This is a genomic window from Enterobacter cloacae complex sp. ECC445 (assembly GCF_021892025.1).
In the GTDB taxonomy this organism is placed as follows: Bacteria; Pseudomonadota; Gammaproteobacteria; order Enterobacterales; family Enterobacteriaceae; genus Enterobacter; species Enterobacter chengduensis.
This window is the reverse complement of the sequence record NZ_JAKLRZ010000008.1, coordinates 113,353-171,023: the sequence shown is the minus strand read 5'-3', so window position 1 is coordinate 171,023 and position 57,671 is coordinate 113,353. Positions and strand designations below refer to the sequence as shown.

51 protein-coding genes, 1 pseudogene and 1 other annotated feature (2 of these 53 only partly in view) are annotated in these 57,671 nt (G+C 56.2%); of the genes and pseudogenes, 17 read left to right on the top strand and 35 right to left on the bottom strand.

The genetic code is table 11. The features are described 5' to 3' along the window. Positions 1-898, top strand: partial view of an autotransporter outer membrane beta-barrel domain-containing protein gene (locus L6R44_RS10060; protein WP_237424043.1) — the 3' portion only. It extends 2,573 nt beyond the left edge of the window; only the last 898 of its 3,471 coding nucleotides appear in the window; the start codon falls outside the window, past its left edge; its stop codon occupies positions 896-898. 43 nt (positions 899-941) lie between these two features. Here L6R44_RS10060 and djlA read toward each other — a convergent pair whose 3' ends face one another. Continuing rightward, complete coding sequence (djlA, locus tag L6R44_RS10055) at positions 942-1,757, bottom strand: co-chaperone DjlA (protein ID WP_237424042.1); 816 nt, start codon at positions 1,755-1,757, stop codon at positions 942-944. 239 nt (positions 1,758-1,996) lie between these two features. Between djlA and lptD the strand changes: the two genes are divergently transcribed. Genes lptD through apaH form a run of 6 tightly spaced genes read left to right on the top strand, consistent with a single transcriptional unit; the run spans position 1,997 to position 8,726 of the window. Further along, a complete protein-coding gene (gene lptD, locus L6R44_RS10050; RefSeq protein WP_237424041.1) occupies positions 1,997-4,348 on the top strand; it encodes an LPS assembly protein LptD in 2,352 nt (783 codons plus the stop codon). 53 nt (positions 4,349-4,401) lie between these two features. Further along, positions 4,402-5,688 carry a peptidylprolyl isomerase SurA gene (surA, locus tag L6R44_RS10045; protein ID WP_237424040.1) on the top strand — a complete coding sequence of 429 codons (1,287 nt, stop codon included), beginning with the start codon at positions 4,402-4,404 and terminating at the stop codon, positions 5,686-5,688. Further along, positions 5,688-6,674 (top strand): 4-hydroxythreonine-4-phosphate dehydrogenase PdxA, encoded by a 987-nt coding sequence (gene pdxA / locus L6R44_RS10040; protein WP_237424039.1) that lies wholly within the window; start codon positions 5,688-5,690, stop codon positions 6,672-6,674. Before surA ends, pdxA begins: the two co-directional genes overlap by 1 nt. Then, on the top strand, positions 6,671-7,492 hold the full coding sequence (gene rsmA, locus L6R44_RS10035) for a 16S rRNA (adenine(1518)-N(6)/adenine(1519)-N(6))-dimethyltransferase RsmA (RefSeq protein ID WP_032644032.1): 822 nt from the start codon (positions 6,671-6,673) through the stop codon (positions 7,490-7,492). Before pdxA ends, rsmA begins: the two co-directional genes overlap by 4 nt. 3 nt (positions 7,493-7,495) lie before the next feature. Next, positions 7,496-7,873, top strand: a complete 378-nt coding sequence (apaG, locus tag L6R44_RS10030; RefSeq protein WP_032644031.1) for a Co2+/Mg2+ efflux protein ApaG — start codon at positions 7,496-7,498, stop codon at positions 7,871-7,873. 4 nt (positions 7,874-7,877) lie between these two features. Further along, positions 7,878-8,726: a bis(5'-nucleosyl)-tetraphosphatase (symmetrical) ApaH gene (gene apaH / locus L6R44_RS10025; RefSeq protein WP_237424038.1), complete on the top strand. Its 849-nt coding sequence runs from the start codon at positions 7,878-7,880 to the stop codon at positions 8,724-8,726. 63 nt (positions 8,727-8,789) lie between these two features. On the opposite strand, the gene folA is transcribed toward apaH, so the two are convergent. The 3 genes from folA to kefF form a co-directional block, all read right to left on the bottom strand. Further along, the gene (gene folA, locus L6R44_RS10020; protein ID WP_008502023.1) at positions 8,790-9,269 is read right to left on the bottom strand and encodes a type 3 dihydrofolate reductase; all 480 of its coding nucleotides are present in this window, start codon (positions 9,267-9,269) and stop codon (positions 8,790-8,792) included. A 114-nt stretch (positions 9,270-9,383) separates the two neighbouring features. Next, complete coding sequence (gene kefC, locus L6R44_RS10015; RefSeq protein ID WP_045327652.1) at positions 9,384-11,249, bottom strand: glutathione-regulated potassium-efflux system protein KefC; 1,866 nt, start codon at positions 11,247-11,249, stop codon at positions 9,384-9,386. Continuing rightward, on the bottom strand, positions 11,242-11,772 hold the full coding sequence (gene kefF, locus L6R44_RS10010; RefSeq protein WP_112781629.1) for a glutathione-regulated potassium-efflux system oxidoreductase KefF: 531 nt from the start codon (positions 11,770-11,772) through the stop codon (positions 11,242-11,244). The genes kefC and kefF overlap by 8 nt, the downstream gene beginning before the upstream one ends. Before the next feature lie 365 nt (positions 11,773-12,137). On the opposite strand from kefF, the gene L6R44_RS10005 reads away from it, so the two are divergent. Beyond that, positions 12,138-15,050 carry an autotransporter family protein gene (locus tag L6R44_RS10005; protein WP_237424037.1) on the top strand — a complete coding sequence of 971 codons (2,913 nt, stop codon included), beginning with the start codon at positions 12,138-12,140 and terminating at the stop codon, positions 15,048-15,050. A 48-nt stretch (positions 15,051-15,098) separates the two neighbouring features. Here L6R44_RS10005 and L6R44_RS10000 read toward each other — a convergent pair whose 3' ends face one another. The 3 genes from L6R44_RS10000 to carA all read right to left on the bottom strand — a co-directional run bounded on the left by L6R44_RS10000 (position 15,099) and on the right by carA (position 19,863). Then, entirely contained in the window at positions 15,099-15,332 is a 234-nt protein-coding gene (locus tag L6R44_RS10000; protein WP_003856439.1) for a YgdI/YgdR family lipoprotein, read from the bottom strand. A 139-nt stretch (positions 15,333-15,471) separates the two neighbouring features. Continuing rightward, positions 15,472-18,696: a carbamoyl-phosphate synthase large subunit gene (gene carB, locus L6R44_RS09995; RefSeq protein ID WP_237424036.1), complete on the bottom strand. Its 3,225-nt coding sequence runs from the start codon at positions 18,694-18,696 to the stop codon at positions 15,472-15,474. A gap of 18 nt (positions 18,697-18,714) precedes the next feature. Beyond that, complete coding sequence (carA, locus tag L6R44_RS09990; protein WP_237424035.1) at positions 18,715-19,863, bottom strand: glutamine-hydrolyzing carbamoyl-phosphate synthase small subunit; 1,149 nt, start codon at positions 19,861-19,863, stop codon at positions 18,715-18,717. 181 nt (positions 19,864-20,044) lie between these two features. Between carA and L6R44_RS09985 the strand changes: the two genes are divergently transcribed. Then, complete coding sequence (locus L6R44_RS09985; RefSeq protein ID WP_237424034.1) at positions 20,045-20,203, top strand: hypothetical protein; 159 nt, start codon at positions 20,045-20,047, stop codon at positions 20,201-20,203. Positions 20,204-20,317: 114 nt separating this feature from the next. Here L6R44_RS09985 and dapB read toward each other — a convergent pair whose 3' ends face one another. From dapB to L6R44_RS09950, 7 genes and pseudogenes are all read right to left on the bottom strand, one after another. After that, the gene (gene dapB / locus L6R44_RS09980) at positions 20,318-21,139 is read right to left on the bottom strand and encodes a 4-hydroxy-tetrahydrodipicolinate reductase (RefSeq protein ID WP_237424033.1); all 822 of its coding nucleotides are present in this window, start codon (positions 21,137-21,139) and stop codon (positions 20,318-20,320) included. Positions 21,140-21,344: 205 nt separating this feature from the next. Beyond that, positions 21,345-22,295 (bottom strand): 4-hydroxy-3-methylbut-2-enyl diphosphate reductase, encoded by a 951-nt coding sequence (gene ispH, locus L6R44_RS09975; RefSeq protein WP_237424032.1) that lies wholly within the window; start codon positions 22,293-22,295, stop codon positions 21,345-21,347. 1 nt (position 22,296) lies between these two features. Beyond that, positions 22,297-22,746 (bottom strand): FKBP-type peptidyl-prolyl cis-trans isomerase, encoded by a 450-nt coding sequence (gene fkpB, locus L6R44_RS09970; protein ID WP_003856450.1) that lies wholly within the window; start codon positions 22,744-22,746, stop codon positions 22,297-22,299. Between the two features lie 118 nt (positions 22,747-22,864). After that, positions 22,865-23,365 (bottom strand): signal peptidase II, encoded by a 501-nt coding sequence (gene lspA / locus L6R44_RS09965; protein WP_032644023.1) that lies wholly within the window; start codon positions 23,363-23,365, stop codon positions 22,865-22,867. After that, entirely contained in the window at positions 23,365-26,181 is a 2,817-nt protein-coding gene (gene ileS / locus L6R44_RS09960; RefSeq protein WP_032644022.1) for an isoleucine--tRNA ligase, read from the bottom strand. Before ileS ends, lspA begins: the two co-directional genes overlap by 1 nt. A 45-nt stretch (positions 26,182-26,226) precedes the next feature. Beyond that, the gene (gene ribF, locus L6R44_RS09955; protein WP_032644021.1) at positions 26,227-27,153 is read right to left on the bottom strand and encodes a bifunctional riboflavin kinase/FAD synthetase; all 927 of its coding nucleotides are present in this window, start codon (positions 27,151-27,153) and stop codon (positions 26,227-26,229) included. A 7-nt stretch (positions 27,154-27,160) separates the two neighbouring features. Further along, positions 27,161-27,379, bottom strand: a pseudogene (locus tag L6R44_RS09950) (DUF2575 domain-containing protein). Positions 27,380-27,480: 101 nt separating this feature from the next. On the opposite strand from L6R44_RS09950, the gene rpsT reads away from it, so the two are divergent. Further along, positions 27,481-27,744 (top strand): 30S ribosomal protein S20, encoded by a 264-nt coding sequence (gene rpsT, locus L6R44_RS09945; RefSeq protein WP_003856458.1) that lies wholly within the window; start codon positions 27,481-27,483, stop codon positions 27,742-27,744. Between the two features lie 57 nt (positions 27,745-27,801). On the opposite strand, the gene nhaR is transcribed toward rpsT, so the two are convergent. The 4 genes from nhaR to dnaK all read right to left on the bottom strand — a co-directional run bounded on the left by nhaR (position 27,802) and on the right by dnaK (position 33,253). Continuing rightward, entirely contained in the window at positions 27,802-28,701 is a 900-nt protein-coding gene (gene nhaR / locus L6R44_RS09940) for a transcriptional activator NhaR (protein WP_032644020.1), read from the bottom strand. A gap of 58 nt (positions 28,702-28,759) precedes the next feature. Then, positions 28,760-29,935, bottom strand: a complete 1,176-nt coding sequence (nhaA, locus tag L6R44_RS09935; protein ID WP_237424031.1) for a Na+/H+ antiporter NhaA — start codon at positions 29,933-29,935, stop codon at positions 28,760-28,762. A 171-nt stretch (positions 29,936-30,106) separates the two neighbouring features. Then, entirely contained in the window at positions 30,107-31,252 is a 1,146-nt protein-coding gene (dnaJ, locus tag L6R44_RS09930; RefSeq protein ID WP_023310347.1) for a molecular chaperone DnaJ, read from the bottom strand. A gap of 87 nt (positions 31,253-31,339) precedes the next feature. Further along, entirely contained in the window at positions 31,340-33,253 is a 1,914-nt protein-coding gene (dnaK, locus tag L6R44_RS09925) for a molecular chaperone DnaK (protein ID WP_023310346.1), read from the bottom strand. Between the two features lie 296 nt (positions 33,254-33,549). On the opposite strand from dnaK, the gene satP reads away from it, so the two are divergent. Continuing rightward, positions 33,550-34,116, top strand: a complete 567-nt coding sequence (gene satP / locus L6R44_RS09920) for an acetate uptake transporter (RefSeq protein ID WP_237424030.1) — start codon at positions 33,550-33,552, stop codon at positions 34,114-34,116. Here the strand turns inward: satP and L6R44_RS09915 are convergent. The 3 genes from L6R44_RS09915 to tal all read right to left on the bottom strand — a co-directional run bounded on the left by L6R44_RS09915 (position 34,093) and on the right by tal (position 37,189). After that, complete coding sequence (locus L6R44_RS09915) at positions 34,093-35,415, bottom strand: MFS transporter (protein WP_237424029.1); 1,323 nt, start codon at positions 35,413-35,415, stop codon at positions 34,093-34,095. The two genes, satP and L6R44_RS09915, sit on opposite strands and share 24 nt — an antisense overlap. Before the next feature lie 122 nt (positions 35,416-35,537). After that, positions 35,538-36,125, bottom strand: coding sequence for a molybdopterin adenylyltransferase (mog, locus tag L6R44_RS09910; RefSeq protein ID WP_032644015.1), 588 nt, complete (start codon positions 36,123-36,125; stop codon positions 35,538-35,540). Positions 36,126-36,235: 110 nt separating this feature from the next. Next, positions 36,236-37,189: a transaldolase gene (tal, locus tag L6R44_RS09905; RefSeq protein ID WP_032644014.1), complete on the bottom strand. Its 954-nt coding sequence runs from the start codon at positions 37,187-37,189 to the stop codon at positions 36,236-36,238. A 262-nt stretch (positions 37,190-37,451) separates the two neighbouring features. Here tal and L6R44_RS09900 point away from each other — a divergent pair, with 262 nt between their 5' ends. Then, positions 37,452-38,882 (top strand): alanine/glycine:cation symporter family protein, encoded by a 1,431-nt coding sequence (locus L6R44_RS09900; protein WP_237424028.1) that lies wholly within the window; start codon positions 37,452-37,454, stop codon positions 38,880-38,882. Positions 38,883-38,948: 66 nt separating this feature from the next. After that, positions 38,949-39,722: a peroxide stress protein YaaA gene (gene yaaA, locus L6R44_RS09895; RefSeq protein WP_237424027.1), complete on the top strand. Its 774-nt coding sequence runs from the start codon at positions 38,949-38,951 to the stop codon at positions 39,720-39,722. 32 nt (positions 39,723-39,754) lie between these two features. Here the strand turns inward: yaaA and L6R44_RS09890 are convergent, their stop codons facing one another. From L6R44_RS09890 to yjjY, 7 genes are all read right to left on the bottom strand, one after another. Further along, complete coding sequence (locus L6R44_RS09890) at positions 39,755-40,051, bottom strand: DUF2502 domain-containing protein (RefSeq protein WP_032644011.1); 297 nt, start codon at positions 40,049-40,051, stop codon at positions 39,755-39,757. Positions 40,052-40,342: 291 nt separating this feature from the next. After that, a complete protein-coding gene (gene thrC, locus L6R44_RS09885) occupies positions 40,343-41,629 on the bottom strand; it encodes a threonine synthase (RefSeq protein ID WP_237424026.1) in 1,287 nt (428 codons plus the stop codon). A 3-nt stretch (positions 41,630-41,632) separates the two neighbouring features. Then, the gene (gene thrB, locus L6R44_RS09880; protein WP_237424025.1) at positions 41,633-42,562 is read right to left on the bottom strand and encodes a homoserine kinase; all 930 of its coding nucleotides are present in this window, start codon (positions 42,560-42,562) and stop codon (positions 41,633-41,635) included. 1 nt (position 42,563) lies between these two features. Further along, positions 42,564-45,026, bottom strand: coding sequence for a bifunctional aspartate kinase/homoserine dehydrogenase I (thrA, locus tag L6R44_RS09875; RefSeq protein ID WP_237424024.1), 2,463 nt, complete (start codon positions 45,024-45,026; stop codon positions 42,564-42,566). A gap of 24 nt (positions 45,027-45,050) precedes the next feature. Next, positions 45,051-45,168 (bottom strand) — a sequence feature (Thr leader region). Then, positions 45,107-45,175 (bottom strand): thr operon leader peptide, encoded by a 69-nt coding sequence (gene thrL, locus L6R44_RS09870; protein ID WP_015572623.1) that lies wholly within the window; start codon positions 45,173-45,175, stop codon positions 45,107-45,109. (Overlaps the previous feature by 62 nt.) 211 nt (positions 45,176-45,386) lie before the next feature. Next, positions 45,387-46,073 carry a tRNA/rRNA methyltransferase gene (locus tag L6R44_RS09865; RefSeq protein WP_237424023.1) on the bottom strand — a complete coding sequence of 229 codons (687 nt, stop codon included), beginning with the start codon at positions 46,071-46,073 and terminating at the stop codon, positions 45,387-45,389. A gap of 399 nt (positions 46,074-46,472) precedes the next feature. Next, positions 46,473-46,613 (bottom strand): protein YjjY, encoded by a 141-nt coding sequence (gene yjjY / locus L6R44_RS09860; RefSeq protein ID WP_085928893.1) that lies wholly within the window; start codon positions 46,611-46,613, stop codon positions 46,473-46,475. A gap of 95 nt (positions 46,614-46,708) precedes the next feature. Between yjjY and arcA the strand changes: the two genes are divergently transcribed. After that, positions 46,709-47,425, top strand: a complete 717-nt coding sequence (gene arcA / locus L6R44_RS09855) for a two-component system response regulator ArcA (protein WP_003856501.1) — start codon at positions 46,709-46,711, stop codon at positions 47,423-47,425. Between the two features lie 45 nt (positions 47,426-47,470). Here arcA and creD read toward each other — a convergent pair whose 3' ends face one another. The 4 genes from creD to creA are packed head-to-tail and all read right to left on the bottom strand — an operon-like array spanning position 47,471 to position 51,478. Further along, positions 47,471-48,823, bottom strand: a complete 1,353-nt coding sequence (gene creD, locus L6R44_RS09850; RefSeq protein WP_237424022.1) for a cell envelope integrity protein CreD — start codon at positions 48,821-48,823, stop codon at positions 47,471-47,473. A gap of 56 nt (positions 48,824-48,879) precedes the next feature. After that, positions 48,880-50,304, bottom strand: a complete 1,425-nt coding sequence (creC, locus tag L6R44_RS09845) for a two-component system sensor histidine kinase CreC (RefSeq protein WP_237424021.1) — start codon at positions 50,302-50,304, stop codon at positions 48,880-48,882. Further along, complete coding sequence (gene creB, locus L6R44_RS09840; protein ID WP_237424020.1) at positions 50,304-50,993, bottom strand: two-component system response regulator CreB; 690 nt, start codon at positions 50,991-50,993, stop codon at positions 50,304-50,306. The genes creC and creB overlap by 1 nt, the downstream gene beginning before the upstream one ends. A gap of 14 nt (positions 50,994-51,007) precedes the next feature. Continuing rightward, positions 51,008-51,478 (bottom strand): protein CreA, encoded by a 471-nt coding sequence (gene creA, locus L6R44_RS09835; RefSeq protein ID WP_032644003.1) that lies wholly within the window; start codon positions 51,476-51,478, stop codon positions 51,008-51,010. 211 nt (positions 51,479-51,689) lie between these two features. Between creA and robA the strand changes: the two genes are divergently transcribed. Then, positions 51,690-52,559: an MDR efflux pump AcrAB transcriptional activator RobA gene (gene robA / locus L6R44_RS09830; RefSeq protein ID WP_032644002.1), complete on the top strand. Its 870-nt coding sequence runs from the start codon at positions 51,690-51,692 to the stop codon at positions 52,557-52,559. Here robA and gpmB read toward each other — a convergent pair. Beyond that, positions 52,556-53,203, bottom strand: coding sequence for a 2,3-diphosphoglycerate-dependent phosphoglycerate mutase GpmB (gene gpmB, locus L6R44_RS09825; RefSeq protein WP_013095504.1), 648 nt, complete (start codon positions 53,201-53,203; stop codon positions 52,556-52,558). The genes robA and gpmB overlap by 4 nt on opposite strands. Positions 53,204-53,253: 50 nt before the next feature. Between gpmB and yjjX the strand changes: the two genes are divergently transcribed. Then, positions 53,254-53,769: an inosine/xanthosine triphosphatase gene (gene yjjX, locus L6R44_RS09820; RefSeq protein WP_008502058.1), complete on the top strand. Its 516-nt coding sequence runs from the start codon at positions 53,254-53,256 to the stop codon at positions 53,767-53,769. On the opposite strand, the gene trpR is transcribed toward yjjX, so the two are convergent. Continuing rightward, positions 53,766-54,092, bottom strand: a complete 327-nt coding sequence (trpR, locus tag L6R44_RS09815; RefSeq protein ID WP_021240574.1) for a trp operon repressor — start codon at positions 54,090-54,092, stop codon at positions 53,766-53,768. The two genes, yjjX and trpR, sit on opposite strands and share 4 nt — an antisense overlap. Before the next feature lie 55 nt (positions 54,093-54,147). Further along, positions 54,148-56,085 (bottom strand): murein transglycosylase, encoded by a 1,938-nt coding sequence (sltY, locus tag L6R44_RS09810; protein WP_237424019.1) that lies wholly within the window; start codon positions 56,083-56,085, stop codon positions 54,148-54,150. Between the two features lie 227 nt (positions 56,086-56,312). On the opposite strand from sltY, the gene ettA reads away from it, so the two are divergent. Continuing rightward, a protein-coding gene (gene ettA, locus L6R44_RS09805; protein ID WP_047060206.1) for an energy-dependent translational throttle protein EttA crosses the window boundary here: on the top strand, positions 56,313-57,671 show its 5' portion. It continues 309 nt past the right edge of the window; only the first 1,359 of its 1,668 coding nucleotides appear in the window; it begins with the start codon at positions 56,313-56,315; the stop codon falls past the right edge of the window.

Below are 57,671 nucleotides of genomic sequence, written 5' to 3'. Positions count from 1 at the left end.
GGCGCTGAGCCTGCAGCAGCAGACGCTGTTTGACCGTGAAGGCAGCCAGCTTCGTTCCGATAACGGCTCCCTGTGGGCGCGCTTTAAAGCGGGTAACAACCAGTCTACCGCGGCTGGCGATAATGTAGACATTGACGGTAACTATAGCCAGCTCCAGTTGGGTAGCGATCTTGCTGCCTGGAGCAACGGTGAACAGAGCCTGACGGTGGGCGTCATGGGCAGCTATATCAACAGCAGCACCGACAGCACCGGCAATGAAGGGGCGGATGGCAGCCGTCTTAGCGCAAGCGGCGACATGGACGGCTACAACGTAGGCGTTTATGCCACCTGGTTTGAAGATGCCCAGCAGCACGCTGGCACCTACGTTGACAGCTGGTATCAGTATGGGATGTACAACAACAGCGTGAAAAATGGCGATGTTGGCACCACCGACTACGATTCAACTGCGCACGCCGTCTCGCTGGAAGCGGGTTACCGTTATGATATTGCCCTGCAAAACAGCACGCTGAGCCTGACGCCACAGGTACAGGCTATCTGGCAGAACTATCGTGCAGACAGCGTGAAGGATAAGAGCGGCACGCAGATTGATGGCCAGAACGGTGACACGCTGACAACCCGAATGGGCCTGCGCGTGGACAGCAAGCTGCAAAAGGCGCCGGATGCCGTTATCCAGCCGTTTGCCGAGGTAAACTGGCTGCACTCATCCGATGAAGGCGCCGTCACTTTCGGGGACACCGAAGTGAAGCAGGACCTGCCGTCAGACCGCGCTGAGCTGAAAGTGGGTATCCAGGCAAACGTGAACAAACAGTGGAGCATCACCGCTCAGGCTGCGGGTCAGAAAGGCAGCAATGATTACAGCGACCTGAACGGCAGTCTGAACGTTCGCTACAGCTGGTAATTCGCAGGAAACGTAAAAAAGAGGGCCGCTTACGCGGCCCTGCTTATTTGAAACCTTTCTTCTCTTTGATCAGCTCGTACGCCTTCTGGATTTCCTGCGCTTTTTGCTTCGCCATCTCCATCATTTCCGGCGGTAAGCCTTTCGCGACCAGCTTGTCCGGATGGTGCTCGCTCATCAGCTTACGATAGGCGCGCTTGATGGTGGTCTGATCGTCAGTGGGCTTTACACCAAGCACGTTGCAGGCATCTTCCAGCGTCGGGCCCCGCTGCGCCTGCTGCCAGGCACCGCCAGAGGACTGCTGGTGATAGCCGCCGCCAAACTGCGCCCCACCCTGCATCATGCGCAGGAACTGATCGAACTGCATACGGGAGATGCCCAGCTCTTCCGCAATGACGTAAAGCACGTCACGTTCGTTAGGGTGAAGTGAACCGTCAGCAAACGCCGCCTGGATTTGAATTTCCAGAAACATCCGAATTAAATCAAAACGTCCAAAGCAGATGCTGCGGAACTGACGCATTTTTTCGCGAAGCGGATAGTTATCCGCTTTACCGATGCGAAACGCATTCTGCGCTGCCAGACGGGAGTCACCGTGCAGGTTCATGCGATCCATAAAGACGCTGGCAATCTGAATATCGGCTTCGGTGACGCGCCCTTTGGATTTGGTTAAGTGCCCCATGACCTCAAAGGTGGTCGAGAAAAAGAGAGACTGACGCTCGCGCTGGTTGGCAAACCAGGCCATTTTGCGGCTGCGCGCCTTGTCAAACATATGGCCGATAATAAGCCCAAGCACAACTCCCCAGAACCCGGCACCCATGATGATGGCGAACGCAACGCCGATTATTTTACCCCAATACTGCATATACTCCCCGGATAGTCATATTCCTGGCCGACGCAACGTCATCATCACTGTGTTCAAGTCACGGTCAATTGAAGGACATCGCCTATAATTTGCTTTATCATACTCGTCATTCGATAGCGAGCCTAACACTCTGGCACGCAAACGGGCAGGATTAACGCTGGTACTGCGCAGATGAGTAAGATAGTCTCTGAGCGTTTGTAAGCCGTAGCCACTGATGACGGAACAATAAAATACAACGTATGAAAAAACGTATCCCCACCCTCCTGGCCACAATGATTGGCACCGCCCTGTACAGTCAACAGGGGCTGGCGGCCGATCTCGCCTCGCAATGTATGCTTGGCGTCCCAAGCTATAATCGCCCACTGGTGAGTGGCGATACAAATAGCTTGCCGGTAACCATTACTGCCGACAGTTCTAAAGGGACCTACCCTGACAATGCCACGTTTACGGGCAATGTGGATATTAACCAGGGCAATAGCCGCCTGCAGGCAGATGAAGTGCAGTTGCACCAGAAGCAGCCGGAAGGCGCGGCCGAGCCGGTACGCACGGTGGATGCGCTGGGTAATGTGCACTATGACGACAATCAGGTCATCCTGAAAGGTCCGAAAGCCTGGTCAAACCTGAATACGAAAGATACTAACGTCTGGGAAGGTGATTACCAGATGGTGGGTCGCCAGGGGCGCGGTGACGCAGACCTGATGAAACAGCGCGGCGAAAACCGCTATACGATCCTGGAAAACGGTACGTTCACGTCATGTCTGCCGGGTTCAAATACCTGGAGCGTGGTCGGGAGCGAAGTTATCCATGACCGTGAAGAACAGGTCGCGGAGATCTGGAACGCGCGCTTTAAGCTGGGCCCGGTACCGGTATTCTACAGCCCTTATCTGCAGCTTCCCGTGGGTGACAAACGCCGCTCGGGCTTCCTGATCCCAAATGCCAAATACAGCACCACGAACTACTTTGAGTTCTACCTGCCGTATTACTGGAACATCGCGCCCAACATGGATGCGACGATCACGCCGCACTATATCCACAAGCGCGGCAACGTCATGTGGGAGAACGAGTTCCGCTATCTCACTCACGCTGGTGCAGGTCTGATGGAGCTGGATTATCTGCCGTCGGATAAAGTCTTCCAGGACGAGCATCCGACCGAGGGCGATAAGCACCGCTGGTTATACTACTGGCAGCATGCCGGGGTGATGGATCAGGTGTGGCGCTTTAATGTTGACTACACCAAAGTTAGCGATTCGTCTTATTTTAACGACTTCTCTTCGAAATACGGCTCAAGTACGGATGGCTATGCCACGCAGAAATTCAGCGTAGGCTATGCGGTGCAGAACTTTGACGCAACCGTCTCGACCAAGCAGTTCCAGGTATTTTCTGACCAGGCCACGCCTACCTACGGCGCTGAGCCCCAGCTGGATGTTAATTGGTATCAGAATGATGTGGGTCCATTTGACACCCATGTGTACGCTCAGGCGGTGCATTTCGTTAACACGGATTCGGACATGCCTGAAGCCACGCGTGTTCACCTTGAGCCGACGATCAATCTGCCGTGGTCCAACGATTGGGCAAGCCTGGATACCGAAGCCAAGCTGATGGCGACGCACTATCAGCAAAAAAATATCGATAATTACAACACAACTAACAATGCTCATCTGGAAGAGTCGGTTAACCGCACGCTTCCGCAGTTCAAAATGGACGGCAAGCTGATCTTTGAGCGTGATATGGCCTTGTTGGCAGATGGTTATACTCAGACGCTGGAGCCACGTATGCAGTACCTGTACGTGCCTTATCGCGACCAGAGCAACATCAACAACTATGACTCCTCTTTACTGCAATCTGACTACAGCGGCCTGTTCCGTGACCGTACCTACGGCGGCCTTGACCGCATCGCCTCCGCTAACCAGTTAACGACCGGTGTCACAACGCGCGTATATGATGATGCCGCCGTTGAACGTTTTAACGTTTCTGTTGGTCAAATCTACTATTTCACCGAGTCTCGCACGGGCGATGACAATATTAAGTGGGAGAAAGATAACAAGACGGGCTCGCTGATTTGGGCTGGCGACACCTACTGGCGTATGACCGATCGTTGGGGCCTGCGCGGCGGCGTGCAATATGACACCCGTCTCGACAATATCGCCAACAGTACGGCAGCTATTGAGTATCGCCGGGATGAAGATCGTATGGTGCAGTTGACCTATCGTTATGCCAGCCCGGAATATATTCAGGCGACGTTACCGAACTACGGTACTGCAGAGCAGTATAAAGACGGTATCTCACAGGTGGGTGGTGCAGCAAGCTGGCCCATCGCCGATCGTTGGTCAATCGTAGGTGCGTACTACTTCGACACCAACGCCAATAAAGCTGCTGACCAGATGGTAGGTCTGCAATATAACTCCTGCTGTTACGCGCTGCGTGTCGGTTACGAACGTAAGCTTAACGGCTGGAACACTGAAAACAATCAGAGCAAATACGATAACGTGATTGGCTTTAACTTCGAGTTACGCGGCCTGAGTTCCAACTACGGTCTGGGTACCCAGAAAATGCTGCGCTCGAATATTCTGCCGTACAGTAGCGCCTTGTAATGTGCTTGATTTGCAACGTAATCCGCTTTGCGGTTAATTGAAATGGAAAAAGTATGAAGAACTGGAAAACGCTGCTGCTCGGTGTCGCTATGGTTGCGAATACCAGCTTCGCGGCCCCCCAGGTTGTTGATAAAGTCGCTGCTGTGGTTAACAACGGCGTCGTACTTGAAAGTGACGTTGACGGTCTGATGAAATCGGTGAAGCTCAATTCGGGCGAAGCCGGTCAACAGCTTCCTGATGACGCCACGCTGCGCCACCAGATCCTGGAGCGTCTGATCATGGATCAGATCGTTCTGCAGATGGGGCAAAAAATGGGCGTGAAGGTCACTGACGAGCAGCTCGATCAGGCGATCGCTAACATCGCGAAGCAGAACAATATGTCTTTAGATCAGATGCGCAGCCGTCTGGCCTATGACGGTATCAGCTACGCCACCTACCGTAACCAGATCCGTAAAGAGATGCTGATTTCGGAAGTGCGTAACAACGAAGTGCGTCGCCGCGTCACCATCCTGCCTCAGGAAGTGGACGCGCTGGCAAAACAGGTGGGTAACCAGAACGATGCGAGCACAGAGCTGAACCTGAGCCACATTCTGATCCCACTGCCGGAGAACCCAACGTCCGATCAGGCCGCGGAAGCAGAAAGCCAGGCGCGTTCGATTGTCGAACAGGCGCGTAACGGCGGTGACTTTGGCAAGCTGGCCATCACCTACTCCGCAGACCAACAGGCGCTGAAAGGCGGACAGATGGGCTGGGGACGTATTCAGGAGCTGCCATCCATCTTTGCCCAGGCGCTGAGCACGGCGAAGAAAGGAGATATCGTCGGTCCTATTCGTTCAGGCGTGGGCTTCCACATTCTGAAAGTGAACGATCTGCGCGGCCAGAGCCAAAATATTTCCGTCACCGAAGTTCATGCTCGCCACATTCTTCTGAAACCGTCACCGATCATGACTGACGATCAGGCGCGTGCGAAGCTGGAACAGATTGCAGCGGACATTAAGAGCGGTAAAACCTCATTTGATAAAGCAGCAAAAGAGTTCTCTCAGGATCCCGGCTCTGCTAACCAGGGCGGCGATCTGGGCTGGGCAGCGGCGGATATCTACGATCCTGCCTTCCGCGACGCGTTGATGAAGCTGAACAAAGGCCAGATCAGCGCGCCGGTTCACTCTTCATTTGGCTGGCATCTGATCGAGCTGATGGACACCCGTAACGTGGATAAAACGGATGCGGCACAGAAAGACAGAGCCTACCGCATGCTGTTCAACCGTAAGTTCTCTGAAGAAGCAGCAACCTGGATGCAGGAACAACGCGCCAGTGCCTACGTGAAAATTCTGAGCAACTAATGAAACAGCATCGTGTTGTTATCACGCCCGGCGAACCCGCCGGGATTGGGCCTGACCTCGTTGTCCAGCTCGCCCAGCGCAGCTGGCCGGTAGAGCTGGTTGTCTGTGCCGATGCAACACTGTTACAGGACCGGGCAGCAATGCTCGGTCTGCCTTTAACGCTCATCCCCTACGTTGAAGGTCAACAGCCTGCACCGCAGCAAGCCGGTACGCTCACCCTTCTCTCCGTTCCCCTTCGTACGCCGGTTATTCCGGGCCAGCTCAGCACGGAAAACGGTCACTATGTCGTTGAAACCCTTGCGCGCGCCTGCGACGGCTGCCTGAAGGGCGAATTTGCCGCCCTGATAACCGGCCCGGTTCACAAAGGCGTTATCAACGAAGCAGGCATACCGTTTACCGGGCATACGGAATTTTTCGAAGAGCGTTCGCGCAGCCCGAAAGTGGTGATGATGCTGGCAACAGAGGCGATGCGCGTTGCGCTGGTGACCACCCATCTGCCGATCAAAGCCATTCCTGATGCGATCACCCCTGAACTCCTGCGCGAGATCATCGGGATTTTGCACCACGACCTGCAGACAAAATTTGGCATCCCGCAGCCGCACGTGCTGGTATGTGGCCTCAATCCACACGCCGGGGAAGGCGGGCACATGGGCACCGAAGAGATCGACACGATCATTCCGGTACTCAACGAAATGCGGGCGAAGGGGATGAATCTCAGCGGGCCGCTGCCTGCGGATACCCTTTTCCAGCCGAAATACCTGGATAATGCCGACGCCGTGCTCGCGATGTACCACGATCAGGGCCTGCCCGTGCTAAAATACCAGGGCTTTGGCCGCGGCGTGAATATCACCCTCGGTTTACCCTTTATTCGAACGTCCGTTGACCACGGTACTGCGCTGGATCTGGCAGGCCAGGGGAAAGCGGATGTCGGCAGTTTTATTACGGCGCTTAATCTCGCCATCAAAATGATTGTTAATACTCAATGACTAATCGAGTCCATCAGGGCCACTTAGCCCGTAAACGTTTCGGGCAAAACTTCCTTAACGATCAGTTCGTGATCGAAAGCATTGTCTCGGCTATTAATCCGCAAAAAGGTCAGGCGATGGTTGAAATCGGCCCGGGCCTTGCCGCGCTGACCGAGCCGGTCGGCGAACGCCTCGACCAGCTGACCGTCATCGAACTGGACCGCGATCTGGCCGCACGCCTGCAAACGCACCCGTTCCTCGGGCCGAAGCTGACTATCTATCAGCAGGACGCCATGACCATGAACTTTGGCGAACTGTCGGAAAAAATGGGTCAGCCGCTGCGCGTATTCGGCAACCTGCCGTACAACATCTCCACGCCGCTCATGTTCCACCTGTTTAGCTATACTGATGCCATTGCCGACATGCACTTCATGTTGCAAAAAGAGGTTGTTAACCGTCTGGTTGCAGGCCCGAACAGTAAAGCGTATGGTCGTTTAAGCGTGATGGCGCAATATTACTGCAACGTGATCCCGGTACTCGAAGTACCGCCGTCAGCGTTCACACCACCACCGAAAGTGGATTCAGCGGTTGTGCGCCTTGTGCCGCACAAAACGAAACCGTATCCGGTTAAAGATCTGCGCGTGCTCAGCCGCATTACCACAGAGGCCTTTAACCAGCGCCGTAAAACGATCCGTAACAGCCTGAGCAATTCATTTACCGTTGAGGTATTAGCTGAACTTGGGATCGACCCGGCAATGCGTGCGGAGAACATTTCCGTAGAGCAGTACTGCAAGCTGGCTAATTACATCAGCGATAATGCGCCGTCGAAGGAGAGTTAAGCCATGATTGATTCGCCCCGCGTCTGTGTCCATGTACAAAGCGTCTATGTTGAATCACAGTCCTCTCCGGACGAAGAACGCTTTGTCTTCGCTTACACCGTGACCATTCGCAATCTGGGGCGGACGCCCGTGCAGCTGCGCGGGCGCTACTGGCTTATCACCAACGGCAATGGCCGCGAAATCGAAGTTCAGGGCGAAGGTGTGGTCGGTGAACAGCCCCACATCGCCCCTGGCGAAGAGTACCAGTACACCAGCGGTGCGGTAATTGAAACGCCGATGGGTACCATGCAAGGCCATTATGAAATGGTCGACGTCGATGGCAATGGCTTCCGCGTTGCCATTCCCGTGTTCCGTCTCGCCGTAACCACACTCATTCATTAATCTAATGTCTACATATCTGATTGGCGACGTTCACGGCTGCTACGATGAACTGATCGCATTGTTAAAACAGGTCGACTTTACGCCAGGACAGGACACGCTCTGGCTGACGGGCGATTTAGTCGCGCGTGGCCCCGGCTCTCTTGACGTGTTGCGTTACGTCAAATCGCTGGGCGACAGCGTGCGCATGGTGCTGGGCAATCACGATCTGCATCTGCTGGCGGTGTTCGCCGGGATCAGCCGCAACAAACCCAAAGATCGCCTCACCCCGCTGCTTGATGCGCCGGACGCGGACGATCTGATTAACTGGCTGCGCCGTCAGCCCCTGCTGCAGGTCGACGAAGAGAAAAAACTGGTCATGGCGCATGCCGGGATCACCCCACAATGGGATCTTGAGACGGCGAAAACCTGCGCGCGTGACGTTGAGGCGGTGCTGGCGAGCGACTCGTATCCTTTCTTCCTTGATGCCATGTACGGCGATATGCCAAACCACTGGAGCGAGGAGCTTAGCGGTCTTGCCCGTCTGCGCTTTATCACCAACGCCTTCACCCGCATGCGTTTCTGCTTCCCGAACGGACAGCTGGACATGTATTCCAAAGAGACGCCGGAAAGCGCGCCCGCTCCGCTGAAACCGTGGTTTGCCATTCCGGGGCCGGTGACCAGCGAGTACAGCGTGGTATTTGGCCACTGGGCGGCACTGGAAGGAAAAGGAACACCGGAAGGGATTTACGGTCTGGATACCGGATGCTGCTGGGGCGGAGAGTTAACCTGCTTACGCTGGGAAGATAAAGCGTACTTTGTGCAGCCGTCCAACCGACAGCTGGACTCAGGAGAAAACGAGGCCGTTGCCTCCTGACTGTTGCCCCTCCCCCCAATAGACCGCACCGAACGGTCCCCTCTGGGGAGAGGGGTATATCACTTAACGACGTTCCAGAATCTCGAAGCAGTAGCTGTGAGAGTTCTGCGCATCCGCGTCGTGGAATTCGCTGAATACCGATTCCCACTCGTCCGGATCGTAGTCCGGGAAATGGGTATCCCCTTCCACTTCGGCATCAATGTGGGTCAGATACAGCTTCTGCGCTTTTGGCAGGAACTGCTCGTACACGCGCCCACCGCCAATCACCATGATCTCTTCAGCATTGCCGCATGCAGCAATCGCCTCGTCTACCGATTTCACCCATTCGACGCGATCGTCAGTGCCCGGCTGGCTACTGATAACGATATTCTTACGGCCCGGCAATGGACGACCAATCGACTCCCAGGTCAGGCGGCCCATCACTACCGGCTTGTTTAACGTCGTACGTTTAAACCATGCGAGATCGGCAGGCAGGTTCCACGGCATGGCATTTTCCATACCGATAACGCGGTCTACCGCCAGCGCTGCAATCAGACTGATCATTGAAAATTTCCCGGATGCAAAAAATTGCCGCCACTATACGGAAAGCTTAATCTTTCGTCGACTGGCGGCAGAGTAAAGATACAGAAATTTTTTAATATTGCTGGCAACTCCGCTTCACGCGGAAGGTTTACTCTCCGGTTCGTCAGAAGGATCTCCGGTATGCTTGCCCTCTTCCGTGCCCTGCCAGCCGTGCCGCTGGATCAGCGACAGGTGATTGCGATCCTCATTGATGATCTCCGTCAGCATCGCGCTGGTGCGTTTAAACACCGCCGCACGCTCGGTGGCCGTACTGCCCGCCATCGCCGCCATCTCTTCCACCATCTCGGTATTAAAGCGGCGGAACAGGTCTGCCCGTTCGCGCGCTTCGTACGCGCCCAGCCCCAGGTTTTCCAGCGCCATGCGGCCAGACTTCAGCGCGCCTTCGAAGGTTTCACGCTCGGGGGATTCGACGCCCGCCTGCCTGAGGCGGATATAGTGATCCACATCGCGCGCGCGGGAGATGATGGTCAGACTCGGGAAATGTTCTTTCGCCATTTCCACCATCTGCAGGCTGGTCTCCGGATCGTCAATAGCGTTGATCAGCACCTCGGCTTTCGCCGCCCCGGCGGATTCCAGTAGGTCGACGCGGGTCGCATCGCCGTAAAACACCTTCATATCGAATTTACGCAGGGTATCAACATGGTCGGGATCGTGATCGAGGATGACCATCTTCACCCCGCTGGACAGCAGCAGACGGCCCACGATCTGCCCGTAGCGGCCAAATCCGGCAATGATCACGCGCGGCTGCTCTTCGTCAATCTCATCGGCTTCGCGCTCCTGCTCGCTGCCCGATTTTTCCAGACGCGTCAGCACCACCAGCAGAACGGGCGTCGCCGCCATCGACAGCGCGACCGCCAGCGTCAGCGCTTTCGCCCACTCGGGATCGAGGACGTTTGCCATTTGCGCCGCGCCGAAGACCACGAACGCAAATTCGCTTCCCTGCCCCAGCAGAACCGCAAACCAGCTTCGCTGCCTGTTCGGCACCTTCAGCGGGCGCGCAATCAGCCACAGCATCGCCATTTTAATAACCAGGAAGCCGACGAGCAGGATGACAATGCGTAGCGGATGCGTCACCAGCGTGCCGAAGTCGACGGACATCCCCACGCCGATGAAAAACAGCCCCAGCAGCAGGCCTTTGAACGGCTCGATATCGCTTTCCAGCGCGTGACGGTATTCAGAGCTCGCCAGCAGAACGCCTGCAAGGAATGCCCCCATCGCCATCGACAGCCCGGCTTCCTCCAGCAGCAGGCCGAAGCCAAACACCAGGAACAGCGCCACGGCGCTGAACACTTCGCGCAGGCCAGAGCGGGCAACAAACCGCAGCAGCGGGCGGGTCACGTAGCGACCAAGCAGCACCACCAGCGCCAGCGCACCCGCCACCTTCAGTGCCGACAGCGCGAAAGCGCCCAGCGTGGTGGAGGAACCGCTGGCCGCCAGCAGCGGGATCATCGCCACCAGCGGAATAGCGGCAATGTCCTGGAACAGCAGCACCGAAAACGCGCTGCGCCCCATCTGGGATACCGTCAGATTTCGCTCGTTCATCGCCTGCATGGCAATAGCCGTTGAGGAGAGCGCCAGCGTCATGCCGATGAGCTCTGCCACCTTCCAGTCCATACCCAACAGGATGCAGAACCCGCCCAGCAGCAGGCCGCAGGCCACCATCTGCAGCGCCCCACCGCCAAATACCGAGGCGCGAAGCTTCCATAACCGCTGCGGGTCGAGCTCCAGACCAATCACAAAGAGCATCAGCACCACGCCGATTTCAGCGAAATGGAGAATCGCCTCGGCATCGGTGACCAGCCGGAAGCCCCACGGCCCAATCACGCACCCCGCAATCAGGTAGCCGAGAACGGAACCCAGCCCCAGACGCACCGCCACGGGCACAATCAGCGCCGCCGCGCCGAGGTAAATCAGCGCCTGTATCAGCGTATGGCTATCCATGGTGCGCCTCCTGCCACTCAAGTAAGCGTTGTTTATAATGCCGAGCCTGCGCCTGCAGCGTTTCATCGTCGCAAACAAACGTGCAGTGCATGGCAAAAGGCGGGAGCCAGTTCAGCCCACAATAGAGCGCGGTCGCCTGCAGCGGCTGTGCCAGAACGTCAAAGCCCGGGAAAGAACCGATATCAAAGTGGCTTTCGCCTCCGCCGGTGGTGACCGCCCACAACAGGCTTTTCCCTTTTAGCGCATTGCCGTTATGACCATACGCCCAGCCGTGGGAGAAGACTTTATCAATCCACAGCTTCAGCAGCGGGGGCGTGCTGTACCACTGCATGGGATGCTGCCAGACAATCAGATCGGCACGGGAAAGCGCCTCCTGTTCGGCGGCGATATCAATATTAAAATCGGGATAAAGTTGATAGAGGGAGCGTATCTCTACGTTATCAAGCGTCCTTACCTGCTCAAGCATCCGCTTATTCGCGTGCGAGTGCTGCGGATAAGGGTGCGCGTAAATTATGAGTATCATCAAATGGCCTGTCTTCTTCTCTTCTTGTAGCAGTGAGTGTAGACAGTTAACCCGTCCGGTGAAAGGGCCGAAAAGCCTTGCAAAGGTAAAACGCAACAATTGGCAATCATTGTTCCGGAGGGTTATAGCAGGCGTAAAAACGACGGTTTGCAGACAATATATTAAATGAATGATTAAGATCGAAATATATTAATTAAAGATCAATTAAGAAAGACTACAATCATTTTTTAATAAATCAACCTATACATAACGCCTTGAAAAAATAATAATTTTATGCTCTTAGTCTTGAGCCCATTCTTGCAAAAAGCCCAAAGGGTTATTCCATATCATTAATTAGCGTCACTTCTTCTCAAATGGATGTGTACATGCGCAACAAAAAATTCATATTAAACAAAACCACAAGAACACTTGGAAAGATATTTCCTGCCTTACTTATATTCACACCAGTTGTAGCCTTCGCTGGAACCATTGATGAATCCACCTCTGTCCCACAAGAATTTTCCACCGACACCCAGTATACCATTAATAAAGATGTCACCATCTCGTCCTCGGGAAGTGAGAGCGCAGTTTCTGTTTCAGGATTCAACGTCACCACAGTGACTAACAATGGAAACATTTCTGGCACAGGTAAAGGCCTGGATATTAATACCTCCGCGCAACGCGTGACCTTGAATAATGAAGAAGGCGCGACCATCTCCTCTACCGACTCTACGGCCGTTAACATAGCGTCAATGCAAGGGGATATTATCAACAACGGAAATATTACCGCTTTCGACAATGGCATTTATGTCAGTCAAGAATCCTCAGCGGTAAATATTACTAATAGCGCCACCGGGGTTATTAAAGGTAAAACAGGCCTGAATTCACGCGTCGGCGTTGCGGTAAATAACGAAGGCACGCTTACCGGCACAGAGAATGATGGTATTAACCTGAGCGATGGTAACACCAAAATCACCAATACCGGAACCGTACAGGGCGCGCAGAACGGTATTAAGGTAATGGATACGGCGAAAGTCGATATCACCAACACCGGTTCGATTGGCGGTGGCAGCACGGCAATCATGTTTGCCAGCAGCAAAAATAATACGCTGGTGCTTAACACGGGTTCTTCACTGACTGGCGATGTAATTTCTAGCGTCTCTACAGGAAATACAATCACTCTGGCAGGTACCGGCATAGAAGACAGCAATTTTGTTGGCTTAACGGAAGACGATGGCTTTGCTTCTTTGAATATGGACGGGGAAAGCTGGGCGCTCTCAGGTGATATCGACATTATTGGTTCCGGCAATTCGCTTCAGGTCAATAGCGGTGATTTAATTCTGTCGGGAAACGTGTCTAATGCAGGTACTACCCTCGTTGCCAAAGATGCGTCTCTCCAGCTTGGCGATGGCACGAAAACCGCAACGCTGAGCGGGGGCTTGACCAACAATGGCACCCTTATTTTTAATCAGGGCAGTAATACCGCGTTCGCTACCGGCATTACCGGTAGTGGCAATGTTGAAAAAGTGGATTCCAACACCCTGACGCTAAAAGGCAAGAACACCTACACGGGTGATACCGTTCTTCATAGCGGCACGACTCTGGTGGCTTCAGGTTCAGTCCTGGGTGCCAAGGGAAGCAACGCAACCATCACAATTAACGATGGCGCTCAGTTTGCCACTGCTGGCGAAGTAAACAACAATATCAACATCCTCACCGGTGGTACGCTGGCTGCATGGAATGCGATTCAGGGTAACGATACGCTGAGCGTTTCAGGTATCGATACGGTCAACGGCAACGTCACCAACAGTGGCAATCTTTTACTCAGTGCAGCCAATAACAGCGTAGGCAACAATTTCACCATTAACGGCGACTATACCGGCTCTGCGGGCAGTCAGATCGTGATGAGCAGCACCCTGGGTGAAGATAACTCGCCAACCGATCATCTCACCATTACCGGCAGCAGCTTTGGTCAGTCCAGCGTTAGCGTTAACAACATTGGCGGTCTGGGTGCGCAAACCGTTAACGGCATGGAAATTGTCAGCGTTGGCGGCAGCTCCGAAGCCCAGTTGACCCTTGCCAAACCGGTGGTTGCCGGTGCGTGGGAATATAATCTCTATCAGCACAACAACGGCAACTGGTACCTGGAATCAAAGGCTACGCCTTCTGATGAACCGTCTGATAATACCGATGATGGCGATAATACCGACGACGGCGATAACACCGACAACGGCGATAACACCGACAATGGCGGCAACACCGACAACGGCGGTAACACCGACAACGGCGGCAACACCGACAACGGCGGTAACACCGACAACGGCGGTAACACCGACAACGGCGACAATGGCAGCAACAGCGGTCCTGAGGTCATGGCTCCAGAGGTCGGCGCTTACTTAGGCAACTACCTTGCCGCGCAGAGCATGTTCCTCCACAAGCGTGACGACCGCGATCAGATCACCTTCCGTAATGAAGAAGACCTCAATACCTGGATGTACGTCAAAGGTCGCTACCATGAAAACAATGCTGGCGGCGACAGAGTCAGCTATGACACCACCACCACCGTCCTTCAGGTCGGCAGCGACTTCATGAGCAAGCCGATGGACAACGGTATTCTGCGTGCGGGTGGCATGTTCGGGGCAGGTCAGGCGAAGACCCACTCTGATGCAAAACACAACGTGCGCAACGCGCAGGGCAAAGTGGATGGCTTTAACGTCGGCCTGTATGCAACCTGGCAGGAAGATCAGAAGCTGCGTCTGGGCAGCTATGTTGATACCTGGGCCGCATACAGCTGGTACAACAATAAAGTGACCAGCAATCGCAACGATGAAGACTACGACAGCACCGGTTTTGCCGCATCTGTTGAAGTGGGTCATGCGTGGGTGATTGACTCAGAGAAAGAGCGCACCTGGAAGATCGAACCGCAGGCACAGATCATCTACAGCTATCTGGATCAGGAAAACCACACCGATCGCGACGGCGTGCGGGTGACAACGCTGGACAACGACGGTTTGTTTGGTCGTCTGGGCGTCAAATCAAGCTACTTCCAGCAGAAAGACGTGAAAGCCTGGCAGCCGCACGTTGCCGTGAACTGGCTGAAGGGTGCGGGTCAAAACGATCTGGCGTTTAACGGCGAGACCGTCAGCAACGATACGCCGGAAGATCGTGGACAGTTAGAGTTGGGCGTTACCGGCAACCTGAACGAAACCACGACGATCTCCCTGCGCGCCAGCGGCGAGTGGGGCGAAAACAGCTATGCTGCCTATGGCGGCCATATCCTGCTGAACCACCGCTGGTAACCGTTCCTGAAAGAGCAAAAGCCGTGGCAAACGCCACGGCTTTTTTTATTAGTTATCCAGCTCGCCCATGGATTTCACCTGGTCACGGTTGATCTGCTCGGTTTGACCGGTTTCGGCGTTTTTGTACGACACCAGCCCGGTATCGTCATCCACCTGCGGTTTCCCGTCGGTGACGATGGTTTTGCCATCGGTGGTTTTTACGGCCTGATTAGACGAACAGCCCGCCACGGTAAACATTGCGGTGGCAGCCAGAACGGAAGCGATCAGTAATTTATTTTGCATGGTGTTTTCCCCTGCTCTCAGTTGAATTTCGTTATCGACCTAACCATTTTAGGCTAACTGACTGAAAGCGGATGAAAAACCAGAAGGTTCTGAAGATGGGGAGAATGCCCGGCAACCGAACGGCACCGGGCATTTAAACTTACTTGCTAATCTGCGCGTGCATTTCCTGCACTGAAATCACCTTCTCGGTGGCATCCGCGTTCAGCGCCATGGCCGTTGCGAAACCGCCGTTCAGAGTGGTGTCGTAGTGCACTTTATACTGCAGCGCGCTGCGGCGAATCAGCTTGGAGTCTTCAATCGCCTGGCGGCCTGCGGTGGTGTTGATGATGTAGGTGTATTCGCCATTCTTGATACGGTCCTGAATGTGCGGACGACCTTCATGTACCTTGTTTACCAGACGCGGGTTGATACCGGCTTCACCCAGCACAATCGCGGTACCGTGGGTCGCGTCCAGCTCGAAACCCTGTTTCAGCAGCTTGGCGGCCAGGTCAACCACGCGCTCTTTGTCGCCTTCGCGAACGGAGAGCAGCGCACGGCCTGATTTTCTCATGGTGGAGCTACTGCCGAGCTGCGCCTTCGCGAACGCTTCGGCGAAGGTGCGGCCCACGCCCATCACTTCCCCGGTAGAGCGCATTTCTGGCCCTAACAGCGGGTCAACGCCCGGGAATTTGTTGAACGGCAGCACCACCTCTTTCACCGAGTAGTACGGCGGAATGATCTCTTTGGTCACGCCCTGCTGCGCCAGCGTCTGGCCCGCCATCACGCGCGCCGCCACTTTCGCCAGCGGTACGCCGGTGGCTTTAGAGACGAATGGTACGGTACGTGCCGCACGCGGGTTGACTTCAATCAGGTAGACTTCGTTGTCTTTCACCGCGAACTGGACGTTCATCAGGCCGCGAACCTGCAGCTCGAAGGCCAGCTTCTGCACCTGCTGGCGCATTACGTCCTGAATCTCCTGGCTCAGGGTGTATGCCGGCAGAGAGCAGGCAGAGTCGCCGGAGTGTACGCCCGCCTGCTCGATGTGCTCCATGATGCCGCCAATCAGCACCATTTCGCCGTCGCAGATGGCGTCAACGTCCACTTCCACCGCGTCGTCGAGGAAGCGGTCGAGCAGCACCGGCGCATCGTTGGACACGCTCACCGCCGTCTGGAAGTAGCGACGCAGGTCGGCTTCGTCATACACGATTTCCATCGCCCGGCCGCCCAGGACGTAGGAAGGACGCACCACCAGCGGGTAGCCAATCTCTTTCGCTTTCTCAACGGCCTGTTCAATAGCCGTCACCGTGGCGTTCGCAGGCTGTTTCAGCTTCAGACGGTCAACCGCCTGCTGGAAACGCTCGCGGTCTTCGGCGCGGTCAATCGCGTCCGGGCTGGTGCCGATAACCGGTACGCCTGCCGCTTCCAGCGCGCGCGCCAGCTTCAGCGGGGTCTGGCCGCCGTACTGCACGATAACGCCTTTTGGCTTCTCGATGCGCACGATTTCCAGCACGTCTTCCAGGGTCACCGGCTCGAAGTAGAGACGGTCAGAGGTGTCGTAATCGGTTGAGACGGTCTCCGGGTTACAGTTGACCATGATGGTCTCGTAACCGTCTTCACGCAGCGCCAGCGAGGCGTGTACGCAGCAGTAGTCGAACTCGATGCCCTGGCCGATACGGTTTGGACCGCCGCCCAGCACCATAATCTTGTCGCGGTCAACGGACGGGTTCGCTTCGCACTCGTCTTCATAAGTGGAGTACATGTACGCGGTGTCGGTCGCAAATTCTGCCGCACAGGTGTCCACGCGCTTGTAGACCGGGTGCAGGTCATACTGGTCGCGCAGCTTGCGGATCTCCGCTTCGCGCACGCCCGCCAGCTTGGCCAGACGCGCATCGGCGAAGCCTTTACGCTTGAGCATACGCAGGAAGTCAGCGTCCAGGCCGTTGATGCCCAGCTCAGCCACTTTCTCTTCCAGACGCACCAGCTCTTCAATCTGCACCAGGAACCAGCGGTCGATGTTGGTCAGGTTGAACACGCCGTCGACGGACAGGCCCGCACGGAAGGCATCGGCGATGTACCAGATACGCTCTGCGCCCGCGTCTTTCAGCTCGCGGCGGATTTTGGTCAGCGCTTCCGGGTCGTCCAGGCTCACTTTCGGGTCAAAGCCGGTGGCGCCCACTTCGAGACCGCGCAGCGCTTTCTGCAGGGATTCCTGCTGCGTGCGGCCAATCGCCATCACTTCGCCGACCGATTTCATCTGGGTAGTCAGACGGTCGTTCGCGCCCGCGAATTTCTCGAAGTTAAAGCGTGGAATTTTGGTGACGACGTAGTCGATGGACGGCTCGAAGGAGGCTGGCGTGCGGCCACCGGTGATATCGTTCATCAGCTCGTCGAGGGTGTAACCCACTGCCAGCTTGGCCGCCACTTTCGCAATCGGGAAGCCGGTCGCTTTCGAGGCCAGCGCGGAGGAACGGGACACGCGCGGGTTCATTTCGATAACAATCAAACGGCCGGTTTTCGGGTTCACCGAGAACTGCACGTTTGAGCCGCCGGTTTCCACGCCGATTTCACGCAGCACCGCCATCGAGGCGTTACGCATGATTTGATATTCTTTGTCGGTCAGGGTCTGGGCTGGCGCAACGGTGATGGAGTCGCCGGTGTGGATACCCATCGCATCAAAGTTTTCGATGGAGCAGACGATGATGCAGTTGTCGTTTTTATCACGCACCACCTCCATCTCGTACTCTTTCCAGCCAATCAGCGACTCATCAATCAGCAGCTCTTTGGTTGGAGAAAGATCCAGACCGCGTTCGCAAATCTCTTCGAACTCTTCGCGGTTGTAGGCGATACCGCCGCCGGTGCCGCCCATGGTGAACGATGGACGGATGATGCACGGATAGCCCACGTCAGCCGCAACGGCAAGCGCCTCTTCCATGTTGTGTGCGATGCCGGAGCGCGCGGTGTCGAGGCCGATTTTCTTCATCGCCACGTCGAAGCGGCGACGGTCTTCTGCTTTATCAATCGCGTCGGCGGTCGCGCCAATCATGGTCACGCCGAACTCTTCCAGCACGCCCTGACGCTCCAGCTCCAGCGCGCAGTTGAGCGCCGTCTGGCCGCCCATGGTCGGCAGCACCGCGTCCGGACGCTCTTTCTCGATGATTTTGCGTACCACTTCCCAGTGAATCGGCTCGATGTAGGTCGCATCAGCCATTTCCGGGTCGGTCATGATAGTTGCCGGGTTAGAGTTGACCAGGATAACGCGGTAACCCTCTTCACGCAGGGCTTTACAGGCCTGGGCGCCGGAGTAGTCAAATTCACAGGCCTGGCCGATGACGATCGGGCCAGCGCCAAGGATCAGGATGCTTTTTATGTCTGTACGTTTTGGCATTGTCTTCTCGGCTCCTGATTATTTAGCGGTCTTACGGTATTGCTCGATAAGTTCGATGAAGTGATCGAACAGCGGCGCGGCGTCGTGCGGGCCCGGGCTGGCTTCCGGGTGGCCCTGGAAGCTGAACGCTGGCTTATCAGTACGATGAATGCCCTGCAGGGTGCCATCGAACAGCGATTTGTGCGTCACGCGCAGGTTAGCCGGCATTGACGCTTCATCGACGGCAAAGCCGTGGTTCTGCGCGGTGATCATCACCGTGTTGTTATCAATGTCTTTCACCGGGTGGTTGCCACCGTGGTGGCCGAACTTCATCTTGACGGTGTTAGCACCGCTCGCCAGGGCCAGCAGCTGATGGCCGAGGCAGATGCCGAATACCGGAATGTCGGTTTCCAGGAAGGACTTGATGGCGGCGATGGCGTAATCGCACGGCGCCGGGTCGCCAGGACCGTTGGACAGGAAAATACCGTCCGGATTCATCTTCAGCACGTCTTCGGCGGACGTTTGCGCCGGCACAACCGTCAGGCGGCAGCCGCGGTCAACCAGCATGCGCAGGATGTTGCGCTTGGCGCCAAAATCGTAGGCCACCACGTGGAACGGCAGCTCGCTCTCTGGTTTCGCTTCCGGCAGGTCGCCTTCCAGCGTCCAGCTACCCTGCGTCCAGCTGTAGGCTTCAGCGGTCGTCACTTCTTTCGCCAGGTCCATGCCGTTCAGGCCCGGGAAGGCTTTCGCTTTTTCCAGCGCCAGGGCCGCATCGAGGTTATCACCCGCGATGATGCAGCCGTTTTGTGCACCCTTCTCGCGCAGCAGACGCGTTAACTTACGGGTATCGATATCGGCAATCGCTACGATGTTATGGCGCTTCAGGTAGGAAGAGAGGTCTTCGGTGCTGCGGAAGTTGCTGGCAATCAGCGGCAGGTCGCGAATGACCAGGCCTTGCGCATGTACCTGAGAGGACTCTTCGTCAGCCGCATTGGTGCCGACATTGCCGATATGAGGATAAGTAAGAGTAACGATTTGGCGAGAATAGGAAGGATCAGTGAGGATTTCTTGATAACCGGTCATTGAAGTATTGAAAACGACTTCCCCAACCGCCGAACCCGTTGCCCCTATGGCCCGACCGATAAACTGGGTTCCGTCTTCCAGAACCAATAGCGCTGACTTAATCAAAACACCCTCCAGAGAATATTCACTCACTTTATTTGCATATTAATTCATAACCATGTCATGGATCAATGCAAATGTGTTGCCAGCGGATTTTTGGCAAACGGCGGCATTCTGGAGATTTGGTGGGTAAAAGTCAACTTAAAACGGATATTTTGTTTAGTCTTTTGCAGGCCTGGAGAGCGGAATGCAGCTTAAGCGACAAAAAGATCAGGTAAATCACTGCGGAAAACGCTTGCGCGTCGGGTTTAATAAAAAAAGAGGCGGCACGGTATCTAAAAGTGGACCAAATGGTCAAAATTTACATTTCAGCAACGTAAATCAAGAGGAATACATCTACTTTTAATGACTTTAAATCAAAACAGGAATAAAACCAACAAAATAAAAGGGCAATAAAATATTGCCCTATGCAATCAAACAATTACGACTGCAATAACCACATCACGATGGGTAATAATGCTTACAAATTGTTGAGGTCGAGCACGTCTCGCATATCAAAAAGACCGCTTTTCTTCTCTTTTAACCACAGAGCGGAACGTACGGCACCGTTAGCAAACGTCATTCGGCTGGACGCTTTATGCGTAATTTCAACGCGTTCGCCAATATCGGCGAACATCGCGGTGTGTTCGCCGACGATGTCACCCGCACGTACGGTTGCGAAACCGATGGTGCCCGGGACGCGTTCGCCGGTGTAACCTTCGCGGGTATAGACCGCGCAGTCCTTTAAGTCTTTATCGAGTGCATGAGCAATCGCTTCGCCCATCGCCAGCGCCGTGCCTGATGGCGCATCGACTTTGTAACGGTGATGCGCTTCAACAATCTCAATGTCGGTGTAGTTGCCCATCACCTTCGCAGCCTTCTCCAGCAGCTTCAGCATGACGTTAACGCCTACGCTAAAGTTTGCCGCGAAGACAATCGCAATCTCTTTCGATGCATCCTGGATGGCCTGCTTGCCCGCGTCGTCGAAACCGGTGGTGCCGATCACCATCCCCTTGCCGTGCTGACGACAGAACGCCAGATGCGCGAGCGTCCCTTCCGGGCGGGTAAAATCGATGAAGACATCGAAGTCATCCTTAACCGCCTCCAGGCTGCTTTGTACGGTAACGCCCGTGTGGCCTGCGCCCGCCAGCTCACCGGCATCGGTGCCCAGAAGCGACGAGCCTTCACGCTCCAGCGCCGCGCCAAGCGCCACGCCATCCATCTGAAGTGCCGCCTGAATCAACTGACGGCCCATACGTCCACCCGCGCCCGCAATGGCGACACGGATCTGTGCATCATGCATAGTTATTCTCTTACGTTAAAATGATGTAAATCGTTTTCAGATTAACCAGCCTTCGCAAAGGCTGCCAACTGAAAACACCGATAATTAGAATTTAACGTGAAACCGACTTAAATATCAGTAAAAGACATGATTTTGTCGTCACGATAAAGTACGGGGCAAAAAAAAGGCCAGCACATGAGATGCTGGCCTTTCATCAGATAAGGGATTATTCCACTTCGCGGGCGTCGATGCGCAGTTCTTTCGGGACTTCGAAAACGATGTTCTCTTCGCGTCCTTCCAGCGGCACCGCTTCGCCACCGCCCAGCTCCTGCAGACGGGAAATGACGTTCTGTACCAGAATATCTGGTGCGGAAGCTCCTGCCGTTACGCCGACGCAGGCTGCGTTTTTCACCCACGCTTCCTGAATATCCGTCGCGTCGTCGATCAGAAACGCCGCTTTACCCATGCGCTGCGCCAGTTCGGCCAGACGGTTGGAGTTAGAGGAGTTCTTAGAGCCGACCACCAGCACCACATCCGCCCGTTCAGCCAGCGCACGCACCGCTTCCTGACGGTTGGTGGTGGCGTAGCAGATATCGTCTTTACGCGGCCCGACGATCTTCGGGAAGCGCTGACGCAGGGCGTCAATCACGTCAGAGGTATCGTCGACGGAGAGCGTTGTCTGGGTCATAAACGACAGACGGGCTTCGTTTTTGACGTTCAGCATCAGGACATCTTCCGGCGACTCCACCAGGTACATGCCCCCTTCCGGGTTGCTGTACTGGCCCATCGTACCTTCGACTTCCGGGTGACCCGCGTGACCAATCAGAATCGACTCTTCACCACGGCGGCTGGCGCGCGCCACTTCCATATGCACTTTTGTCACCAGCGGACAGGTGGCATCGAAGACGGTCAGATCGCGGCTTTTCGCTTCGTTACGCACCGCCTGCGAGACGCCGTGCGCGGAAAAGATCAGGATCGCACCGTCCGGCACTTCGCTAATCTGCTCAATAAAGATAGCGCCGCGCTCGCGCAGGCTGTCAACCACGTAGCGGTTGTGCACCACTTCGTGACGCACGTAAATCGGCGCGCCGTAGATCTCCAGCGCGTTTTCAACAATGCTGATAGCGCGGTCTACACCGGCGCAGAAGCCGCGCGGGTTAGCCAACAGGATCTGCATTTCAGGCCTCCAGTGCCGGATCGATTTCCAGCACTTCAACATCAAAATGAACGGTACGCCCGGCAAGCGGATGGTTGAAATCAACGGTAATGGAGTCACCGTTAATTTCGCGGATCACGCCAGGCATTTCGCTGCCGTCCATAGCGGTAAAGAGCATAATCGCTCCGATTTCCGGCTCACCCGCGTCCATGAATTCACGGCGCGAGAAATACTGGATCAGGTCCGGGCTTGGCACGCCAAACGCGGCATCCGGCTCCAGCGAAAAGGCTTTTTTCTCACCCTCTTTCAGACCCAGAAGCTGCTGCTCAAGACCTTCAGACAGGGAGGTATCGCCAAGACGAAACAGGGCCGGTTTACCGTTATTGCGGGTGGATTCAGCCGTGGAGCCATCATCCAGCTTCAGCGTGAAGTGAACGAGAACCGCGCTGTTGCTCTGTACGGATTTAGACATGCAAATTGCTCGCTTGTTTTGGGGTGCCTGTTTGCCCGGTGGCGCTTTGCTTACCGGGCATACAGGAGGCCACAAATTTTGTAGGCCGGGTAAGCGCAGCGCCACCCGGCATTCATGCTTACGCCTGCTCTTTCGCGGCCGGTTTAGGCAAGAAGCCTTCCAGCACGATTAACGCCGCACCGATGCAAATGGCGCTATCGGCGAGGTTAAAGGTCGCGAAGTGCCAGTCGCCGACGTAAAAGTCGATCATATCGACCACAAAGCCGTGCCACAGGCGGTCAAACAGGTTGCCCAGCGCGCCGCCAATGATCAGCGCGTAGGCGATGTTATTCAGCTTTTGCGTCGCCTTCGAGCGGTACATCAGCACGGCCAGGATCACGCAGATACCGATGGCGATACCCGCGAAGAACCAGCGCTGCCAGCCACCGCTGTCGGCAAGGAAACTAAACGCTGCGCCGTAGTTACGCGCATAGTGCAGGTTAAGCGACGGGAACAGCGGAACCGTCTCCCCCAGAGCGAAATTCTGGAGGATCAGGAACTTGCTGCCCAGATCGATAATCAGCACCACCACAACCAGCCACAGCCAGCGCAGTCCTGTTGAACAGAGAGTTTTACTCATCAGGCAAACTTACGTTTTTCGCCGTCACCGGCGACGTTGCTTACACAGCGTCCGCAGATGTCTGCGTGTTCCGCCACCTGGCCGACGTCGGTCGTGAAATGCCAGCAGCGCGGGCATTTCTCACCGTCGGCTTTGCTCAGCGCGACTTTCAGTCCTTTGAGCAGTTCGCTCTGCTGAGCATCAGCAGAGGCCTCGGCATAATCCGCAACTTTCGCACCGGAGGTCAACAGGACAAATCGTAATTCATCGCCCAGCGCCGTCAGCTTCGCCGCCAGCTCAGGTTCGGCGTAAAGGGTCACTGCCGCTTCCAGAGAGCCACCGACCTTCTTGTCTGCACGCGCCTGCTCGATAACCTTGTTCACTTCGCCACGCACTTTCAGCAGCTCGTCCCAGAAGGCATCGTTCATCGCTTCGGTGCTGGAGAGATCGAACAGACCCTCGTACCACTCGCCCGTGAAGACATACTTCTCGCGGTCGCCCGGCAGGTAGCCCCAGATCTCATCCGCGGTGAAGGACATGATCGGCGCCATCCAGCGTACCAGCGCTTCTGCGATGTGGAACAGCGCGGTCTGGCAGCTGCGACGCGCCACGCTGTCCGCCTTCGCGGTGTACTGGCGGTCTTTAATGATGTCGAGGTAGAACGAGCCCATCTCGATGGAGCAGAAGCGCATCAGGCGCTGCACCACTTCGTGGAAGTCGTAAGACTCGTAGGCTTTCAGGATATCGTCCTGCGCCGCTTTCGCGCAGCCTACCGCCCAGCGATCCAGAACGACCATCTCTTCCGGTTTCACCATGTCTTTTGCCGGATCGAACCCGTTCAGGTTCGCCAGCAGGAAGCGCGCGGTGTTACGGATACGACGATAGCTGTCGGCAGCGCGCTTCAGGATCTCGTCAGACACCGCCATTTCGCCGGTATAGTCGGTGGATGCCACCCACAGACGCAGAATGTCTGCGCCCAGCTTGTTCATCACGTCCTGCGGAGAAACGGTGTTACCGATAGATTTGGACATCTTACGACCCTGACCATCCACGGTGAAACCGTGAGTCAGAACCTGACGGTAAGGCGCTTTACCCTTCATGGCGGTGGAGATCATCAGCGATGACATGAACCAGCCGCGGTGTTGGTCAGACCCTTCCAGATACATATCGGCAGCGTGACCGGCAAACTCCGGACGCACGTCAACCACGGAGGAGTGGGTAGACCCGGAGTCGAACCACACGTCCAGGGTATCAGGGACTTTCTCGTAGCTGTCTGCGTCAGCGCCCAGAATGTCGCGGGCGTCGAGATCCCACCATGCCTGAATGCCGTCAACTTCAACGCGCTTCGCCACTTCTTCCATCAGTTCCAGGGTGTTCGGGTGCAGCTCCTGCGTCTCTTTATGCACGAACAGAGACATTGGCACGCCCCAGGTACGCTGACGGGAGATACACCAGTCAGGACGGTTAGCCACCATGGATTCGATACGCGCCTGGCCCCAGTCCGGGATCCACTGCACGCCTTTGATCTCTTTCAGAGACTGCTCGCGCAGGCCTTTCTGATCCATGCTGACGAACCACTGCGGGGTCGCACGGAAAATGATTGGGGTCTTATGACGCCAGCAGCACGGATAGCTGTGCTGCATTTTTTCAACGTGCAGCAGCGCGCCGCTGGTGCGCAGCATGTCGACGATGATGTCGTTCGCTTTGAAGACGTTGATACCGTCCAGCGCCGGGTAGGTGCCAGGCAGATACGAGCCGTCCGGACCGACCGGGTTAGCGATTTCCAGACCGTACTTCAGGCTGATGTTGTAGTCGTCAGGACCGTGGCCACCGGCGGTATGTACCGCACCGGTACCCGCTTCCAGCGTCACGTGGTCGCCCAGGATTGCCGGAACGTCGAAGTCGAGGAACGGGTGCTTGAAGCGCATCAGCTCCAGCGCGTCACCTTTCACGGTGCCCAGCACGGTGTAGTCGGCGATATGCGCGCGCTTCAGCACGCTTTCAACCAGATCTTTTGCCAGAATCAGCGCCTGACCGTCAACCTGCACCAGCGCATATTCAAACTCACCGGACAGGGAGATCGCGCGGTTGGCTGGCAGGGTCCACGGCGTAGTGGTCCAGATCACCAGCGAGATTGGGCCATTAACGGACGACACGCCAAACTTGGCTTTCACCGCATCCTGATCCACCGCGTGGAAGGCCACGTCGATAGAAGGAGAGGTTTTGTCGTAATACTCGACTTCCGCTTCCGCCAGCGCAGAGCGGCAGTCCACGCACCAGTGCACCGGCTTAGCGCCTTTGTGCAGGTGGCCGTTACCGATGATTTTACCCAGCGCACGGATGATGTTGGCTTCAGTTTTGAAGTCCATGGTCAGGTACGGGTGCGACCAGTCGCCCAGCACGCCCAGACGGATGAAGTCAGCGCGCTGACCGTCAACCTGCGTAGCGGCGTATTCGCGGCACTTCGCTCGGAACTCGGCGGCGGTGAACTTTTCACCCGGCTTGCCGAACTCTTGCTCAACTTTCAGCTCGATTGGCAGACCGTGGCAGTCCCAGCCCGGAACGTAAGGCGAGTCATATCCCGTGAGGCCTTTGGACTTCACGATAATGTCTTTCAGAATCTTGTTAACCGAGTGACCAATATGAATGCTGCCATTCGCATATGGAGGGCCATCATGCAGAATGAAGGTTTTTTTGCCTTTTTTGGCTGCACGAATGATGCCGTACAGGTCATCATCGGTCCAACGCGCCAGCATTCCCGGTTCGCGCTTGGCGAGATCGCCGCGCATCGGGAACCCTGTTTCCGGCAAATTCAGGGTTGATTTATAGTCACTCATCAGATTCTCGGTTCCGTATTTATCACGTAGGCAGTTAAGCCGGGTTCAAAGCCCAAAAAACTCGCGGGCCGTCAATTCATCTCGCGCAATTTGCGCTTTCAGTTCATCCAGCGAACCAAATCGCTGCTCGTTGCGTATTTTTTTACGCAGTATCACATCTATATGGCGACCATACAGGTCCATTACAACGTCCAGCAGGTGCACTTCTAACTGTTGACGCACACCGGCGACGGTCGGACGCGTGCCAATGTTGGCGACGCCGTAAAACGGTTTATCGCCCAGTCCAGCCACTTCCACCGCATAAACCCCTTTAACCGGGGAAACCTGACGGCGCAGCGGTATATTCGCCGTCGGGAAGCCTATCGTGCGGCCCAGCGCATCGCCATGGACCACGCGGCCAGAGATAGTGAACGGATGCCCCAGCAGGGTTTCCGCCGTATCCAGTTCGTCATCGGCCAGTGCCCGACGAACCGCCGTGCTGCTGACGCGCACGCCGCCTTCACAGAAAGTCATCGCGCTGGTGACGTCAAATCCGTACTCCAGACCAGCCTTCTGTAATAGCAAGAAATCGCCCTGACGACCAGCGCCAAAGCGGAAATCATCGCCCACGGCAAGAAACTGCACGCCAAGACGCTTAACCAGCAGGTCGCTGACGAAATTTTGTGCTGTCAGCGCGGCAAAGCGACGATCGAACCGTACGCACAATACATAGTCCACCCCGGACTCTGCCAGATAGCGCAATTTCTCGCGCAGGCGTGTAAGACGGGCGGGAGATTTATCGCCCGCGAACAGCTCCAGCGGCTGCGGTTCGAAAATCATCACTACAACGGGCAGACCACGAGCCTCCCCTTCTTTACGCAATCCCTGCAACAGCGCCTGATGACCACGATGCACGCCGTCGAAATTACCAATGGTCAGCACGCACCCGTGCGGTGCGCTGCTGAGATTATGTATGCCGCGTATCAGCTTCATGTCTGGCTCAAAACAGTGAAAATCGCCAAAGTATACCTTGTACAGCGGTTAAGGTTAACCGGCGATTGTTCGCGCAAAAGAGAAAGCCGTAATGATTTCATCAGGCTGACCTTTCGCAGCGAAAAAATCTGCTCGTGAACTGCGATTTTTATGCCGAAAGGCTGTATTCACGAAAGACAAGCTGGTAGAATCCTGCGCCATCACTACGTAACGTAGCGTCGCTCATTAACGGCGCTTATTTGCACAAATCCATTGACAAAAGAAGGCAAAGAGGGCATATTCCTCGGCCTTTGAATTGTCCACATAGAACATATTTGGGAGTTGGACTTGGCTAATATCAAATCAGCTAAGAAACGTGCCGTTCAGTCTGAAAAGGCTCGTAAGCACAACGCAAGCCGTCGCTCTATGATGCGTACTTTCATCAAGAAAGTATACGCAGCAATCGAAGCAGGCGACAAAGCTGCAGCGCAGAACGCATTTAACGAAATGCAACCAATCGTGGATCGTCAGGCTGCTAAAGGTCTGATCCACAAAAACAAAGCAGCGCGTCATAAAGCAAACCTGACCGCGCAGATCAACAAACTGGCTTAATCGCTATTTGTTGTTGCTTGTTTAAAGAACCCGCTTAACGCGGGTTTTTTTATGCCTTCAGATTGCCGGTGGCGTAAACAGCGCCGAGTAGTCACGGTTACAGATTCGCTGCACCGCCGGGTGCTGAATCATCCGTTCGGCAAATATGGCGTGGTACTCCTCCATCACGTTATCCACTCGGCCTATCTCCGTAATCCTGTCGTCCGAATAGAGATCGTGCGCGTACAGCGTCGGCGCAACGAAGATCGCATTATGCGCTTCGCCAAAGGCTTTCATCAGCGCCGCATCGTCGAACTCACCGAGGATTTCTACCTTTAGCCCCTGGGAGTTAAACCAGTTCAGCAGCTTGCGTCCGAGCATAGAGCGTCTTCCCGGCACCAGCAGACGGCGCTCTTCAAGGCACGCAGGGAACGGCTTCTCCGGCGGCGGGTTAATACACCAGAAGCTGACCCCGCATTCGCCAATCTTCACCGAGAACAGCCCTTCCTGCTGGGTGGAATCGATGGGGCAGTCCGAGATAATCATGTCCAGCTTGTGCTGGCTTAGCTGTTCCAGCAGCATCTCATGGGTAGATTCAAAGCAGCGCAGGTGGATTTGTTCATCTTCCACTACCGCCGCATCCAGCACGCCGCTGACCAGCCGTTTCGACAGCGCATCCGCCACGCCGACGTCAAAGAGCAGGTTAGACTCTTTGCGGTAGTTGACGATGTCGAGCATCTCCTGACTCAGCGTGAACATCTTGTCCGCGTAGCGAAAAACCAGTTCCCCGAGTTCGGTTGGTTCAATCCCACGCCCCTTGCGCTTGAAGAGCTTGCCCTGCAGGCGTTCTTCCAGCGCCTTGATTTGGCCGGTAATGGTTTGCGGCGTCAGGTAAAGCGCCTCTGCCGCCCCCACCACCGAGCCCTGTTTATAGACGTGCCAGAAGTAGTACAGATGGTTGTAATTCAAATGAGACATCGCGTCTTCTCTCCCTGAGTCTGTATCGGGAGGAGGAGCGCCTCCTCCCGGAGTTCCGTTATGCCTGGACGGCCTGTCCGGACAGTTTCGTCTTCAACAAGGTGTAGCCGATTACCGCAGCCAGCAATGAGCCAATGAGAATGCCGAGTTTAGCCCAGACGATAAGCTCAGGCGCATGTGCGCCAAACGCCAGCGTCGAGATAAAGATCGACATCGTAAACCCAATACCGCACAGCACGCCGACGGCCATAATCTGCTTAAAGGTGGTACCGTGCGGCAATGACGCCAGCTTCAGCTTCGTTGCCAGCCAGCAGAAGAGGCTAATCCCCAGCGGCTTGCCGATAAACAGCCCGGCGATAATGCCCAGCGGCAGCACGGACGTCAGCCCGTCCAGCGTCACGCCGCCGAGGGAAACGCCCGCGTTGGCAAACGCAAACAGCGGCAGGATCATAAAGGCGACCCACGGGTGCAGCACATGCTCCAGCTGTTTAGCGGGCGACTTGCCGTCCTGCGGCTTAAGCGGCACGAAGAAGCCGACGATCACGCCGGCGAGCGTTGCGTGTACGCCCGATTTCAGCACCGCCGTCCACAGCACCATCCCCACCAGGATATAGATACCGATGCGGCGCACGTTAAAGATGTTCAGCAGCGCCAGCACCGCAATCGCCCCGGCGGCCACGCTCAGGGACAGGATCGACAGATCGCTGGTGTAGAACAGCGCGATAATCACAATGGCGCCCAGGTCATCGATGATCGCCAGCGCCATCAGGAAGATTTTCAGGGCCACCGGCACGCGGCTTCCCAGTAATGCCAGCACCCCGAGCGCAAAGGCGATATCCGTCGCCGCCGGGATCGCCCAGCCGTGACGGGCGATCGGATCCTGCCAGGTGAACGCCAGGAAGAGCAGCGCCGGCACCACCATGCCCCCAAGCGCGGCAATCACCGGAAACGCCGCACGCTGGCGGCTGGCAAGCGAGCCCAGCACCAGCTCGCGCTTAACCTCAAGCCCGACGAGCAGGAAGAACACCGCCATCAGCGCATCGTTGATCCACAGCAGCATGTTCTTGTTAATTTCAAGCGCCCCGACCTTCAGCTCAACGGGCGTTTCCAGAAATGCATGGTAGATCCCCTGCGTACTGCCAAGGTTAGCCAGCACCATCGCGGCCGCAGCGGCAATAATCAGGATCGCGCCGCCGGACGCCTCACTGCTAAAAAAACGGTGTAGTAATTTCACTTTAATTCTCTCTGCTACAACAATACCTCGATAAAACCATAATACCAAGCCAGATAGCTCGGCAAAAACAGATTAATATTGAGTATAGATTCAGTTTTACCGAGCAATACCCATAAATAGAAAAAGCCCGGAATTGCTTCCGGGCCTTGGCGAATAAAACCTGCGAACAGATTAACGGGTCAAATCATCGAAGAATTTTTTGACGCCATCGAAGAAGCTTTTGGAGCGCGGGCTGTTTTTCTCACCCGTCGGGCCGCCAAAGCTCTCCTGCAGCTCTTTCAGCAGCTGCTTCTGCTTGTCGTTCAGGCCAACCGGGGTTTCAACCACGACGCGGCACAGCAGGTCGCCCTGCGCACCGCCGCGAACGGATTTAACGCCTTTCCCGCGCATGCGGAACAGCTTGCCGGTCTGGGTTTCGCCTGGCACTTTCAGGTTCACGCGACCGTCCAGCGTCGGGACTTCGATTTCGCCGCCCAGTGCCGCCATCGCGAAGTTGATCGGCACTTCACAGTACAGGTTGTTCCCTTCGCGCTCGAAGATAGCGTGCTGTTTCACCTGCACCTGAACGTACAGGTCGCCAGCCGGTGCGCCGTGCTCCCCTGCTTCGCCCTCACCCGCCAGACGGATGCGGTCGCCCGTATCGACGCCAGCCGGGATTTTAACGGACAGAGTCTTGGTTTTCTCAACGCGACCGTGGCCGTGGCATTTGGTGCACGGATCTTTAATCAGCGTACCGCGTCCGTGACAGTGTGGACAGGCCTGCTGTACCGCAAAGAAGCCCTGACGCATCTGTACCTGGCCCGAACCGTGGCAGGTTGGACAGGTCTGCGGCTGCGTACCCGCTTTCGCGCCGCTGCCGTGGCAAACGTCACACTCTTCCAGCGTCGGGATACGGATCTCTTTGGTGACGCCGCGAACGGCCTCTTCCAGCGTCAGCTCCATGTTGTAGCGCAGGTCCGCGCCGCGCGCCGCGCGCTGACGGCCACGACCGCCGCCGAAGATGTCGCCAAATACATCGCCAAAGATATCGCTGAAGTCAGCGCCGCCGCCGAAGCCGCCGCCACCGAATCCACCGCCGCCCATGCCGCCCTGTTCAAAGGCCGCGTGGCCATACTGGTCATAGGCCGCACGTTTTTGTGCATCGGTCAGGACTTCGTAGGCTTCTTTGATCTCTTTAAATTTGGCTTCAGCCTCTTTGTCACCCTGATTACGGTCCGGGTGGAATTTCATGGCCAGGCGCTTGTACGCCTTTTTGATTTCACGCTCTTCCGCAGTTTTCGGAACGCCTAAAATCTCGTAATAGTCTTGCTTTGCCATTGGTTTTTTTAAGCCCCTTAACATGCGAGCACGGGCGTGGAGAGTTCTCCTACGCCCGTGCCGATTAATTACCCTGCATCAGGGCGATTATTTTTTATCTTTAACTTCTTCGAACTCAGCGTCGACAACGTCGTCGTCTTTCGCGTTGTTCGCCGAAGCGTCAGCGCCCGCCTGCTGCTGAGCGTGCTGCTGCTGAGCGATTTCCATCAGCTTCTGGGAAGCCTGTGCCAGCTCCTGCATCTTCGCTTCGATGTCCGCTTTATCTTCACCTTTCAGTGAGGATTCCAGCGCGCTCAGTGCAGCTTCGATTGCAGTTTTGTCTTCCGCTGGCAGCTTATCGCCAGCTTCTTCAACCTGCTTACGGGTGCTGTGCAGCAGATGGTCGCCCTGGTTACGGGTCTGAACCAGCTCTTCGAACTTACGGTCGGATTCCGCGTTAGCTTCGGCATCGCGAACCATTTTTTCGATTTCCGCTTCGTTCAGGCCAGAAGATGCCTTGATGGTGATCTTCTGCTCTTTACCGCTGTTTTTGTCTTTCGCAGACACGTGCAGAATACCGTCAGCATCGATGTCGAAGGTGACTTCGATCTGCGGCATGCCGCGCGGTGCAGGGTTAATACCGTCCAGGTTGAACTGACCCAGAGATTTGTTATCCGCCGCACGCTTACGCTCACCCTGAATCACATGGATGGTTACCGCAGACTGGTTGTCTTCAGCGGTAGAGAACACCTGGCTGTGCTTCGTTGGGATGGTGGTGTTTTTGTTGATGAGCGCAGTCATCACACCGCCCATGGTTTCGATACCCAGAGACAGCGGGGTAACGTCCAGCAGCAGTACGTCTTTCACTTCACCGGTCAGTACGCCACCCTGAACCGCAGCACCGATTGCCACCGCTTCGTCCGGGTTAACGTCTTTACGTGGCTCTTTACCAAAGAACTCAGCCACTTTCTTCTGAACCATTGGCATACGGGTCTGACCACCGACCAGGATAACGTCCTGGATATCGGATACGGACAGGCCAGCGTCCTGCAGAGCAACTTTCAGCGGCTCGATAGAACGGTTCACCAGGTCTTCGACCAGGCTTTCCAGTTTCGCACGGGTCACTTTGATGTTCATGTGTTTAGGACCGGTCGCGTCTGCGGTGATGTACGGCAGGTTCACGTCGGTCTGCTGGGCGGAAGACAGTTCGATCTTCGCTTTCTCAGCGGCTTCTTTCAGGCGCTGCATGGCCAGCGGGTCGTTACGCAGGTCAATGCCCTGATCTTTCTTAAACTCGTCAACGAGGTAGTTAATCAGACGGGTATCGAAGTCTTCACCACCCAGGTGGGTATCACCGTTGGTTGCCAGAACTTCGAAGGTTTTTTCGCCGTCAACTTCGTCGATTTCGATAATAGAGATATCGAAGGTACCACCACCGAGGTCGTAAACCGCGATAGTACGGTTGCCGACTTCTTTATCCAGACCGTAAGCCAGCGCAGCTGCGGTTGGTTCGTTGATGATACGTTTCACTTCCAGACCTGCAATACGGCCAGCATCTTTGGTTGCCTGACGCTGAGCATCGTTGAAGTATGCAGGAACGGTAATAACAGCCTCAGTTACCGGCTCACCCAGGTAATCTTCAGCGGTTTTCTTCATTTTTTTCAGCACTTCAGCAGAGATCTGCGGTGGTGCCGTTTTGGTGCCTTTCACATCAAGCCATGCATCGCCGTTATCTGCCGCGATGATTTTGTAAGGCATGATAGAAACGTCACGCTGAACTTCTTCATCCTGGAAGCGGCGACCAATCAGGCGTTTAATCGCAAACAGGGTGTTTTGCGGGTTTGTCACTGCCTGACGTTTAGCCGGCTGACCAACCAGAGTTTCACCATCCTGGGTATAAGCAATGATAGAAGGCGTGGTGCGATCGCCCTCGGCGTTCTCCAGCACGCGTGCAGTAGTGCCATCCATAATCGCTACACAAGAGTTGGTCGTACCCAGGTCGATACCAATAATTTTACCCATCTAAACGTCTCCACTAAAAATTCAGTCAACATGTGGTTGTGTACCTGTAATAAGGGCAGAACGTGCTTTTTCAACTGCCCAGATTTGATTTTTTTCAGGTCCACACACTGCGGTTGACTACAAGATGGGGTCGCGGCGGCATCCATCAAGGGGGAAGCATAAAAAAAATTTTAATTTCACCCTGATGAGATCATAGACGCCATCAATTGCGCCCATTATGATGCCGCGCCCCGTCAGGGAGAACTGACGCGGGTTTAACCATTTCACCATATTAATGATGATTTTTTTGAGGACTTATGGGCAACACTAAGTTGGCTAATCCGGCTCCGCTGGGCCTGATGGGTTTTGGCATGACCACTATCCTGCTGAACCTGCACAATATCGGGATGTTCCCGATGGATGGCATCATCCTGGCGATGGGCATTTTTTACGGCGGTATCGCGCAAATCTTCGCGGGCCTGCTGGAATATAAGAAAGGCAACACCTTCGGCTTAACCGCCTTCACCTCTTACGGTTCTTTCTGGCTGACCCTGGTTGCCATTCTGCTGCTGCCTAAAATGGGCATGGCAGACGCGGCAAACGCCCACTTCCTGGGCGTTTACCTGGGCCTGTGGGGCGTCTTCACCCTGTTCATGTTCTTCGGCACCCTGAAAGGTAACCGCATGCTGCAGTTCGTTTTCCTGAGCCTGACCGTACTGTTCGCCCTCCTGGCGATCGGTCACCTTGTGGATAACGAAGGCATCGTTCACGCAGCAGGCTGGATTGGTCTGGTGTGCGGCGCGAGCGCTATCTACCTCGCAATGGGTGAAGTGCTGAACGAGCAGTTTGAGCGCACCGTTTTACCGATTGGTGAAAAACACTGATCCCTCTGTCGTGTCCGCCTCGCGGGCACGACATCCCCGCATCTGCCCCAACCAAATTCCTAATCCCAGCCCCAACAGCGAGAGCGCCAGCACGTACCAGGCCGGCGCCATGGGAGACACGCCCATCAGCACCGTCACCGCAATCGGCGTCAGCCCACCGAAAATGGCATACGACACGTTGTAGGAAAATGAGATCCCGGTGAAGCGTACCTCGGGCGGGAAAGCTCGCACCATGACGTAAGGCACAGCACCCACTACGCCCACGCACAGCCCCACCGTGCCGTACAGCAGGAACAGCTGTTCAGGATGGCTGCCTGCAAGATGGTAAAACGCCCAGCTTGATGCGGCCATCAGCAGGCTGCCGACAATAAAGGTGACGCTGGCACCGAAACGATCTGCCGCCAGCCCGGCGGCCAGACAGCCAAAGCAGAGCATGATTGTCGCAATGCTGTTCGCCTGTAGCGTCACGGCAGGGGCGAAACCGTACTGTTTTTGCAGCCACACCGGGGACATCAGTATCACCACCACGATGCCCGCCGAGAGTAGCCAGGTGAGCAGCATCGACACCACCACCGCTTTTTTATGGCGCACCACCACCGCCTTCACCGGCAGCTCCTGCGCCAGCGCCTTGCGCTGCTGCATCTCAAGGAAAATGGGCGTCTCCTGCAGCCAGCGGCGCAGGTACATCGCGACCAGACCAAACGCCCCGCCCAGCAGGAACGGGATCCGCCAGCCCCAGTCGTGTACGGCCTGCTGCGTCATGCTGGTGTTCACAATCGTTGCGACCACCGAACCGAGCAGGATCCCGACGGTCAGCCCCGCCGTTAAGGTTCCGCAGGCGATACCAATGCGGCGCGCCGGAACATGCTCCGCGACAAACACCCACGCGCCCGGCACTTCACCGCCAATCGCCGCCCCCTGCAGGACGCGCATCAGCAGCAGCAGCAGCGGCGCGAGAATGCCCATTGAGGCATAGGTGGGCAGCAGACCAATGGCCAGCGTCGGCACGGCCATCAGCAGGATACTGAGGGTAAACATCTTCTTACGCCCGACCAGATCGCCAAAGTGCGCCATGATGATGCCGCCCAGCGGACGCGCCAGATACCCGGCAGCAAAAATGCCGAAGGTTTGCACCTGACGCAGCCACTCCGGGATATCCGCCGGGAAGAAGAGCTCCCCCAGCACGGCGGCGAAGAAGACGAAGATGATAAAGTCGTAAAACTCCAGCGCGCCGCCCAGGGCCGCGAGCGTAAGGGTTTTGTAGTCCTGACGATTCAGAGGTCGGGTGTTATGTGACATAGCGAACCATTATGCGTTTATTGTGGATTTATTTTTACAGCAATCGTAAAGAAAAAATTACTATACCGTAAAAGCGTTACCACGCTATCGCCGCTTCAGCTAATGTCACATATTGATTAATTTCAGGAGATTGTTTCGCGACGAGCGTTTTTAGGACGAAAAGCTGCTACCACGTTCTCATCGGTTTCGACATAAGGACCGTCAAGCAGCTGTATACAATACGGTACGCTTGCAAAGATGCCGTGAACGATGACGCTGCCATCCTCCCCCTTCAGGCCTTCCAGGGTCTCTTTGATCGACTTCGGCTGGCCCGGCAGGTTGAGAATCAACGCCTGCTTGCGGATCACCCCAACCTGGCGGGAAAGAATCGCCGTCGGAACAAAGTGTAGACTGATCTGGCGCATCTGTTCACCGAAGCCCGGCATTTCGCGGTCGGCGATAGCCAGCGTCGCGTCAGGCGTCACGTCGCGGCGCGCGGGGCCGGTTCCGCCCGTCGTCAGCACAAGGTGGCAGCTCATCTCATCCACCAGCTCGCAAAGCGTCTGCTCGATGATCGGCTGTTCGTCAGGGATCAGGCGCGTCTGGATCTCAAACGGGGAGGTCAGCGCGCTGCTAAGCCACTCTTCCAGAGCGGGGATGCCTTTATCCTGGTAAACGCCGCTGGAGGCGCGGTCAGAAATCGACACCAGGCCGATGCGTAAGGTATTCATATTCATTCCATTCAAAGAGTACTGATTAAAGGGAATGATACACGCAGAGAGGGGATTCAGACAGGGTGGGAAAGCAGTCGCGTGACCGGAAGCCCGGTCACGCGGAATGATTACAGCAGGTCGCCGATCATTTTTTCCAGTTTGCCCTGGTCAACAGCAAACTTGCGGATACCGTCCGCCAGCTTGTCTACTGCCATTGGATCCTGGTTGTGCTGCCACAGGAACTCGGATTCCGTGATGCGCTCTGGGCGCGCTTTCACTTCACCGGTATAAGACAGCTTACGCTCGATAGTGCCTTCGCTTTCCGCCAGCTCTTTCAGCAGCGCAGGCGCGATGGTCAGGCGGTCACAGCCAGCCAGCTCGATGATTTCACCGACGTTACGGAAGCTTGCGCCCATCACCACGGTCTCATAGCCGTGCTGTTTGTAGTATTCGTAGATTTCAGTCACAGAAACCACGCCTGGATCTTCAGCCGGTGCGTACTCTTTCTTATCGGTGTTGGCTTTATACCAGTCCAGAATACGGCCCACGAACGGAGAAATCAGGTATACGCCCGCTTCTGCACATGCACGCGCCTGCGCGAAGGAGAACAGCAGGGTCAGGTTACAGTTGATACCGTCTTTTTCCAGCTGCTCGGCCGCGCGAATACCCTGCCAGGTGGAGGCCAGCTTGATCAGGATACGATCGTTGCTGATGCCCGCGTCGTTGTACATTTTGATCAGACGTTTCGCTTTCGCGATAGACGCTTCGGTGTCGTAGGAGAGACGCGCATCCACTTCGGTAGAAATACGGCCAGGAACCAGCTTCAGGATTTCCAGACCGATGTTCACGGCCAGCTTGTCGGTGGCATCCACAATCTGCTGCGCGCGGTCGTTGCTCTGCGCTTTCGCCCAGGTCACTGCGTCGTCAATCAGTTTGCGATACTCAGGGATCTGTGCGGCGTTAAGGATCAGAGAAGGGTTGGTTGTGGCATCCTGCGGCTGGTACAGCTTCATTGCCGCGATATCTCCGGTGTCAGCTACGACAGTGGTGAACTGACGAAGGGAGGTCAATTTATCCGTCATGATAGTGTTTCTCTTTTAACGTGCCCTGGATAATTCACGCTACCGACAGCATGCCTGCAGCGGAAAAATGACAGGTTTACTTGTTAGGGGGATGTAACCGGTCTGCCCTGATGATAACACGACGGAGGGGTAGCGCAACCGCAGACAGTGCGCTTAGGCAGAGTATGATAAACTCGTAATATTAACAGGCTGCTAAGCAACAGCATGCTCAATCAGTGGTAGCGCTTACATATTCACGTTGGCATCAACAAGAGGGACGTTAATGCCTGATTTCTTTTTCTTTATTAACGAAGTCCTCTGGGGCTCGATAATGATCTACCTGCTTCTGGGAGCGGGTATCTGGTTTACGCTACGCAGCGGGTTTATCCAGTTTCGCTATATCCGCAAGTTTGGCAGAAGTCTGAAAAACAGCGTTACGCCCCAGCCGGGCGGATTAACGTCATTCCAGGCCCTTTGCACCAGCCTGGCGGCACGCCTCGGCAGCGGCAATCTGGCGGGCGTTGCCCTCGCCATCAGCGCCGGCGGGCCAGGCGCGGTCTTCTGGATGTGGGTAACGGCGCTACTCGGAATGGCCACCTCCTTTGCCGAAAGTTCGCTCGCGCAACTCTACAAAGAGAAGGATAAAAGCGGACAGTTTCGCGGCGGCCCGGCCTGGTACATGGCGCGTGGTCTGGGGATGCGCTGGATGGGCGTCCTGTTCTCGCTTTTTTTACTGCTCGCGTACGGCCTTATTTTTAATACCGTCCAGGCGAACTCTGTCGCCCATGCCCTGCGCTATGCCTTTTCCTGCCCGGAATGGCTCGCCGGTCTCGTTTTAGCTCTCGTCGTTCTGCTCACCATTTCTGCCGGTCTCAGGGGCGTCGCCCGCCTGATGCAGTGGCTGGTTCCCATTATGGCGCTACTCTGGGTTGTCGCGAGCCTGTTCGCCGCCGCCCTGCATATCGACCAGGTACCGGGCGTGATGGCGACCATCGTCAAAAGCGCCTTTGGCTGGCGCGAGGTGGCCTCCGGGGCGCTGGGCTACACCTTCAGCCAGGCGCTGATGGCGGGTTTCCAGCGCGGCATGTTCTCCAATGAAGCCGGTATGGGGTCAACCCCTAACGCGGCCGCTGCCGCCGCTTCCTGGCCGCCGCACCCGGCCGCACAGGGCATTGTGCAGATGATTGGCGTCTTTACCGATACCATCATCATCTGTTCCGCCAGCGCCATGATTTTGCTGCTGGCTGGCCCCGTGCCGCATGCGTCAGGAACCGCCGGGATACAGCTTCTACAGCAGGCGCTGGTGAACCTGACGGGCGGCTGGGGAGCAGGATTTGTCTCGCTCATCCTGACCTTGTTTGCCTTCAGTTCGATTGTGGTGAACTACCTCTACGCTGAAAATAACCTTTTTTTCCTGAAGCTCGACTCACGCGCCGCCATCGGGACGCTGCGCCTGGGGGTCATACTGATGGTAATAGCCGGTTCCTTGCTCAGCATGCCGCTGGTCTGGCAGCTGGCCGATATCATTATGGCGCTGATGGCGATCACTAACCTTACGGCGATCCTGCTGCTCTCCCCCGTGGTGAGCCTGATTGCCAGAGACTATCTGCGTCAGCGGAAGCTCGGCGTTCCGCCGGTCTTTAATCCCGCCCGCTATCCCGATATTAAGGCGCAGCTTGCCCCCGGCACGTGGGATGATTTGCCCCGGCAATAACAGCTATCGATCAATCCAGGGCGATTTTTTGCTAAAGTCGCTCTAAATTTCCTGCAAGGACTGGATATGCTGATTCTGATTTCACCTGCAAAAACGCTCGACTACCAGAGCCCGCTCGCCACCGAGCGCTATACCCAGCCTGAACTGCTGGACTACTCGCAACAGCTGATCCGCGAAGCGCGCAGGCTCTCCGCGCCGCAAATCGCCTCGCTGATGAGCATCAGCGACAAGCTGGCCGATCTTAACGCGACCCGATTCCACGAATGGCATCCGGATTTCACCCCGTCTAACGCTCGACAGGCGATTCTGGCGTTTAAAGGCGATGTCTACACCGGCCTGCAGGCGGAAGATTTTAGCGAAGCCGATTTCGATTTTGCCCAGCAGCATCTGCGCATGCTGTCGGGTCTGTACGGCGTACTGCGCCCGCTGGATCTGATGCAGCCGTACCGTCTGGAGATGGGCATTCGCCTGGAGAATACCAAAGGCAAAGACCTGTACCATTTCTGGGGCGATATTATCACCGACAAGCTCAACGCGGCGCTGCGCGCCCAGGGCGATAACGTGGTGATTAACCTGGCGTCCGATGAATACTACAGGTCGGTGAAGCCGAAAAAGCTGGATGCGGAGATCGTCAAGCCGGTGTTCCTCGACGAGAAGAACGGTAAGTTCAAGGTGATCAGCTTCTACGCCAAGAAAGCGCGCGGCCTGATGAGCCGCTACATCATCCAGAACCGCCTGACGAAGCCGGAGCAGCTGACAGCCTTTAACAGCGAAGGCTATTTCTTTGACGAAGCGTCGTCAGGGAAAGGTGAGCTGGTGTTTAAGCGCCACGAGCAGTAAAAATAAACCCCGCCTGCTGGCGGGGTTTTGCATTAGTGATGTTTCCAGTCCGGGCCCGGACGAGGATCGTCATGGTGACGATCGTCATGATGGTGGTCACGATCGCGATGCTCATCGTGTGGACGCCAGTGGTTATCGCGCCAGTCATAATGCGCCTTCCACCAGTCATGGTCGCGCCAGCGACCGCCGTCCCAGTAGTGCCCGCTATTGTCCCGGTCGCCAATCTGCAGTTTGACCGCAGGGACGAGGGTGATTTCAGATGCCTGAACCGCCATGGGAGCGACCAGCATCAGTGAAAGCGCAATCAGCACAGGTTTCAGTGTAGACATCGGTGACTCCTTATTAACGTTGCCCAACGTGGGCCGATGTAAGGAGATTACGCGAGGGGAACGGGGGATGTTATTCTCTGCAATCCTAAACGCTAAGTGACCGCATTTATTGGGAATTTCTGCTTTTTCCCTGCTATTTTTCTCCTTAATTTCTTCACAAAAAAGCCGGGTGGCGGCTTCGCCTTACCCGGCCTCGGTTGAGTGCTGCTGTTGCCGGGTGACGCTGCGCTTACCCGGCCTACGTTCAGGGGGATTGTAGGCCCGGTAAGCGAAGCGCCACCGGGCAAAAAATCACGCTCGAGCCATCATCAGCTTACGCAGCGCGGCAAAGTCTGCCGGCAGCTCATGAGACAGCAGCGGCAGGTCGGCACGCTCGGCCAGCTCTTTCGGCAGCGGCAGCGTTTCGCCGAGGATCGCTTCCACGCTCTCCTTGAACTTCGCCGGATGCGCGGTGCCGAGGAACAGGCCATACTCACCCGGGTTAAGCTGGTCGCGCAGCGCGCGGTAGGCAATCGCCGCGTGAGGCTCAGAGGTATACCCCACCGCCTTCAGCTCGCGCATCGTTGCTTTGGTGGTCTCATCCGTCACCGCAGCGTAGCCCAGGTCACCCAGACGCCAGATCTTACGGCGGAACAGCTCTTCCACGCGCGGCCAGTTGTTTGGCTGGGACACGTCCATCGCGTTGGAGAGCGTCGCCTGCGTGGCGTTCGGCGCCCACTTCCCGTCTTTGAGGAAGCGCGGCACGGTGTCGTTGGCGTTGGTGGCGGCGATAAAGCGCTTCACCGGCAGCCCCAGGGACTTCGCCAGCAGGCCCGCCGTCAGATCGCCGAAGTTACCGCTCGGCACGGAGATCACCAGCTGGTTGCGCGCGTCCTGCGGCAGCTGCGCTACCGCTTCGAAGTAGTAGCAGATCTGCGCCAGCAGACGGCTGATGTTGATGGAGTTGGCGGAGTTCAGCCCCAGGGCCACCTTCAGCTCTTCGTCGTCGAAGGCCTGCTTGACCAGCGCCTGGCAGGCATCGAAATCGCCGTCAATTGCCACGGTTTCAATGTTGCCGCCGAGGGTGCAGAACAGTTTCTCCTGCAGCGGGCTGATTTTGCCTTTCGGATAGAGGATCACCACGCGGACGTTTTTCAGGCCGTAGAACGCGTGTGCCACCGCCGCGCCGGTATCTCCGGAAGTTGCGGTCAGGATGGTCACCGGTTTATCGCCGCTGATGTGGGTCAGCATCTGCGCCATAAAGCGGCCGCCGAAGTCTTTAAACGCCAGGGTCGGGCCGTGGAACAGCTCCAGGCAGCCAACGTCAGGCTCAACCTGCTGAACCGGCGCCGGGAACGCAAACGCCGCGCGCACGCGCTCTTCCAGCAGCTCCTGCGGGATTTCATCACCGATAAACGCGGAGAGAATTTTGGTGCTGCGCGTGACAAAGTCCTGCTTCAGCAGCTCATCAATCTCGGTCAGCTGGAATTCCGGCAGGTCGTGCGGGAAAAACAGCCCCTGATTTTTGCCCAGTCCCTGAGTCACCGCCTGCGCGAAGCTGACCTGCTCGTTATGATCTTTAAGGTTGTAGAGTTTCATTAATTATCCCAGTACTCGTGCGCCAGCCGTGTCCAGACGGCAAATATGAACAAAGCCTTCCTGATTTTGCAGGTAGTGTTTAGAGAGCCAGTCCGCCACGCGCTGCGCGGTGTCAGGCTTGTCGCAAAGGGCGAACAGCGTCGGGCCAGAGCCGGAAATGCCGCACGCCTGCGCGCCGATATCCATTGATGCCTGCCGCGCCTCGTTAAAGCCGGGCAGCAGCTTTGTGCGGTACGGCTCGGCAATGACGTCCTTCATCAGCTTGGCCGCCAGCTGCGGCTGACGGGTGTAGCAGGCGTGGATAAAGCCCGCCAGATGACGCCCGTGGGCGATACAGTCCTGACGACGATACTGCGCGGGCAGGATCGCACGCGCTTCCGCGGTAGACACCTTAATGCCCGGATAGGCCAGCACCCACAGCCACTCATCAAACCCTGGCACCTGCTGGCTGATGATGCCATTTTCTTCGATCATCAGCTGCATGCCGCCGAGGAAGCACGGCGCCACGTTGTCATAGTGAATGCTGCCTGAAATGCGCCCTTCCAGCTCGCCCATTAACCCCAGCAGCCGGTTATTGTTCAGCGGCTTGCCGCAGTGCTCGTTCATCGCCACCAGCGCGGCGACCACGGAACAGGCGCTGGAGCCCAGGCCCGAGCCAATCGGCATACTTTTTTCCAGCGTCATGGCAACCGGCACGTTTTTACCGATCTCCTGACAGAAGCGTTCCCAGCACTGATAGACGATATTCTCGCGCGGCTCCGTCGGCAGCTTGCTGGCGAAGCGGCCCACGTTATTCAGGCTGAAGCTGTCTGCCGCTTCCACCGTCACCGTATCGCCCAGCAGCGAACCATCCACCGGCGTCACCGCCGCGCCCAGCACGTCAAATCCGACGCTCATATTCGCGCTGGAAGCCGGGGCATAAACTTTGACCATGTTAAACTCCTAACTTCCATGACAGGGTACGCAGCAGATCGGCAAACACACCCGCCGCCGTAACATCGTTCCCTGCGCCATAGCCGCGAAGTACCAGCGGCAGTGGCTGATAATAGTGGCTGTAAAACGCGAGGGCGTTTTCGCCGTTTTTGACTTTGTATAGCGGGTCGTTGCCGTCCACTTCAGCAATCTTCACCCGGCACACGCCATCTTCTTCAATGTTGCCAACATAGCGCAATACCTTACCTTCATCACGGGCTTTCGCCACGCGCGCGGCAAAAGCATCGTCAAGCTGGGGTAAATTTGCCATAAAGGTGCTGACATCACCGCTGCTGTCAAACTCGGCTGGCAACACGGGTTCAATCACAATATCCGAAAGCTCCAGCTCGCGGCCCGTTTCGCGCACGAGGATCAGCAGCTTGCGCGCCACGTCCATGCCGGAGAGATCGTCCCGCGGATCCGGCTCGGTATAGCCCAGCTCGCGCGCGGCGCGGGTCGCTTCCGAGAGGCTCGTGCCCTCGTCCAGCTTGCCGAAGATAAACGACAGGGAGCCGGAGAGAATGCCGGAGAAACGCTGCAGCTCGTCGCCCGCGTTAAGCAGGTTCTGCAGGTTCTCGATAACCGGCAGGCCCGCGCCCACGTTGGTGTCGTACAGGAACTTGCGGCGCGACTTGCTCGCCGCCAGGCGCAGCTGGTGATAGTAATCCATCGACGAGGTGTTGGCCTTTTTGTTCGGCGTCACCACGTGGAAACCTTCGCGCAGGAAGTCCGCGTACTGGTCGGCCACCGCCTGGTTCGAGGTACAGTCGACGATCACCGGGTTAAGCAGGTGATACTCTTTTACCAGACGGATCAGGCGGCCCAGGTTGAAAGGCTCTTTCGCCTCATTCATCTCGGCCTGCCAGTTTTCCAGGTTCAGGCCGTGGACGTTAGTCAACAGCGCTTTGGAATTCGCGATGCCGCAGACGCGCAGATCGATATGTTTCTTCTTCAGCCACGCCTGCTGACGCTTCACCTGCTCCAGCAGCGCGCCGCCTACGCCGCCCACGCCAATCAGGAACAGCTCGATGACCTGATCGGTGTTGAACAGCATCTGGTGAACCACGCGCACGCCGGTGGTGGCATCGTCGTTATCCACCACCACGGAGATAGAACGCTCTGACGAGCCCTGGGCAATCGCCACGATGTTTATATTGGCCCGCGCCAGCGCGGCAAAGAACTTGGCGGAGATGCCGCGCAGGGTGCGCATGCCGTCGCCGACGACAGAGATAATCGCCAGACGCTCCTGAATCGCGAGCGGCTCCAGCAGCTCTTCTTTCAGCTCCAGGTAGAACTCTTCCTCGAGCGCGCGGCGAGCGCGCAGGCAGTCAGCCTGCGGCACGCAGAAGCTGATGCTGTATTCGGAAGAGGATTGGGTAATCAGCACCACCGAGATCCCGTTGCGGGACATGGCCGCAAAGACGCGCGCCGCCATGCCGACCATCCCTTTCATTCCCGGACCGGAGACGCTGAACATCGCCATGTTATTCAGGTTGGAGATGCCTTTCACCGGCAGGCCGTCCTCATCGGTGCTCGCGCCAATCAGCGTGCCCGGCGCCTGCGGGTTACCGGTGTTTTTAATCAGGCAAGGGATCTGGAACTGGGCAATCGGGGAGATGGTACGCGGGTGAAGCACTTTGGCGCCGAAGTAGGAAAGCTCCATCGCTTCCTGGTACGACATCGACTTCAGCAGCCTGGCGTCCGGAACCTGGCGCGGGTCGCAGGTATAGACCCCGTCGACGTCAGTCCAGATCTCGCAACAGTCCGCGCGTAAGCAGGCGGCCAGCACGGCGGCAGAGTAGTCGGAGCCGTTACGGCCCAGCACCACCAGCTCGCCCTTCTCGTTACCGGCGGTGAAGCCTGCCATCAGGATCATATGGTCAGCGGGGATTTTGCTGGCGGCGATACGGCGGGTTGATTCGGCAATATCAACGGTGGATTCGAGGTAGTGGCCCACCGCCAGCAGTTTTTCAACCGGATCGATCGCGGTCACGCGATGGCCGCGCGCTTCCAGCACGCCGGCCATGATGGCGATAGAGAGTTTTTCTCCGCGGCAGATCAGCGCCGCGTTGACGCTGTCCGGGCACTGGCCGAGAAGGCTGATGCCGTGCAGGACGTGTTTAATTTGCGCGAATTCCTGCTCAACGAAGGACTTCAGCTGCGCGTGCGGGAAACCAGGCAGCGCCTCTGCCAGCCCCTGCAGCAGGTCAGCGAAGATACGCTCTGCGTCGCTGATGTTCGGGAGTGCATCCTGGCCACCGATGGTTTTTTCAATCATCGCCACCAGATGGTTCGTGATTTTTGCCGGGGCAGAGAGCACGGTCGCAACCTGCCCCTGCCTGGCGTTGCTTTCCAGGATATCGGCAACACGCAGAAATCGCTCTGCATTTGCCACTGATGTACCGCCGAACTTCAACACTCGCATGGTTCTACCTCGTTTCCTTTAGCCGAAAAAAAAGCCCGCACTGTTCAGGTGCGGGCTTTTTTTTGTTTTTCCTGTACGCGTCAGCCCGCATCGTTACCTGTGGTAATGATGATGGTTGTGGTAATGGTGGTGATGCTGATGCGTTTCATGGATGTTGTGTACTCTGTCATTATTATCTGTCTGTGCTGTATTCTTTTAGGGTTAAAGGATCGGGCACCTTAAGTCAACGAATTTTTAATTTGATCACAATTCGCGAGACTCTCACGTCCCGCTGCTCGCCGATTTATTTTCATCCGATTCCCCCATATGCAACCCACCCAGACAGACTTATTCGCCATAATAAAAACTTATGGCAGTATTTTACTCGGCTAATTTTTTTTCAATATCGTGTAGCAAACGGTGCAACATTGCCGTGTCCCGCTGTTCAAGTCGCCCAAGACGCTGGTGCAGCCAGTCAGCCATTTTTTGATCGCCAGCGACATTCAGCTGCACTAACAGGTTATCCACGCGAGCGCGAAGTGCGGCCAGCTGGTTTTCATCGGTTCCTGTATTTTGCGGCTGGGGAATTTGTATTAAGGATGCTAATTGATAGCAATACACCATGACCGCCTGGCCTAAGTTCAGGGAGGGATAATCCGCGACCATCGGCGCACCGGTAAGAACGTCAGCCAGCGCCAGCTCATCGTTGGTTAATCCCGAATCCTCGCGCCCAAACACCAGCGCGGCTTTCTCCAGCCACTGGCTTTTCTCTTCCAGCATGGGCACCAGCTCGGCAGGCGTGGCGTAGTAATAGAACTTCGCCCGGCTGCGTGCGGTGGTGGCAACGGTAAACGAAATGTCATGCAGCGCGTCGGCAAGCGTAGCGTAAGTGGTTATATTATCAAGAATATCTCCCGAACCGTGCGCCACCCAACGGGCGGCGGGCTCCAGATGCGCCGTACTGTCCACAATACGTAAATCGGTAAAACCCATGGTCTTCATGGCACGCGCGGCAGCGCCTATATTTTCCGCTCTGGCTGGGGCAACCAGTACAATCGACAGATGCATTTATGCTCTCTTTTTAATCAGTTAGCCGGTAAAAATGTGATGCACTTCAACATATTACGCAGCGCGAATTTACAAAATTGCAACACAAATCACCGAAATAGCGTTTCACAACAAATTAAAAACGCTAAACTATTCCTTGTCTGAACAATCAGTTAGAATGTTAACAGAACACTATTATCCCTATGTTTTATAATGATAATAGCGATATGAATACCCTATTCTGATTGGATTCGCATTGTTTATAAATCAATGTCCGCAACTAGTTGGTTTATTGAAAAATTGTGACAAAGGCTAGCATTCGGCTACGATGATTTCATCAAACTGTTAACGTGCTACAATTGAACTTGATATATGTCAACGAAGCGTAGTTTTATTGGGTGTCTGGTGTCACTTAGCCTGTTATGTTGCTGTTAAAATGGTTAGGATGACAGCCGTTTTTGACACTGTCGGGTCCAAAGGGAAAGTACCCAAGACCAAGCTAATGATGTTGTTGACGTTGATGGAAAGTGCATCAAGAACGCAATTACGTACTTTAGTCACGTTAAGCCGATCATGTTAATTTGCGACATGCATCAGGCAGGTCAGGGACTTTTGTACTTCCTGTTTCGATTTAGTTGGCAATTTAGGTAGCAAACATGCAGACCCCGCACATTCTTATCGTTGAAGACGAGTTGGTAACACGCAACACGTTAAAGAGCATTTTCGAAGCAGAAGGCTACGATGTCTTTGAAGCGACCGATGGCGCAGAGATGCATCAGATCCTTTCTGAAAATGATATCAACCTGGTGATCATGGACATTAACCTGCCGGGCAAAAACGGTCTTCTTCTGGCGCGCGAACTGCGCGAGCAGGCGAACGTCGCGTTAATGTTCCTGACGGGCCGTGATAACGAAGTTGATAAAATTCTTGGCCTGGAAATCGGTGCGGATGACTACATCACCAAGCCGTTCAATCCTCGCGAGTTAACCATTCGTGCACGCAACCTGCTGTCCCGCACCATGAACCTGGGTACGGTCAGCGAAGAGCGTCGTAGCGTAGACAGCTACAAATTCAACGGCTGGGAACTTGATATCAATAGCCGTTCGCTGATCAGCCCGAACGGTGAGCAGTATAAACTGCCGCGCAGCGAATTCCGCGCGATGCTGCACTTCTGCGAAAACCCGGGCAAAATTCAGTCCCGTGCAGAACTGCTGAAGAAAATGACCGGCCGCGAGCTGAAGCCGCACGACCGTACCGTAGACGTGACCATCCGTCGTATTCGTAAGCATTTCGAATCTACGCCAGATACGCCGGAAATCATCGCCACGATCCACGGTGAAGGTTACCGTTTCTGCGGCGATCTGCAGGAATAATCCCGCAGTTAACGTATTTAAAAACGGCGCATTTGCGCCGTTTTTTTATTTCCAGATCCGCATCGTATCGTTATCGGGCTCTGCGGGTGGTTCACGCCGCTTCGGCTGAGAGAGCGAGTACCAGTCGAAATGCCGGGTCAGGTACATCACGGCGAACAGCGCCAGGGCGAGAACCGCTGACCCCAACAGCAGCGCGCTGTCCTCCGAGCGCAGCAGGAACCACATCACCACGTCCAGCCCGAGTAGCGCCAGCACAAACAGCCCGCTCCGCTTCCAGCTTTTCAGCACGGCCTGCAGGTACATCCCGTTCATTGCTCCACCCACCAGGCTTGCAACAACCCACGCGGGCGTAAACCCGACGTGTTCAGACAGCGCCAGCAGCACCAGATAGAACAGGACCAGCGACAGCCCCACCAGCAGATACTGCATCGGGTGAAGGCGTAATCCGGTTAAGGTTTCGAAGACAAAGAAGGCCATAAACGTCAGCGCAATCAGTAAAATGGCGTACTTGATCGCACGATCGGTCAGCTGGTACTGATCGGCAGGCGTGGCTACCGTAACGCTAAAAGCAGGGATTGATTCCCACTCTGGCGATTCGCTCCCGTTAAACCAGCCCTCAAGGTTGTTTGCAAACCAGCTGCTCTGCCAGCTCGCCTGAAAACCTGAATCACCAATTTTATGTTTCACCGGCAGATAGTTGCCCATAAAGCCCGGATGCGGCCAGTTGCTGTTCAACTCCATTTCGCTGTTACGTCCCACGGGCACCACGGCAAAACTCCCCGTCCCCGCCAGATTCAGCGACATCTCCATGGCAAACGTTTTTGACTCCAGCGCTTTATCCGTCAGCGGAATATGTACACCGGAAAGCGCTCCAGACACGCCCGAACCCGGCTCTACGCTCAGCGTCTCGCCGTTGATACTGGAGACTTTCACCGTGCCAATACCGCGCGCATCGCCCACCCCCACAACGATAAACGGCTGCCCCAGGGTCATCGTTTCCCCTTTCAGCTGCGTCATTTTTTCGGTGTTGAACTGCGCCTTTATATTGAGAGCGTTGTTCCAGATTTGGCCGTCATAGATGCCGATATTCCTGGACTCGACGCGCTGGTTACCCTCAACAAGCAAAGACTCCGGGAGGATAAAATGCAGATAGCTTTTCTTGTACTCGACCTTCTTCTCATCCTCTTGCTTGTAAAAGATCTCTGTCACCGGAATCGCAATCAGCGGGCCGACCAGTTTTTGCGGTCCGCTGGTGCTCTGGCGAAGCGTATTTTCGACATCATTACGGTAGCTTTCACGCTCTGAAATGAGGTTACTCACCATAAACAGCGGGACTAACAGCAGCAGAATGCACCCCAGCAGGGTGCTTACTTTCCAGAACAGGGGGGATTTCATCATTACGTCTCCTTTGTGATGAGGAGAGCGTAACCAGGGTATGTGGGGTCAGTTTGAAGCTATGTGAAGGGACGGTGAAGCGTCAGCGTGGCCATCACGCCACCTTCATCACGATTACGCAATGTGATCTCTCCCTGATGCAGACGCGCCACCTCCTGGACAAACGCCAGCCCGAGCCCGCTGCTCTTCAGCCCGTTCTCGCGAGGAAGGGAATAGAAGCGTTCAAAAATACGCTCCAGCGCGTAATCCGGGATCCCGCTCCCGCTGTCGGTGACGATAAGCCGGACTTCCCCCTGATCTTCCCGGGCCGCCAGTTCAACGGTGCCGCCCTGCGGCGTAAAATCGATGGCGTTATCCAGCAAATTGCCGAGCGCCTGCTCGAGCAGGTCGGGATCCCCTTCAACATGACGCGAAGCGGGCTGGAGGGTCAGCCCAATCTCTTTTGCCGCCAGCAGCGCCGAGCGCGCGTCGGCAAGCCGCGTAAACAGCAGATCGACACGGACGGTCTGAGGCGTAATCTCGACCCGATTTTCAAGCCGCGCCTGCGTGAGCAGTTTTTCAACCAGCGACTGCATACGCGCGTTTTGCACCAGAATATTATCGATAAACCGCGTGGCCACCTGCGGCGGCGGCTGCTCGGAGAGAATTTCTGCCGCGCCGCGTATGGCGGCGAGGGGGCTTTTCAGCTCGTGGGTCAGCGCATGGACGTAGCGTTCAATGTAGTTTTTCCCTTCCAGGCGAATGCGCATATTCTCCAGCGCCTGGGCCAGCTTTTGCAGTTCGCTACTGCCTGGATTAGGCAGCGGCAGAGGCGCATCCGTGGTCACCGAGTCGGCATAGCGCGATAACGTAGCGATGGATCGATTGATCCACCACGCCACTGCAAAGCCAATCAGGAGAGCAATGCCGAGCAGCGCCCCGCCTGCCCAGAGGATACGTCGCTCGCTGCGGTGAATCACCGGTGCCATCGCGCTGTTCGGTTTCCCGACCGACAGCACGCCGATAATCTTGCCCTGCTCCACAACCGGCGCGGCCACATACATCACCGTGCTCTCCGGATCGTCGGATTTACTTTGAGTACTGCGCGCGCCGTATTCGCCGCGAAGCGTCAGCCAGACATCGTTCCAGCACGAGTAGTCTTGCCCCACGGCCAGACCCGCGGAATCAAACACGACGCGGCCCTGCGCATCGGTCATGTAGACGTGATACTCGTTACGCACTTTATGAATCCCGCCGATATTGGCGCGAAAAGGGCGCTGATGAAGCTGAGAAAAGGCCTGCGCCAGTTTCCCCTGCTGCGCATGACCCGAAAGCAAATCATCGCGTCCGATTTCGGCCAACAGGGTCGCGGTATCGATTAGCGTGCCCTCGGTGGCCCTGCGCACGCCGGGCTTCACTTCCTGAACAAAGATCGACAGCACGAACCACGCGGCGATGGCGACGATCAGGAAATATCCCAGCAACAACCGCATCCCAATGCGCATCAGTAAAGGCCCAGACTATAGCCCATACCGCGATGGGTGCTGATGGGCGAAATTTCCTCATTCACCGCCCGCAGCTTGGCGCGCAGGGTTTTGATGTGGGTGTCCACGGTTCGATCGAAGCTGTCGCCGTCTTCGCCCCATACCTTGTCCATCAGCTGCTGACGTGAAAATACCCGCCCGGGGGCCTGTAGCAGGGTTTTGAGCAACAAGAATTCGTATCGGGTCAGGGGGAGAGCTTCACCGTACCAGCTAATGCGCGCGGCAGGCTCGTTCAGTTCAAACTGCCCGATGCGCAGCGTCTCTGTTGGCGCGGCAGATTTTTGCATGCGCCGTAAAATCGTCCGCACCCGCGCGCAGACTTCACGGGGGGAGAAGGGTTTCGCAACGTAGTCATCAGCGCCTATTTCCAGGCCAAGCAGCTTATCTACCTCATCACTGCGCGCCGTCAGAAACAGCACGAGCAGCGAAGGATGCTGCGCCAGCAGCCGGCGGCAAAGCTCAAACCCACTGATGTCCGGCAGACCAACATCCAGAATAGCGAGCGCTGGTACCTGCCGTCGCGCCTCCTCGAGCACGGGTAAACCGCGTTCAAACGCCTTTACCGCGAATCCTTCCTGCTGAAGCATGTAGATCAGCGTATCGGCGATACTGGTTTCGTCCTCAACCAGCCAGATCACAGGTTGTTGCATAGCTCATCCCTGAATTAATGCCACGGCATAATCGGCACCGCGCTGATCGCGTTTTTCGGCGAGCCTTCCACTACTTTGTCAGAATAGGCCAGGTAAGCCAGCGTATTGCGCTTCGCGTCGTAGAAACGCACCACCTGCAGCTTTTTAAACACCAGCGAGGTCCGTTTCTGGAATACCACGTCGCCCTGCGCTTTACCGTTTTTAATTTTATCGCTCAATTCAACCGGCCCCACCTGCTGGCAGGAGATTGCCGCGTCGGAGGTGTCTTCCGCCAGCCCCAAACCGCCTTTGATACCGCCCGTTTTCGCGCGGCTGACGTAGCAGGTAACGTTTTTCACGTCCGGATCGTCAAACGCCTCCACCACGATTTTGTGGTCTGGGCCAAACATTTTAAACACGGTATCGACGGAACCAATCTGTTCAGCCTGCGCCACGCGCCCAACCATCAACATTAACGCGGTGAGGATCAAAGTCTTGTATTTCATATTGTTACCATTCTTTAAAATTACGCTGATCGATTATTCAACACTTTAGACAAAAATGTAGCAAGATCACAGGATTAGAATATATTCACCCAAAATCGTAGCGAAAAAGCATTTAAGCGCAAAAAAAACACTGAATGCTAAAACATCAAAAAATGCTATTATCCGCTAACCTGTTATCAGGCACCTGCTGTTTTAAGGATGAGGATAGTATATGGATCAGGCTGGAATTATTCGCGACCTGCTCACCTGGCTGGAAGGTCATCTCGACCAGCCTTTGTCACTGGATAATGTGGCGGCTAAAGCAGGCTATTCCAAGTGGCATCTGCAAAGGATGTTCAAGGATGTCACCGGTCATGCTATCGGGGCCTATATTCGCGCGCGTCGTTTATCGAAATCTGCTGTGGCACTGCGCCTGACCGCGCGGCCGATCCTGGATATTGCCCTGCAGTATCGTTTCGATTCGCAGCAGACCTTCACCCGCGCCTTTAAAAAACAGTTCTCGTTGACGCCAGCGCTTTATCGTCGCTCCCCTGACTGGAGCTCGTTTGGCATGCGTCCGCCGCTGCGCCTGGGCGAATTCGCCATGCCGAAGTATGACATCGTTACGCTGCCGGAAACCCATCTGATCGGTACAACCCAGAGCTACTCCTGCTCCCTGGAGCAGATCTCCGAGTTCCGTCATCAGATGCGCGTTCAGTTCTGGCGCGACTTCCTGAGCCACGCGCCGGCGATCCCGCCCATCCTGTATGGCCTCAACGAAACGCACCCAAGCCAGGAAAAAGACGACGAGCAGGAGGTATTCTACACCACCGCGCTGACGCCAGAGATGGCCAATGGCTACATTCAGGGGTCTAAGCCTGTCGTACTGGAAGGCGGCGAATACGTGATGTTCGCCTATGAAGGTCTGGGAACGGGGGTCCAGGAGTTCATCCTGACCGTTTACGGAACCTGCATGCCGATGCTGAATCTGAATCGCCGTAAAGGTCAGGACATTGAGCGCTACTACCCGGCGCAGGATGCCAAACCGGAAGAAGGCCCAATCAATCTGCGAATGGAATTCTTGATTCCGATACGTCGTTAACGCTGCAGTTCATCAAGCGCAGGGGCATCAAGATGCGAAATGTCCCCTGCCATCTCCACGACCCAGCCCGACGCCAGCCATGCGCTTTCCTGATAATCAATGCGGGAAATAGAGCAGTTGCGCAGACGCAGACGACGCTCGGCGTAAGCCGGTAATCCCAGAATGGTGCTCACCAGGCAACCCAACGCAATCCCGTGACTCACCAGCAGCGGACGGCTTCCCGCCGGAAGCTTCAGGCATTCCGCCAGCGCGGCATGCATACGCACGCTGAGCTCCTGCATGGATTCGCCTTCAGGAATGCGGCCATCTTCGGTACCGTTCACCAGCGTGCGGCGCCAGCCCTCTTCCGTTTCCGTCAGCGTATCGATATGGCGTTTTTCCAGCACGCCCATATCCAGCTCGCGCAGGCGCGGTTCAAGCAGTACGTCACAGCCGCAGGCATCTGCGATGATGCGCGCCGTCTGCTGTGTGCGACCTAAATCGCTGGTAATCACGTGGGTAATGCCCAGCGTTCTGGCACGCTCCGCCACCTGCCACGCTTGCTGCACGCCCTTCTCAGTGAGAGGACTGTCTGACTGGCCTTGAATACGTCGCTCGGCGTTCCACTGCGTTTCACCGTGGCGAACAAGGTATACCTGTAACATGCTTTTTTTCCGTTATACTGCGATGAGTTTTTTTTGAATCGAGCTTAATTATGCACCATGTTGTCTCTGCTACCACTAATCCTGCCAAAATTCAGGCAATTCTAAGGGCATTTGACGAGATCTTCGGCGCAGGATCCTGCCATATTGAGGCCATCGGCGTCGAGAGTGGCGTTCCTGAACAGCCGTTTGGCAGCGAGGAAACGCGCGCTGGCGCACGAAATCGCGTGGCAAATGCCAGGGCTGCGGCACCGGATGCGGACTTTTGGGTGGCGATTGAAGCCGGTATCGACGAAGGCGCAACCTTTAGCTGGGTGGTGATCGAAAGCCGTGAACAGCGCGGCGAAGCGCGTTCGGCCACCCTGCCCCTGCCGGAAATCATTCTGGAAAAAGTGCGTGCGGGTGAAGCGCTCGGGCCGGTGATGTCGCAGTACACCGGCATTGATGAGATTGGCCGTAAAGAAGGGGCGATTGGCGTCTTTACCGCCGGCGCGCTGACGCGTTCAGGCGTTTATCACCAGGCGGTGATCCTGGCGCTAAGCCCGTTCCATAACGCGATCTATCGTTAGGCGTTTTTCAACAATACCGCTTCCAGCCACTGGCGCAATTCGACCGGCGCCGACTTCAGGCTGTTCGATCCGCGGGTGATCGTTGCGATGCCCGCGCCGAGCTCATTTTTCAGCTCGCGCTGGCTCATCTCGCCGCGCAGCAACTCTTCAATTATCCGCACGCGCGTACCCAGCGCCTCGCGCTCGTCCGGCGTGAGCATCAGCTGCATCAGGGGTAAATGCAGATCCTGCTCGTAAGACTGGCGAAGCAGCTCCACAAAACGAAGCCACTCCTGATGACGTTGTTCGGCCATGGCCGAGGAATACGGGGAATGCTGGGTCATGTTATGCTGCCTCTTGTACTCATTAGCGAGTACAGCATAACACAACCCACGCCGATCAGTAACGTCTCTGCCACTCGGCGTCGCTCATCAGGGTATCTTTCTGCCCCATGAAGTAGCGATAGTAGGCGTCATAGGCCAGCACGTTCTTCACGTAGCCGCGCGTTTCCGAGAACGGAATGCTCTCAACAAACGCCACGGCGTCGATGCGTCCGGCGCTGTTGCCGAGCCAGGTACGCACGCGTCCCGGCCCCGCGTTATAGGCCGCCGACGAGAAGATGCGGTTATTGCCGAACTGCTGATAGACGTACTGCAGGTAGCTCGTGCCGATGTTGATGTTGGTATCCGGATCCAGCAGCTGTGACGGGCTGCTGTACCCAGGGATGTTAAACATCTTCACCGTGTGCGTCGCCGTGCCCGGCATAATCTGCATCAGACCGCTGGCCCCCACCGGGGAGCGGACCTTCGGGTTCCACGCGCTCTCCTGACGAGCAATCGCCATCGCGTAGCTTTGCGGGATATCTTTGCCGCTGGTGTAGCGATCGAACAGATCCTTGTAAGCCAGCGGGAAACGCTCTTCGAGATGATCCCAGAGCTTGCCGGCGATCGTCGCCTGCACGCTGAGATCCCACCAGTGATTATCAAACGCATAGCGAGCAAGCTGGGCTTTTTCGTCGGTGGTGCGGCTGGTCACCAGGTTCGCCCACTCGCTGCGCGCGGTGTTATCCATATTCCAGTACATCAGCTCGCGAACGCGCGCCATTTCCGGCCCCTGCGTCAGCGCCGGGTTCGCGTTGGCAGGCGCTTTATCAATGCGGAAGGTGTACTCCTCGCCCAGGCGCTGCGCGGCCGCCATCGGGTAGAACCCGCGCTGCTGCATCAGCGAATGAAGGATCTCTTTGGCTTCATCATCACGACCGCGCTCCATCAGCAGATCGGCCTGCCAGTAGCGCCATTCGTCTTTCTCTTTGGCCTCCATTGGCAACCGCGCAAGCCAGGTATTGAGCCCACGACGATCGCCCGTACCCAGCGCCATGCGCACGCGGCGCTCCACCAGCGACGTGGAGTTCGAACGCATGATGGCATCGTCTCGCCAGCGCGCCTGTTCGTCGGTCACGTCGGTGCCCATCAGTCGCCACGCCACGATATCGCGCAGCTCCTGGGTTTGCTCCTCATTGAGCTGCTGCGCCTGCACCAGCTGCGGGATCATCAGCCGGGCGTTTTCCACGTCGTCACGCGCCACGCTGGCAAAGGCGACCGCCGCCATCTGGCGGGTAAAATCGGTCGCGCCCGTGCTGCGGGCAAAGGTCAGGACGCTGTTGGGATCGTTTGCCAGCGAGATAACCGCGGTGGAGATCGTCTGGTAATCGGACGGCATCTGACCCGCCAGCGTGGTCACCAGACGCGTGTTGCCGGCCTTCATCGCCAGGCGGATACGCTCAAGATAGGCCAGCGGATCCTGCTTGCCGGAGGCGCGCCACGCGCCGAACAGAGAATCACAGGCGTTCGGCTGGCTTTTGCCGGTCAGCCAGAGCTCTTTCGCCCCGGCCCAGGCTTCTTCCTGCTGTCCGGTCGCCCATTTCGCATAGTAGTAGTTACACTGCGCTTCGGTGGTGTTCGGCTTTTCAGGGCTAAACGCCAGCAGGCCGCGCCAGTCTTCGCGACGCGCCAGCTCATTCACGAAACGAGACTGAAGATTTCGGGCAGGCGGCAGGGTCGGGTTCGCCTGGATGAAGTTATTTACGGTAACGGTAGGCTGGTTCATGAGATCGTCCGTAATCTGGCGATACTCCAGATACGGATACAGCGGATAATCCTTGAGCGTCGGCATCAGCGCCTGCACGGTATCCATCTGCCTGTTGTCCCACGCCTGTTTAATCTGAGCGTAGCGATTACGTTGTTCATCCAGTGAATCGGCATATACCGCCTGGCTTACCGCCATTACGCATACGCTGGCAGCCAGCAGACGCCAGACCACCCGTTTGGCTTTTTCCACACGCTCTTCCTCATTGTTTTTTCGTCAATTGCAGCGTCTTGCCACGTCAAAGTCACACCAACTTATGCTAACCAGGCATCCTGCAACGCGCCACGTTATGGACACTTTTTTACCTTTCTTGCGCGTTTTAACACTCCCGACGTTCCTGGCTGGGATTAGGGCGTGAAAAAGGCTACACTTCGAGGCTGAAATTCCTTCTCATTACGATAAAAGAGGCGAAGTCCAACGTGGCTCAATTCGTTTATACCATGCATCGTGTCGGCAAAGTTGTCCCGCCGAAACGTCATATTCTTAAAAATATCTCGCTGAGCTTCTTCCCGGGCGCAAAAATCGGTGTTCTGGGTCTCAACGGTGCCGGTAAGTCCACCCTGCTGCGCATCATGGCCGGCATCGATACAGACATCGAAGGTGAAGCCCGTCCGCAGCCCGGCATCAAGATCGGCTACCTGCCGCAGGAACCTCAGCTGAACCCGGAACACACCGTGCGTGAATCCGTTGAAGAAGCGGTTTCCGAAGTGGTTAACGCCCTGAAAGGTCTGGATGAAGTGTATGCCAAATACGCCGAGCCGGATGCGGACTTCGACAAGCTGGCCGCGCAGCAGGGCAAGTATGAAGAGATTATCCAGGCGCACGACGGTCATAACCTGAACGTGCAGCTGGAGCGCGCGGCTGACGCCCTGCGCCTGCCGGACTGGGATGCGAAAATCGCGAATCTCTCCGGTGGTGAGCGCCGCCGCGTGGCGCTGTGCCGCCTGCTGCTGGAAAAACCAGACATGCTGCTGCTGGACGAACCGACGAACCACCTGGATGCGGAATCCGTGGCGTGGCTGGAGCGCTTCCTGCACGACTTCGAAGGCACCGTTGTGGCGATTACACACGACCGTTACTTCCTCGACAACGTCGCCGGCTGGATCCTGGAGCTGGACCGCGGCGAGGGTATTCCGTGGGAAGGCAACTACTCCTCCTGGCTGGAGCAGAAAGATCAGCGTCTGGCGCAGGAAGCTTCTCAGGAAGCGGCGCGTCGTAAGTCTATCGAGAAAGAGCTGGAGTGGGTGCGTCAGGGCGCTAAAGGCCGTCAGTCTAAGGGCAAAGCCCGTCTGGCGCGCTTTGAAGAGCTGAACAACACCGAATACCAGAAACGTAACGAAACCAACGAACTGTTTATTCCGCCTGGAGCACGTCTGGGGGATAAAGTGGTTGAAGTCACCAATCTGCGTAAGTCATACGGCGACCGCCTGCTGATTGACGACCTGACCTTCTCCGTACCGAAAGGGGCTATCGTCGGGATCATCGGTCCGAACGGCGCGGGTAAATCGACCCTGTTCCGCATGATGTCCGGTCAGGAGCAGCCTGACAGCGGCTCTATCACCCTGGGCGAGACCGTGAAGCTGGCGTCCGTTGACCAGTTCCGTGACGCGATGGACAACAGCAAAACCGTGTGGGAAGAGGTTTCCGGCGGTCTGGATATCATGCGTATCGGCAACACCGAAATGCCAAGCCGCGCCTACGTTGGCCGCTTCAACTTCAAGGGCACCGACCAGGGCAAACGCGTGGGCGAGCTGTCTGGCGGTGAGCGCGGTCGTCTG

Excerpts from the sequence above, each read along its gene's own strand:
- creB (WP_237424020.1), bottom strand. The coding sequence starts at position 50,993 with ATGCAACAACCTGTGATCTGGCTGGTTGAGGACGAAACCAGTATCGCC.
- satP (WP_237424030.1), top strand. The coding sequence starts at position 33,550 with ATGGGCAACACTAAGTTGGCTAATCCGGCTCCGCTGGGCCTGATGGGT.
- lptD (WP_237424041.1), top strand. The coding sequence starts at position 1,997 with ATGAAAAAACGTATCCCCACCCTCCTGGCCACAATGATTGGCACCGCC.
- lspA (WP_032644023.1), bottom strand. The coding sequence starts at position 23,365 with ATGAGTAAAACTCTCTGTTCAACAGGACTGCGCTGGCTGTGGCTGGTT.
- L6R44_RS09890 (WP_032644011.1), bottom strand. The coding sequence starts at position 40,051 with ATGTCTACACTGAAACCTGTGCTGATTGCGCTTTCACTGATGCTGGTC.
- L6R44_RS09915 (WP_237424029.1), bottom strand. The coding sequence starts at position 35,415 with ATGTCACATAACACCCGACCTCTGAATCGTCAGGACTACAAAACCCTT.
- L6R44_RS09985 (WP_237424034.1), top strand. The coding sequence starts at position 20,045 with ATGCAGCTTAAGCGACAAAAAGATCAGGTAAATCACTGCGGAAAACGC.
- dnaJ (WP_023310347.1), bottom strand. The coding sequence starts at position 31,252 with ATGGCAAAGCAAGACTATTACGAGATTTTAGGCGTTCCGAAAACTGCG.
- robA (WP_032644002.1), top strand. The coding sequence starts at position 51,690 with ATGGATCAGGCTGGAATTATTCGCGACCTGCTCACCTGGCTGGAAGGT.
- ribF (WP_032644021.1), bottom strand. The coding sequence starts at position 27,153 with ATGAAGCTGATACGCGGCATACATAATCTCAGCAGCGCACCGCACGGG.
- djlA (WP_237424042.1), bottom strand. The coding sequence starts at position 1,757 with ATGCAGTATTGGGGTAAAATAATCGGCGTTGCGTTCGCCATCATCATG.
- tal (WP_032644014.1), bottom strand. The coding sequence starts at position 37,189 with ATGACGGATAAATTGACCTCCCTTCGTCAGTTCACCACTGTCGTAGCT.
- L6R44_RS09900 (WP_237424028.1), top strand. The coding sequence starts at position 37,452 with ATGCCTGATTTCTTTTTCTTTATTAACGAAGTCCTCTGGGGCTCGATA.
- trpR (WP_021240574.1), bottom strand. The coding sequence starts at position 54,092 with ATGACCCAGCATTCCCCGTATTCCTCGGCCATGGCCGAACAACGTCAT.
- fkpB (WP_003856450.1), bottom strand. The coding sequence starts at position 22,746 with ATGTCTAAATCCGTACAGAGCAACAGCGCGGTTCTCGTTCACTTCACG.
- rsmA (WP_032644032.1), top strand. The coding sequence starts at position 6,671 with ATGACTAATCGAGTCCATCAGGGCCACTTAGCCCGTAAACGTTTCGGG.
- L6R44_RS10000 (WP_003856439.1), bottom strand. The coding sequence starts at position 15,332 with ATGCAAAATAAATTACTGATCGCTTCCGTTCTGGCTGCCACCGCAATG.
- nhaR (WP_032644020.1), bottom strand. The coding sequence starts at position 28,701 with ATGTCTCATTTGAATTACAACCATCTGTACTACTTCTGGCACGTCTAT.
- folA (WP_008502023.1), bottom strand. The coding sequence starts at position 9,269 with ATGATCAGTCTGATTGCAGCGCTGGCGGTAGACCGCGTTATCGGTATG.
- arcA (WP_003856501.1), top strand. The coding sequence starts at position 46,709 with ATGCAGACCCCGCACATTCTTATCGTTGAAGACGAGTTGGTAACACGC.
- thrB (WP_237424025.1), bottom strand. The coding sequence starts at position 42,562 with ATGGTCAAAGTTTATGCCCCGGCTTCCAGCGCGAATATGAGCGTCGGA.
- mog (WP_032644015.1), bottom strand. The coding sequence starts at position 36,125 with ATGAATACCTTACGCATCGGCCTGGTGTCGATTTCTGACCGCGCCTCC.
- creC (WP_237424021.1), bottom strand. The coding sequence starts at position 50,304 with ATGCGCATTGGGATGCGGTTGTTGCTGGGATATTTCCTGATCGTCGCC.
- creD (WP_237424022.1), bottom strand. The coding sequence starts at position 48,823 with ATGATGAAATCCCCCCTGTTCTGGAAAGTAAGCACCCTGCTGGGGTGC.
- kefF (WP_112781629.1), bottom strand. The coding sequence starts at position 11,772 with ATGATACTCATAATTTACGCGCACCCTTATCCGCAGCACTCGCACGCG.
- L6R44_RS09865 (WP_237424023.1), bottom strand. The coding sequence starts at position 46,073 with ATGCATCTGTCGATTGTACTGGTTGCCCCAGCCAGAGCGGAAAATATA.
- ileS (WP_032644022.1), bottom strand. The coding sequence starts at position 26,181 with ATGAGTGACTATAAATCAACCCTGAATTTGCCGGAAACAGGGTTCCCG.
- yjjX (WP_008502058.1), top strand. The coding sequence starts at position 53,254 with ATGCACCATGTTGTCTCTGCTACCACTAATCCTGCCAAAATTCAGGCA.
- creA (WP_032644003.1), bottom strand. The coding sequence starts at position 51,478 with ATGAAATACAAGACTTTGATCCTCACCGCGTTAATGTTGATGGTTGGG.
- apaH (WP_237424038.1), top strand. The coding sequence starts at position 7,878 with ATGTCTACATATCTGATTGGCGACGTTCACGGCTGCTACGATGAACTG.
- thrC (WP_237424026.1), bottom strand. The coding sequence starts at position 41,629 with ATGAAACTCTACAACCTTAAAGATCATAACGAGCAGGTCAGCTTCGCG.
- apaG (WP_032644031.1), top strand. The coding sequence starts at position 7,496 with ATGATTGATTCGCCCCGCGTCTGTGTCCATGTACAAAGCGTCTATGTT.
- gpmB (WP_013095504.1), bottom strand. The coding sequence starts at position 53,203 with ATGTTACAGGTATACCTTGTTCGCCACGGTGAAACGCAGTGGAACGCC.
- pdxA (WP_237424039.1), top strand. The coding sequence starts at position 5,688 with ATGAAACAGCATCGTGTTGTTATCACGCCCGGCGAACCCGCCGGGATT.
- carB (WP_237424036.1), bottom strand. The coding sequence starts at position 18,696 with ATGCCAAAACGTACAGACATAAAAAGCATCCTGATCCTTGGCGCTGGC.
- thrA (WP_237424024.1), bottom strand. The coding sequence starts at position 45,026 with ATGCGAGTGTTGAAGTTCGGCGGTACATCAGTGGCAAATGCAGAGCGA.
- ispH (WP_237424032.1), bottom strand. The coding sequence starts at position 22,295 with ATGCAGATCCTGTTGGCTAACCCGCGCGGCTTCTGCGCCGGTGTAGAC.
- yaaA (WP_237424027.1), top strand. The coding sequence starts at position 38,949 with ATGCTGATTCTGATTTCACCTGCAAAAACGCTCGACTACCAGAGCCCG.
- dapB (WP_237424033.1), bottom strand. The coding sequence starts at position 21,139 with ATGCATGATGCACAGATCCGTGTCGCCATTGCGGGCGCGGGTGGACGT.
- L6R44_RS10005 (WP_237424037.1), top strand. The coding sequence starts at position 12,138 with ATGCGCAACAAAAAATTCATATTAAACAAAACCACAAGAACACTTGGA.
- surA (WP_237424040.1), top strand. The coding sequence starts at position 4,402 with ATGAAGAACTGGAAAACGCTGCTGCTCGGTGTCGCTATGGTTGCGAAT.
- dnaK (WP_023310346.1), bottom strand. The coding sequence starts at position 33,253 with ATGGGTAAAATTATTGGTATCGACCTGGGTACGACCAACTCTTGTGTA.
- kefC (WP_045327652.1), bottom strand. The coding sequence starts at position 11,249 with ATGGATAGCCATACGCTGATACAGGCGCTGATTTACCTCGGCGCGGCG.